We start from the raw sequence: 54,678 nt of genomic DNA on the forward strand, positions 1-54,678 counted from the left end.
AGCCACGTGTTTACCCTCGGCCATGTCGCCGAGATGCTTGGAGAAGACGAGGAATGGCTGTTCGAGGTCGCCGAAGAAATGGACCCCGAGGATGGCCAGCTATGGGTCGTGGGCGTCGGTGAAGATGGGGTGATGGCGTTCACCGATGAGGGGATCGAGAACCTCAAAGAGCTGATCGCAATCCACAAAGAGGACCCTAGCATCATCGAAAAACGCCGCCAAGTGCTCGCTGCGACGATGAAGCCGAAAACCGAGGAGTCCGACGAGTTCTAACGGTTAACTGGAAAGATCAGCGCGCTGCGGCCTACCGCGTAGGGTTACCTTGAATCCGAGAATATCTTGGCGTTTCGGGCGCGAAGATTGTTCAGGAATATCTTCGCAATAACAGCGTCAGGTATGCTGAAGGCGTCAATATATCTGACGCCCCCAGTTGCCTTGGGTAAAGCCGACCTTGATGCGACTACTGGACGATATGTATTCGCCTGCAAGCTGCTCCAAATGCCGCTGGCCAAAAAAGACGAATGATTGAGACAGTAACGGGGATCAAAGTGTTTGTGAAAACTCCATTGCTTGGGCAACGTGTGTGCGGGCGCTTTCGCTTTTTTGCCAGTTCGCTTTGAAAACGCGACACGGTATTTGTGCACATAGTACTGAGCGCGCGAATAAGCGGCGAGCCTCTTCTTCGCCTCCCGTTCGATTTCGCGCTCTATAAGATATTTCATTCATTTGCACTGCAAGGATGTGCGCCAGCGGATAACTGTAGTCAGAGGCCGTTGCGAAGGTGAGAGGAGATTGGCATCTCCCCCCGGCATGGTGAAGTTGTTATCCGCTGGCTAGTGCTTCTCGCACATAGGTTGAGTTTCAACGGGAAAGCCCTCCGCGTCAAGAGAGGCGACTGTTGGCAATGGTCTTAAGCGAGCAAAGATGCAATTCAGGTGTTCGGCGGTGCAAAATATGGAAGCCAAGTTTGAATAATCGAATTGTATAAATGCTATTTGGACACATGCGCCATGCGCTCCGACTAATGCTCGCGTGGGCTCTGGGACATCTCGTCAGAAGCTCATCGGATGGAGAAGGCTGCTGGCACTCGCCGTAGAGACGGTGATCACTCCTGTGCATCGCGGCGGTCGCAGCTTCGGCGATGTTCGTCATTCCGCCGAAAGTGGACATAGATTCCGGAGCATCGCCGACCGCTCTGCGCGTGGCGCGGCCCCATTTATCCCGGGCCCGCGGCTTCGCGGCGTCCCGGAATGACGGGGTGAATGAGGCAACACCCCTTGAGCCGCACCCCGATTCGTGCGACCTCCGCCCCAGCAAACCCCTCATTCTGAGCCCTCGATGCACATTCTCCTGCTCGGTTCCGGCGGCCGCGAACATGCTCTGGCGTGGAAGATCGCAGCCTCCCCCCTGGTGACCAAATTCTGGTGCGCGCCGGGCAATGCCGGGATCGCGCGCGAGGCGGAATGCGTGGCGCTGGATGTTGCCGACCATGCCGCCGTGATCGATTTCTGCAAGGCGAATGCGGTCGAGCTCGTGGTGGTCGGCCCGGAGACGCCGCTGGCGGCCGGTATCGTCGATGACCTCACCGCCGCCGGCATCAAGGCGTTCGGGCCGAACAGGATCCCCGCCCAGCTCGAAAGCTCGAAGGGCTTCACCAAGGCGCTGTGCACTGAATTCGGCATTCCGACCGGCGCCTACAAGCGATTCACCAACGCCGCGGATGCGCGTGCCTACGTCCAGAGCCAGGGCGCGCCGATCGTGGTCAAGGCCGACGGTCTTGCCGCCGGCAAGGGCGTCGTCGTCGCCAAGTCGGTGCGAGAGGCGGAGGACGCCATCGCCATGATGTTCGAGGGCGGCTTTGGCGAGGCCGGCGCCGAGGTCGTGATCGAGGAGTTTTTGCCGGGCCGCGAGATCAGCTTCTTCGCGCTGTGCGACGGCGAGACCGCCATTCCGCTGGCCTCCGCGCAGGACCACAAGCGCGTGTTCGACCATGACGTCGGTCCGAACACCGGCGGCATGGGCGCCTATTCGCCGACGCCGCTGGTGACGCCGGCGATCCACGACGCGATCATGGCCAAGATCATCCTGCCGACGGTATCAGGCATGAAGCAGCGCGGCACGCCGTTTCGCGGCATCCTCTACGCCGGCATCATGCTGACGACGCAAGGCCCGAAGCTGTTCGAGTTCAACGTGCGCTTCGGCGATCCCGAGTGCCAGGTGCTGATGCTCAGGATGATGTCGGACATCGTGCCGGCCTTCCTCGCCGCCTGCGACGGCCAGCTGAAGAACTTTGACCTCCGCTGGTATCCGGAAGCCGCACTCACGGTGGTGATGGCGGCGAAGGGATATCCCGGCGACTATCAGAAGGGTACGCGGATCGAGGGGCTCGACGACGCCGCGAAGGTCGAGACCGCCGAGATTTTTCACGCCGGCACGGTCGAGAAGGACGGCGCCATCCTCGCCAATGGCGGCCGCGTGCTCAATGTCTGCGCGCTCGGCAAGACCGTGACGGAAGCGCAGGCCCGCGCCTATCAAGCCGTCGACCGCATCAACTGGCCGGAAGGCTTCTGCCGCCGCGACATCGGCTGGCAGGCGGTGGACGCCGAGAAGTCCAAGGGCTGACAGGCTTTTTTCGCACGCGCGCGCAATTTCCGCCCGCGCCGTCGGCACTCCGAAATTGTGTAGGCGGCTGTTGGACTTAGCTACTGTGCATGGGGTTGTTTTTCGACTTTTTTGTTTTGGGGCATTCTCAAGACCGAACAGCCCACGCTGACAGATAAGGATGCAGAAGATGTCCGATCTCGCCGACCTCTATCCCGGCTTCGCCTCCGAATGGATCAACACCTCCCTCGGCCGCATCTTCGCCCGCGTCGGCGGCAAGGGACCGCCGCTGTTGCTGCTGCACGGCTTCTCCGAGACCCACGTGATGTGGCACCGCGTCGCGCCGCAGCTGGCCGACCAGTTCACGCTGATCATCGCCGATCTACCCGGCTATGGCTGGTCCGACATGCCCGAGAGCGATGCGCTGCACATGCCCTACAGCAAGCGCGCGATGGCCAAGGCCATGGTCGAGGCGATGGAGCGCCTCGGCCACGTGCACTTCGCACTCGCCGGCCACGATCGCGGCGGCCGCGTCTCCTATCGCCTTGCGCTCGATCATCCCGGCCGGCTGTCGAAGCTTGCGGTGCTCGATATCCTGCCGACCTATAATTACTGGGAGCGGATGAACCGCGCCTACGCGCTGAAGATCTATCACTGGACCTTTCTGGCGCAGCCGGCCCCGTTGCCGGAGACGCTGGTCGCGAGCAATGGCGAGTTCTTCCTGCGCTTCAAGATGGCGAGCCAGACCAAATCGAAGACGCTGGAGGCCATCGACGAGCGCGCGCTCGAACACTACATCGCCCCATTCCGCGATCCCGCCCGCGTGCATGCGATGTGCGAGGATTATCGCGCCGGCGCCTATTTCGACTACGATCTCGACAAGGCCGATTTCGAGGCCGGCAAGAAGATCACGATTCCGATGCTGGCGCTGTGGGGCAATGCCGGGGTGGCGCAAGCCGCCGCCACCCCGCTCGACATCTGGCAGCAATGGGCGACCAACGTGGATGGCATGCCGGTGGATTCGGGGCACTTCCTCACCGAGGAGAACCCGGATGTGACCGCGAAGGCGCTGCGCGAGTTCTTTGCCGCGCCTTAGCGCCGCTCGCGAAAGAAGTCCTTGAGCAGCCGCGCCGCCTCGCTTTCGCCGACCCCGGAATAGACATCCGGGACGTGATGGCAGGTCGGCGAGGTGAAGAACCGCACGCCTGATTCAACCGCTCCGCCCTTGGGGTCGGCGGCGCCGTAATACAGGCGCCTCACCCTTGCAAACGAGATCGCGCCCGCACACATGGTGCAGGGCTCCAGCGTCACGTAGAGGTCGCAGTCGACCAGGCGCTCGCTGCCGATCTTTTTGGCCGCCTCGCGCAGCGCAACGATCTCGGCATGCGCCGTGGGGTCGTAGTCGGTCAGCGTCCGGTTCGCCGCGGTGGCGATGACCTCGTAATTGCGGACCACGACGCATCCGATCGGAACTTCGCCCGCCTTTCCGGCGTTTTCGGCCGTTTTGAGCGCCAAATCCATGAAAGAGGGGGCTTTCAAGCCTCGTATCATCGCGAGAAACCTGCTAGTAGCTGCGCCTTCAGCAGAAGTGCTTACCGAATTTGCCTGAGCATGCGGCTCGAAACGAGCGCGCACAATGCTTTCTGGCCACCCCCTGAGTGAGATTATTCATGCCTCGCGACAGCGACAAAGACAACGATTCCCGCGGCCGTCGTGATCGCGGCCCGGCCAAGGGCGGCCGTTCCGGCAAGGCGCGGGGCCCCGAGAAGAAGTTCGCCAAGCGCGGCTTCGAGGGCAAGGGCGACAGCCGCCCGCCCCGCGGCGACCGTGACAGCCGACCGGTCCGCCGCCGCGAGGAGGGCGATGCCCCGCGCCGCGACTTCAGCGACCGTCCGAAGTTCAATCGGGAAGACCGGCCGCGCGGCGAAGATCGTGGTGAGCGCAGCTTCAAGCCGCGTGGCGATCGGCCCTTCAAGCCGCGTGAAGACCGTCCGTTTTCGGATCGTCCGTCGCGCGACGGCGAGAAGCGCCCGTTCAAGCCCCGGGGCGACCGCCCATTTTCTGATCGCCCCTCGCGCGATGGCGAGAAGCGGTCGTTCAAGCCGCGCGGTGATCGCCCGTCCTATGGCCGTGATGACCGTCCGCCGCGCAGGGATCGCGACGATTCCCGTCCGGCCGGCCGAACCGGTGACACGAAGTTTGGCGACAAGCGACCTTACGCGCCGCGTGGCGACCGTCCGGAACGCAAGTTCGATGGCGAGCGAAAGTTTTCGCGCGGCGCACCGGACCGCAATCGCAGCGAGCGCAGCGATTCGAAACCCTGGCAGAAGCGCGATGCGGCCCCACGCGGCGACCGGCCGCCGCGCAAGGACTTCAGCAAGGGTCCGCGCAAGGATTTTGGCGGCAGCGACCGCGGTCAGGACAAGCCTTGGCAGAAGCGCGACGATCGGCAAGGCGGCGGCGACGACCGTCCGCGCTTTTCGCGTTCGCGCGACGATCGTCCATCGGGTGACCGTCCATTCCGCGAGCGGCCCAAATTCGATCGTCCGCGCGATGATCGTCCCAGGTTCGATCGCGGCGGCGATCGCCCGAAATTCGATCGTCCGCGCGAGCGCTCCGAGGGCCGCTCCGACTGGCACGAGCATCCCCGCAGCGAAGCTCGCACCGGCGATCGTCCACGCCGCGAAAACGAGGACGAGAGCAGGATCTTCGAGAAACGTCCCGCCTTCGGCGGTCGCGGCGCCTATCGCGACCGTGATCGTGATTCCGAGCGGCGGCCGCGCCGCGAGGAAGAGGTCAAGCCGAAGAAAGCTGGCGAGCGTATCGCCAAGGTGCTGTCGCGTGCGGGCCTTGCCTCGCGCCGCGATGCCGAGGAGATGGTCACGCAGGGCCGCGTCAGCGTCAACGGCCGTGTCATCAACTCGCCGGCGCTCGACATCACCTCGAACGATGTCGTCACCGTCGACGGCAAGCCGTTGCCGGAGCGCGAGCGCACGCGGCTGTTCCTCTATCACAAGCCGCGCGGCCTGATGACGACCCATGACGATCCCGAGGGGCGTCCGACCGTATTCGACAATTTGCCCGAAGGTCTGCCGAGGCTGATCAGCGTCGGCCGGCTCGACTTCAACACCGAGGGCCTGCTGCTGCTCACCAACGATGGCGGGCTCGCGCGCACGCTCGAGCTGCCGGACACCGGCTGGCTGCGCCGCTACCGTGTCCGCGCCCATGGCGACGTCACGCAGGCGCAGCTCGACGAGCTGAAGAACGGCATCGAGATCGAGGGCGTCAAATACGGTCCGATCGACGCGACGCTGGAGCGTGACCAGGGCGCCAATGTCTGGCTGGTTTTCGCGATCCGCGAGGGCAAGAACCGCGAAGTGCGCAATGTCTGCGCTCATCTTGGACTCGAGGTGAACCGGCTGATCCGGGTCTCCTACGGCCCGTTCCAGCTCGGCGAGGTCCCCGAGGGCCAGGTCGAGGAGATCAAGTCCCGCGTGCTGCGCGACCAGCTCGGCGAAAAGATCATCGAGAAATCGGGTGCGCAGTTCGACGTGCCGCAGAAATCTGCCTCGCATGAGGGAGACGACGCGCCGCGCGAGAAGAAGCCCGCGAGCAAGCGCGGCGTGATCAACGACCGCAAGGGCCGCCGCGTCCTGGTGCAACGCACCGGCAGCGAGGAAGCGCGCGAGCGCAACGAGGCTGAGGCCAGCGGCTACGGCCCGCCGCGCCGTCCCAAGCGCGGCTATCACGGCAAGCGCGATCTGGCGCCGAAGGAGGACTGACGTTGCGCGTCGTCGGCGGTCGATTGAAGGGGCGCAATCTGGCCTCACCGTCCTCGCGCGACATCCGCCCCACGGCGGACCGCCTGCGCGAGTCCGTGTTCAACATCCTCGTGCACGCCTATGACGATCCGATTGCGGATGCGCGCGTGCTCGATCTCTTCGCCGGCACCGGCGCGCTGGGCATCGAGGCGTCGTCACGCGGCGCGAAATTCGTGCTGTTCGTCGACAACGGCGCGGAGGCGCGCGCCCTGCTGCGGAATAATGTCGAGACGCTGGGCTTGGGTGGCGTGACAAAAGTCTATCGTCGTGATGCGACCGATCTCGGGCCTGCGCATCCGGTCGAGCCGTTCTCGCTGGTGTTCCTCGATCCGCCCTATGGCAAGGGGTTTGCGGAGAAGGCGCTTGCGAGCCTGCGCGACGGCGGCTGGCTGACGCCGGGCGCGCTGCTCGTCGTGGAAGAGGCGAAGGCTGCGCAGTTCGTCACGCCGGAAGGCTTCGAGGAATTGGAGCGGCGCCCTTATGACGACACGGAATTCGTGTTTTTGAAGCGACCGTAATTTCGAATTACCTCCGCCCGAACAGCTTCTCCACGTCGCTCAGCTTCAGCTCGACATAGGTCGGGCGGCCGTGATTGCACTGGCCGGAGTTCGGGGTGTCCTCCATCTCGCGGAGCAGGGCGTTCATCTCCTCCGGCCGCAGCCTGCGGCCGGCGCGCACCGAGCCGTGGCAGGCCATGGTGGCGGCGACGTGCATCAGACGGCGCTCCAGCGGCAGCGCCTCGTCCCACTCGGCCATATGCTCGGAAAGATCGCGCAACAGCCCGCCCGCATTGGTCTTACCGAGCAGCGACGGCGTCTCGCGCACCGCGACCGCGCCGGGGCCGAAGGATTCGATCGCAAGACCAAACGACCCCAGCTCCTCGCTGCGCTCCAGCAGGCGCTCCACCGTGGCCTCGTCCATCTCGACGATCTCGGGGATCAGCAGGATCTGCCGCTGCACGCCGTTGGCTGCCAGCGAAGCCTTCAGCCGCTCGTAGACGATGCGTTCATGCGCGGCGTGCTGGTCGACGATGATGAGGCCGTCGCGGGTCTGCGAGACGATATAGGTCTCGTGGATTTGCGTGCGCGCCGCGCCGAGCGGGCGGTGGACCAGATCGCCGGCGGGCTGCGTTTCGATCCGCACGTCCGCACTGGGCGCACCGACATCGAACGCAGCCTGCGCGCGCTCGGCGAAGGTGGGCGCAGCCGCACCGTCGAATGACGGCATCGGCGCGACCGGGGCGGATGGCGACGCCCGCCAGTCCCAGCTTGCCGGGCGCGGCGTGAATGCGGGGCGGAACGACGACAGCGCGCTCTCGCCGCTGTTGGCGGCCGTACGCCGGCCCTCCCGTGCAAGCCCTTCCTTCAATCCGTGCACGATCAGCGCGCGGACGAGGCCGGCGTTGCGGAAGCGCACCTCGGTCTTGGCCGGATGCACGTTGGCGTCGACCTCGCGCGGATCGAGCGTGACGAACAGCGCCAGCACCGGATGACGATCGCGCGGCAGATAATCGGCATAGGCCCCGCGTACCGCCCCTAAGATCAGCTTGTCGCGCACCGGGCGGCCGTTGACGAAGAGATATTGCCCAAGCGCGTTGGCTTTGGTCAGCGCGGGCGCTGCGGCATAGCCGGCGACCACCACGCCCTCGCGCTCGGCATGGACCTCGATGGCATGGCTGCGGAACTCTGCCCCCAGGATGTCGCCGAGACGCGTGAGGCGACCGGCGACGCCGGGCAGTGCGGCAGCCCAGGTCACCGGGGCGCGCTCTTCGCCCGCGAGCGTGAAGGCGATTTCGGGCCGCGCCATCGCGAGGCGCCGCACCACCTCACGGATCGCTTCCGCCTCGGTCCGGTCGGTCTTCAAGAACTTCAGCCGCGCCGGCGTGGCGTAGAAGAGGTCATTGACCTCGACCCGCGTGCCGTGCGCGAGCGCGGCCGGCATGATCTCGGACTTCTCGCCGCCCTCGACATTGAGCGCCCAGGCATGCGGCTCGCTGGCATGCCGCGTGGTGATGGAGAGCCGCGCCACGGAGCCGATCGAGGGCAGCGCCTCGCCGCGGAATCCAAGCGTGCGGATCTGCAGCAGGTCCTCGTCGTCGAGCTTGGAGGTGGCGTGACGCTCGACCGCCAGTGAGAGGTCCCTGGCGGTCATGCCGCCGCCGTCGTCGGTGATGCCGATACGCCGGCGCCCGCCGCCATCGGTAAAGACGTCGATGCGGCTGGCGCCGGCATCGATGGCGTTCTCGACCAGTTCCTTGACCACGCTCGCGGGACGCTCGACCACCTCGCCGGCGGCGATGCGGTTGACGACCTGTTCTGGCAATTGGCGGACGGGCATGAGTTCGATTTCAGATTCGGGACGCTATTCTAGGCCGTGTTGCGTCAAAAGCATGTGGTGAGCAACAGGCGCGTGGCGCCCTGGGGAAAAGGGGGGCCTATCGCACTGAAGACATTGGACGATCGCGCCGGTCGCGGGGGCCGTCGTTGACGACCCCGCGAGCCCGAGCGTCGCGTTCGCGGTCCGCAACTTGTTCCGCACCGCCGCATATGAGGAGCACAATTCCGCGAAACCGCCGCGAAATCCCTCAACGATGACCACACGATCCGGATTGCATGGCGACTGCGCCGTTCGGCTCTCTGCGCGATGGGATGGTCCAGTCCAGGCGAACGGCGAAAACACCAACCGCTCATCGCGAACAAAATCCAGGAGAAATGGATGAAGGTAGTGAAGACCTCTGTAATCGCATGCGCTCTTTCCGCACTGCTGGTGGGACCGGTTCTCGCACAAGGCGTATCGTCGGACACCAAGTTGCGTGGCAGCGCGCAGGGCAAGACCATGCAGGGCGGTGCCTCGAGCGGCGATGAAGAGGATCTCGGCGCACAGCAGGGAGCCGCGGGTGAGAAGGTCGGCATGAAGTCGACCAAGGGTACGAAGGGCACGGTCGGCACCACCGGCAGCGCGACGCACAAGGGCACGGCTGACGATTCCGTGTCGGGCGGTGCTGCGACCGGCAAGCGCTACTGACGCAGCCAGCGAAACGGCAAACCTCCGGTCGCATTGCGGCCGGAGGTTTTTTCGTCAATCGGTCAATCCTCGAAATGCCCGCCGCGCTTCGACTTGATGTCGCTGCGGCGCTTCTTGCCCTCGAGCCGGCGCTGCTTGGACCCAAAGGTCGGCTTTGTCGCGCGCCGTGGCTTCGGCCGGATCATGGCTTCGCCGAGCATCTCCGTAAGGCGGTCGATGGCGTCCTGGCGGTTGCGCTCCTGGGTGCGGAAGCGTTGGGCCTGGATCACGATGACGCCGTCCTTGGTCATGCGCTGCCCTGCGAGCCGGGCCAGGCGCAACGCGGCATCCTCCGGCAGCGTCAGTTTGCGGGTGTCGAAGCGCAATTGCGCCGAGGTCGCGACCTTGTTGACGTTCTGCCCGCCGGGGCCGGAGGCGCGGACAAAGCCGATCTCGATGTCGTCCTCGTCGATGACGAGATCGCGGGATATCCGCAGCATGGTGGCACCATTCGTGATGCCCGGACATATCCCGGACGCCTAGGTTCGGCAATGGCGCCCGGAATGCAAATGGCCGGGCGAGCCCGGCCATTTCAGAAGCGTACGAAAGACGTCAGTTCGACTTCGTCACCGGTGCGGCTGCCGGTTGCGCCGCCGCCTGCGGAGCGCGGCCGACGACGACGGTCAGGAGGCCCTGGCCCCAGAGGCGCTTTGCGGCCGCCTTGGCGTCATCCATGGTGACCGCATCGACGACGGCGTTGCGCTTCTCGATGTAGTCGATCGGCAGCTTGTCCTGCTGATATTGCAGCAGCGCCTGCGCGAGCTTCGAGGAGGTATCGAGCGCCAGCATCTGCGAGCCCTTGAGGTAGGACTTGGCCTCATCGAGCTCCTTCTGCGTCGGGCCTTCCTCGGCGATCCGACGCACTTCCTTGTCGATGGCGTCGATGGTGTCGCCTGCGCGGTCGGCGCGGGTGCCGGTATTGCCGATGAAGACCGCCGAATGCTCCATCCAGAGCAGCGATTCGAACACCGAATAGGCCAGCCCGCGCTTCTCGCGCACCTCGCGATAAAGCCGCGAGGACAACCCGCCGCCGCCGAGGATGTGGTTGACGACATAGGCCGCCATGAAGTTCGGATCGCTGCGCTTCACCCCGGGGCCGCCGAAGGTGATCACGGTCTGGGGAACGTCGAGCGTCACGAAGGCGCGTTGCGGCGGCTTGGCGGCCTCGACGTCGGGGACCGGCACGAGATTGGCCTTGGCGGGCAGGCTGCCAAACGTGTGGTCGAGCAGCTTGCCGAGCGTATCGGGATCAACGTCGCCAACCACCGCGATCTTCAGCGTGTCCTTGGCGAGCACGCGGCCGACATAGTCCTTCATGTCGGCGATCGTGATGGTCGGAACGCTGTCGAGGTTGCCGTTGGACTGCCGGCCGTAGGGATGTTCGCCGAAGGCGACTTCCAGGAATTTGCGGCTCGCCAGCGAGGTCGGGTTGGTGGTCTCGCGGCGCAGGCCCGAGATTACCTGCGAGCGAATGCGTTCGACATCGGCGGTTTCGAAATGCGGCGAGGTCAGCGCGCTCCGCAGCAGGTCGAAGGCCTCGTCCTTGTTGTCGCGCAGCATGCGCAGGCTGCCGCGGAACGTGTCGCGGGTGGCGGAGAAGGAGAGCTCGATGGCGCGGCGATCGAGCCGCTCATGGAAGGTCTTGGAATCGAGATCGCCGGAGCCTTCGTCGAGGAGATCGCCGACCAGATTGGCGACGCCCGACTTGTCCTTGGGATCCTGGGCCGAGCCGCCGGCAAAGGAATATTCCATGGCGATCAGCGGTACGGTCGCATCCTGCACGAACCAGGCCTCGATGCCGCCCGGCGACGTCAAGTGCTGGATCTTTGCAGCCGCCTGCGACGGCGAGACGGTAGCGAGCGCGAGTGCCGCGCCGGTGGCAAAGGAGAACGCAACGCGTCGAAGGAAGGGATAGGTCACGAACGCTTCTCCTCGCGTTTGGTGGTCGCGGTGTCCTTGATCAGATAGCCTGTCACTGAGCGCTTCTTCTCGAGCCATTTCTGCGCGACGGTGCGGACCTGCTCGGCGGTGACCGCGCGGATGCGATCTGGCCAGCTCCGGATGTCCTCGATCGACAGGCCCGTGGTCAGTGCGCCGCCATACCAGCGTGCCAGCACCGCCTGGTTGTCCTGGGCGTAGATCGCCTCGGCGATGAGCTGGGTCTTGACCCGCTCGAGATCCTCGGCACGGATCGGATTCTGCGCGATGTCGGCAATGACGCCGTCGACCACCTGCTCGATCTCGGCGAAGCTGACGCCGGATTTGGGCGAAGCCGAGATCGCGAACTGGGTCGGGTCGAGCGAGATGCTCGAATAACTGGCGCTGGCGGAGACCGCGAGCGGCTTGTCGACCACGAGCGCACGGTAGAGATAGGAATTGTTGCCGCTGCCCATTAGCTGCGCCAGCACGTCGAGGGCCGCGCTTTCGCCGGCCGCAGCCGTGGTCGCCGAGGGCACCAGGTAATAGCGCCGCAAGCCGGGTTGCTCGACGCGCGGATCCGCAAGGGTCACGGTGCGCGGCGCCGCGGGCTCCGGCTCCTGCGGGCGGACACGGCGGGCCGGGATCGCGGGTTGGGCCGGGATGGAGCCGAAATTGCGCTCCACCAGCGGGCGGATGTCGGCGGCCTCGACGTCGCCCGCGATCACCAGGATCGCGTTGTTCGGCGCATAGAAGCGGCGGTAGAAGGCGAGCGCATCCTCGCGATCGAGCTTCTCGATCTCCTGGTGCCAGCCGATCACCGGCCGGCCGTAGGGATGGTTGAGATAGAGCGCGGCCATGATCTGCTCGTTCAGCCGCGCGTCCGGATTGTTGGCGACGCGCATGTTGTATTCTTCGAGCACCACGTCGCGCTCGGGCAGCACGTTCTCGTCCTTGAGGATCAGGCCGGTCATGCGGTCGGCCTCGAACTCCATCATGGTCGGCAGCTGCTCTTTCGGCACGCGCTGGTAATAGTTGGTGTAGTCGACCGAGGTCGAGGCGTTCTCGTTGCCCCCGACGCGGAGCACGGTCTGGGAGAATTCGCCGACCGGATGCTTCGATGTGCCCTTGAACATCAGGTGCTCGAGGAAGTGCGCGAGCCCGGACTTGCCCGGCGTCTCGTCCGCCGAGCCGACCTTGTACCAGATCATTTCCGTGACGACGGGCGTGCGGTGGTCGGGAATCACCACGACCTGCATGCCGTTTCCAAGCGTGAAGCTGGCGGGCGGAGCCGATGTCACCGTGGTCTGCGCAAGAGATGCGCCGGCCGTGAGGACACTCGTCGAAAGCAGCGCGGCAAGGAGGCGGGCAGCCGATCGGTAAGAGGACATCATGATCCTTATGAAAGGCCGAGCCCGGATGTCCGGCTCGGAGGCACGGCATGGTACACCGTGCGGCAAACGCTTCGCGTCACGAAGCAGAGAACTCAACTCGGGCGCAAGTTACTGATAAGCAATTAAAGACCGCGTCCGGCGCGCACGAGCCGTCGGCGCGGGACCGCGTCTGTCGGGATATCGCAAAGTGACAGGAGCGTTATTGTTCCTTGTCCTTCCCGGACATGATGTCGAAATAGGTCCGCCTCGTCTTGTCCTCTCCGGCGCCATAGGCGTAGCTCGGCGACGGCGTCTGGTAGCCCGGCGGTGGCTCGACCAGCGACTGGCGCGGCGGCTCGGTCGTGAATTGCTTCGCCTCGCCCTTGTTGTTCGACATCATGCCCCACAGACCGCCGGTGAAACCGAGTTGGGCGGGGCTGAGCGACGGGTTGCCGTTGGTGCCCGGCTGGATGGGGTCGTTGCTCGTGCGCTCGGGTGCGGCTGTCCTGCCGACCTCCATCTCGGCGGGCGACAACGTCCGGCCTGCCTGCCAGTTCTCTGTGGCCTTGACGGCCTTTTTCCGCTGGGCGATGGCCTCCTTGCGGCGCTTTTCGTCCGGGTCCTTCGGCCAGTTCGGCGCGTTCTTGGCTTCGGTGCCGGCGGGCGGCGGCAGGTCGAGCTTGGGCGGTACCACCAGCGGCGACCGCTCACGGTACTCAATACCCTTCTTCTCCATGCTCTTGGCGCCGATGCCCGACATCAGATTGTCGATGAGCTTCTCTTCGAAGGTCATATCGTCATCGTCCTCGCCGTCGTCACCGGCGCGGGCGGCGCCAGCCGACATGACGAGACCGATGCCGAGTGCGACAGCGGACAATTTCAATGCCCGCCAGAACCCTTGCCCGGGATCTCCAACCATCGAACTGCTGGTCTTCGAGCTGCGCATCACTGTACCTGTTCCAAATTGTGGCAGTTTGCCGCTCTCGCGCGGCATAATCCCTCGCAAAAACAAGGGTCCGCCTGCCGGTCCGTATCGGCCGGGATCAGGGCGCTTTTGCGGCGGGTACCCCCAGGAAGGAATCATACAATAGCGCCGCCACGCCAGCAACGATGGCCACGTCCGCGAGGTTGAACACGTACCAATTATAGGTCTTTCCGCCGATCTCGACGTGAAACAGGGCGAAATCGACCACCGCGCCATAGGCGAGGCGATCGATCCCATTGCCGATGGCGCCGCCGATGATCAGGCCGAGCGCGATGGTTGCCAGCAGGGTGTGCGAGCGGGCCATCCAGATCGCCAGCGCAACCACGGCGAGGACCTTCACGGCCATCAGCGCCATTTGCGCAGCCTGGCCGTCGTTCTGGAGCCAGCCGAAGCTGATGCCGATGTTCCAGGCCAGCACCAGGTCGAAGAACGGGGTCACCTCGACCGCGCCGCGACGGGCAAGGTCGAACACATTCAGCAGCCAGAGCTTTGAAGCCTGATCGGCCACCAGCGTGAGCAGGGCCGCGAGGATGCCGGCGCGGAGCGGGGTCATGCAGGCGAGATCTCTATCTCCACTACAAACACCGCCGTCGTCCCGGCGAAGGCCGGGACCCATACTCCGAGGCGGAAGTTGTTTGAGGGACTCGTGGTCATCAGCCTTCGCTGCAATCGGCGGTCGTGGTTATGGGTCCCGGCCTCCGCCGGGACGACACGAAGTTAGACACTCACCCCCAGCGCCTTCCATTCGCGCAGCGCCTTGGCGTCGCGCGGGGTGACGTCGGGGTATTCGGGGTCTTCACCCACCGTCGGCGAAATCTTCCAGGAACGGGCGCATTTGGTGCCGACCGCCTTCTCCACCACGACAGCGATGCCGGGAACGGCATCGAGACGGAATGCGGAAGCCGGCGCCTCGTCCTCGCGCACCTCGTAGTTCGAGGTGATGCAGATCTCGGCGAGGTCGGTGTCGAACAGCGTCGCAAGCATGTCGCGGTCGGCGACATAGATCACCGGCGAGGCCTCCAGCGACGAGCCGATGTTCTTGGCGGCGCGTTCGAGCTCCAGCGCACCGGTGACGACGCGGCGGACGTTGCGGATCGCTTCCCACTTCGCGGCGAGCTTGTCGTCGCGCAGGCTTTCGAGGTCGTCGGGAAACTGCGTCAGGTGCACCGAGGGCTCGGCGCCGGGCCTGTACATGCGCCAGGCTTCCTCCGCGGTGAAGCTGAGGATCGGCGCCAGCCATTTCAGGATCGAGCTGCACAACAGATCGATCGTGGTCAGCGCCGCCTTGCGCGTCGGCGAGGAGGGCGGATCGCAATACAGCGTGTCCTTGCGGATGTCGAAATAGAACGCGGAGAGCTCACTGTTCAGGAATGCGGACAAGGTTGCGACCACCGTCTTGTAGTCGAACTCCTGATAGGCCTTGCGGACGACGGCAGCACGGACCGCGAGCTCGTGCAGCATCAGCCGTTCGAGCTCAGGCATGTCGGCGGGTGCGACTGCGTCGGCGGGCTTGTAGTGATCCAGCGTTCCCAGCATCCAGCGCACGGTGTTGCGCAGCTTGCGATAGGTCTCGATGGTGTTCTTCAGGATCTCCGGGCCGATGCGCTGGTCGTCGGCATAGTCAGTGGCGCAGACCCACAGGCGCAGGATATCCGCGCCCGAATCCTTGATCACCTTCTGTGGCTCGACGGTGTTGCCGATCGACTTCGACATCTTGCGGCCGTTCTCGTCGAGCGTGAAGCCGTGGGTGAGCACGATGTCATAGGGCGCGCGGCCGCGCGTGCCGGCGCTCTCCAGCAGCGAGGAATGAAACCAGCCCCGATGCTGGTCGCTGCCTTCCAGATACATCACGGTGTCGTCGCCGCCATCGACCTTGCGGACGATGTTGCCGAGCTGCGGGAAGTTCTGGCGATCCTCGAGCACGAATGCATGCGTCGAGCCGGAATCGAACCAGACGTCGCAGATGTCGTCGATCTTCTTCCAGTCTTCGCTCGCGCGCGATCCAAGGAAGCGCTCGCGGGCGCCTTCCATGTACCAGGCGTCGGCGCCTTCCTCCATGAAGGCCTCGGTGATGCGCTGATTGACGATCTCGTCCTGCAGGATTTCGGCCGAGCCGTCGCTCTTCTCGCGCACGAACACGGCGATCGGAACGCCCCAGGCGCGCTGGCGCGAGATCACCCAGTCCGGACGGTTGGCGATCATGCCGTTGATGCGGTTCTCACCCGACGGCGGCACCCATTGCGTGACCGAGATCGCATGCAGCGCGCGGGCCCGCAGTGTATCGCCCTTCTTGGCATGGCCATCTTCGCTGATGTCCTTGTCCATCGCGATGAACCATTGCGGCGTGTTGCGGAAAATGACCGGCTTCTTCGAGCGCCAGGAATGCGGATATTGGTGCTTGAGGCGGCCGCGCGCGAGCAGCTTGCCGGCCTCGATCAACGCCTTGATCACGGCCTCATTGGCATCGCCCTTCTCGCCCTTGTCGTTGAGCACGCGCTTGCCGGTGAAGCCGGGGGCCTGCGCGGTATAGGCGCCGTTCTCGTCGACAGTGTAGGGGATCGCGGTCGAGATGCCGCGTTCATCGAGCTCGCGGGTATTGGCCATCCAGACGTCGAAGTCCTCGCGGCCGTGGCTCGGCGCGGTGTGCACGAAGCCGGTGCCGGTATCGTCGGTGACATGCTCGCCGGCGAGCAGCGGCACGATAAACGCGTAACCGCCATCGAGGCCGCGCAAGGGATGAGCGCACTCCACGGCGTCCAGCGTATCGCCGGGAATGTCGCGCAGCTTCTCATAGGCCGTGACGCGCGCCTGCTTGAACACCTCTGCGGCAAGCGCATCGGCCAGGATCAGGAGATCGCCGGTCTTCGCCCAATTGTCCGCGGCTGCATCCGTCACCTTGTAGAGGCCGTAGGCGATCTTCGGTGAGAACGAGATCGCGCGGTTGCCGGGCAGTGTCCAGGGCGTGGTGGTCCAGATCACGACCGAAGCATTGGCGAGCGCACCATGTGCCGGGGACGTGACGGGGAACTTCACCCACACCATGTCGGAGGTGTAGTCCTCGTACTCGACCTCGGCCTCGGCGAGCGCGGTCTTCTCGACCACGCTCCACATCACCGGCTTGGAGCCGCGATACAGCGTGCCGTTGGCCGCGAACTTCATCAGCTCGCGCGCGATCTGCGCTTCGGCGGGATAGCTCATCGTCTGATAGGGATGATCCCAGTCGCCGATGATGCCGAGGCGCTTGAATTCCTCACGCTGCACGTTGATCCAGTGTGTCGCATAGGCGCGGCACTCTTTCCGGAACGCCACCATCGCGGCGGAGTCGCGGAAGTCGGGCTTCTGCTTGCCCTTGGAACGGTAGTTCTCTTCCTCGATCTTCCATTCGATCGGCAGGCCGTGGCAGTCCCAGCCAGGCACATAGTTGGAGTCGAAGCCGAGCATCTGCTGGCTCTTGGTCACGACGTCCTTGAGGATCTTGTTCAGCGCGTGCCCGATATGGATGTTGCCATTGGCGTAGGGCGGGCCGTCATGCAGCACGAATTTGGCGCGGCCCTGGGCTTCCTGGCGCAGCTTGTCGTACAGCCCGATGTCGTTCCAGTATTTCAGCAGCTCCGGCTCGCGCTGCGGCAGGCCGGCGCGCATCGGGAATTCGGTCTGCGGCAGGAACAGGGTTCTCGAATAGTCTTTGGCTTCGGATTTTTGGGACTTTTGTGGCTTGTCGGACATGAGGCTGACTGGCTCGGAAGGGCGCGGGAACGGATGGCGATGCGGAATCGCGGGTGAAACGACAACATCCCGGTCTTGCGCCGAGCCGAAGGCTCAGGCGGAAGCCGGGCCGCTAATCCCTATGATGCGCCGCGCAAACATGGGCTCTCCATAGCAGGGGGCTAAGGGAAGCGCAAAAGGTTCGGGGGCCGGTTTCCGGCCTCAATCGATGATGCCAAGCCGCGGAAACGCGTCCGGGGCGGCGGCGAGCATGGCGCGGGCGCGGGCGGAATCGTCGTCCATCTGGCGGATCAGGGCATCCAGGCCGTCGAATTTCAGCTCCTCGCGGATGAAGCCGATAAAGGCGCAGTCGAGCGTCTGTCCGTAAAGATCGCCCTTGAAGTCGAACAGGAAGATTTCCAGCAGCGGCGCGCCGTTATCGAAGGTCGGGCGGCGGCCGAAGCTTGCCACCCCGTCCAGCCGCTCCGCGCCGCGGCCGACCCGCACCGCATAGATGCCGTGCTTGAGGCCGCAATTGGCATCGAGGCGGATATTGGCGGTGGGATAACCGAGGTCGCGGCCGCGCTTCTCGCCGTGGATGACCTCGCCGGTGATGAACCAGGGCGCGCCGAGCATGGCCGTGGCCTCGTCGATCTGGCCTTCTGCGAGCGCGATCCGGATCGCGCTGGACGAGACCGGCCGCTCGTCGATGTCGACATGCGGCTGCACGTCGACCTCGATGCCGAGCCGGGGCGCCTCGTTGACCAGGAGGCTCGGCGAGCCGACGCGACCCTTGCCGAAGTGGAAGTCGTAGCCGACGGCGATTCCGCCGATGCCCAGGCGCCCGATCAGGTCATGGTGAATGAAGTCTTGCGCGCTGGTCCCGGCGCGGGACTTGTCGAAGGTCATGACCACGGCGCCGTCAAGTCCGGTGCCGGCCAGAAGCCGCAGCTTGGCACGCTCGTCCGTCAGGCGGAATTGCGGGGTGTTGGGGCTGAAAAACCGCCGCGGATGCGGCTCGAAGGTCAATGCCAGCGCAGGGCGGCCATGGATCCTGCCCATTTCCAGGGCTGCGGCGATCACGGCGCGATGGCCGAGATGAACGCCGTCGAAATTGCCCATGGCGACCACGGCCCCCCTTGCAATGGCGGAGTCCGGCGTGGTGTCGCGGATAACGGTAAAATGCGGAGCCATCAGGGGAATTCTCGAACCGGCGGGACCGGCCGGGACCGTGGCGCGACGGGCCGGATGAAGTCAAGCGGGAGGGGGGCGGCCGCATCGAAGGTGATTTCAGTCCACCGGGGGCGTTCCCAGTTAACGCGCTGTTTAACGCCTTGGTGCTAGTCCTTGGAGCGTGGAACCGCGGGGCTCCGGCCCGGCAGGTCCGATCGTAATATTTCCTGGGTTTGCGTTGGGGGAGTCGAGATGGCGGTTGATTTGTCGATGTCGGTTCTGGTGGTTGACGACTACAGCACCATGATCCGTATCATCAGGAACCTCCTGAAGCAGCTTGGCTTCGAGAATATCGATGATGCAAGCGACGGTTCGGCAGCGCTGAACAAGATGCGTGGCAAGAAGTACGGTCTCGTGATTTCCGACTGGAACATGGAGCCGATGACGGGTTACGACCTGCTGCGCGAAGTGCGCGCGGATCCGAACCTCGCCACCACGCCCTTCATCATGATCACGGCCGAATCAAAGACCGAGAACGTGATCGCGGCCAAGAAGGCCGGCGTGAACAACTACATCGTCAAGCCGTTCAACGCGGCGACGCTGAAGACCAAGATCGAGGCGGTCTTCCCGGACATGGCGAGCGCGTAAGGCGCGCTCGAAGCCATCGGTTGAATTCGGAAGGCCCGGGCGGTTGTCCCGGGCTTTCTGCGTCTGGTTCGTCGTTCTGGAATCGATGCCCGATATCAAGCCGGAATGACGATCAACTCGCTACCACTTCAGTTCGCGCATCAGCGCCTTTGGCGGATGGCCGAACAATTCCAGCACCGAAGCCGGGTCGAGCTGGTCGAGACCCTCGAACTCCTCGGCATGGATGCCGCGGGTCACGAATAGGCAATCGATGCCGAACTCGCGCGCGCCGGTGAGGTCGGTCCGGACGGAATCGCCGATCGCGAGCACCTTTTTGCGGTCGATCTGGTGGCCCTGGCGTTCGCCGGCGAGCGCCATCGCGCGCTCGTAGATCGGCCGGTGCGGCTTGCCGTAGAAGATCACCTCGCCGCCGAGCTCGCGATAGAGCTCCGCGATCGCGCCGGCGCAATAGATCAGGCGGTCGCCGCGTTCCACCACGATGTCGGGGTTGGCACAAACCAGCGTCAGCTTGCGCTCGCGCGCCTTCAGCATCATGCCGCGATAGTCTTCCGCCGTCTCGGTCTCGTCGTCATAGAGACCGGTGCAGACGATGTAGTCTGCCTCCTCCAGCGGCGCGGTCACCGCATCGAGGCCGCGATAGATCGAGTTGTCGCGCTCGGGGCCGAGCCAGAACATCTTGCGGCCGGGATGGTCGGCGACATAGAGCCGCGTCAGGTCGCCTGACGACACGATCGCGTCGTAGGTCTCGTCGGCGACGCCGAGCTTGCGCAATTGACGCTGCACGGAGTCGGCCGGGCGCGGCGCGTTGGTGATCAGGATGACCGTACCGCCGCGGCTGCGATAGGTGTGCAGCGCGTCGCAGGCTTCGGGGAAGGATTCGAGGCCGTTATGGACCACGCCCCAGATGTCGCTGAGCACGACGTCCACGCCCGCCACGAGTTCACGCAGGCTTTCAGCGAAATGCAGCGTGGTCATGATGCGTGCGGCCGATCAGATGCGGCGCGCGAGCGCGGCGTTGCCGGTGACGCGCTGTGGCGCAGACGCAGCCGATGTCGCGCCCGAGCTGGGTATGCCGGAGCCATTGGATCCCTGAGTGTCCTGTGCCTGGTTCGGCGCGGCGGTAGCAGATGACCCCTCCGGCCGCAATGGCCGGGGCGGCGCGAACAGGAACCCCTGGCCGAACCGCACGTCATAATCGAGCAGGTCGATCACGGCGCGCTCGCCCTCGATCCGCTCGGCGATCAGATCGATGCCGAAGCGGCCGAGCAGGTCGGAGAGGTCGGACGGGTGGATGTCCGAGGCCGAAGCCTGCCTGGGATCGAGCAGGAGCGAGGCCGGCACCTTGATGAAGCGCACGCCGCGATCGGCGAGTTCGCGCGGTTCGATCCGCAAATCGGTGACGTGGTCGATCGAGAAACGGAAGCCGCGCTGGGCGAGCGCGGCGAGATTCTCGGTCTCGGCCAGGCCGAGATTGCGGAAGGTCGATTGCTTGAATTCCAGCACCAGCGAGGGCGCCAGCGCCCGGTTGGCCTCGAGGAAATCGAGGTATTGCGCGAAGGTCGTGGAATTGCCGAGCGTGGAAGCCGCGACGTTGCAGAACACGCCGACCTCCTTGTTGCGTACCATCAGGCGTCGCAGCACCTGCACGCAGCGCAGCATCACCATGTTGTCGATGCGCCCGATCAGGCCGGAGGCCTCCGCAATGCTGATGAACTCCTCGGCCGCCACCAGCTGGTCACGCTCGTCGCGCAGGCGCGTCACGGCCTCGTAGAAGCGGACCTTGCGCTGTGGCAGCGTCACCATCGGCTGGAGGAAGATGTCGATGCGGTTCTCGTCGATCGCGTTGCGGAGCGTCGCCAGCAATTGGGTCTGGTTGCGGCCGTTGGCGGTCTGAACCGGATTGGCGTTCTGGGTCTGGATTGCCGGCGCTGCCGGCCGTGGCGGCGGCGCGGGCGCCTGGGGAGGGGCAGCCGACCGCTCCTCTTCGAACGGGGCCATCAGGTCGAGCGACGCGTCCTGCTCCTGCCTTGCGACCGGAGCTGGGTCCGGGAGCGGCGCGTTGCCGGCCATCAGATCCTCATGAGCCGAGACGGTGGTGGCGAGCTGCCTGACCAATCCGCCGAGCTCGTTGATCTCGCCGACCACCGCCTGAATGCGGTCTGAGTTGGCCGAATTGGAGGAGGCGATGCGTGCTTCGATCGTGGCAAGCCGGCGGCCGAACTCGGCGACCTGGCGGGCGAGATCGGCGGTGCCGCGCGAAAGGTCGGCGATCTGGCCGCCGACGTCGCTGCGGTCGCGCAACCGCATCGACACTGCATTGTAGAGGATCAGGAAGGTCAGCGCCGTTAGCGCCACGATCGCGGATTCGGTTCCGCTGATGCCGGCGACCGCGTAGAGCACGAGCCCGAGCGAGGCCGCGACCAGAACCATGCAGATGGCGATGAAGATCGTCGAAATACGAATCATGCCGCGCGTTACGCCTCAAGAGCTGACTGCCTGACCGGGAAAACACGGGTGGCGTCTCGAACCCGTCACGCCGCATGCTCCCCCAAGCGGCATGAGCTTAACATCATTGTTGATTCGAGGGGATAGCGACCCAATCGCGGACTCAGGATGGCGCCGCAGCGCCGACCGTGTCGGCCGAGACGGCCTCGCGGGTGCCAAGCGGCTTGGGTGCCCCGGTGGTCGTGTCGCGCAGGGTCTGCCGTTCGATCTCTGAATTCAGCTCGGCCCCAAACATGATGACGATCGCCGACATCCACATCCACATCATCAAGCCGATCGCAGCGCCGAGCGAACCGTAGGTCGCATTGTAATTGGCGAACTCCGAAAGGTACCAGGACAGCAGCGCCGAGCCGGCGATCCAGAGGATCGCGGCCGCCACCGCGCCGAGGCTCAGCCATTGCCAGCGCGGGGCATCGCGGCTGGGCGCGAAGCGGTAGAGGACGGCGAGCGCCGCAAGGAGAATGACGAACAGCACCGGCCATCGCGCCAGCGCCACGATCAGCTTGCTTTCGGGCGCCATGCCGAGGTGGTTGAGCGCGAGCGGGAAGGCGACGACGGCGCCCACCATCAGCAGCAGGGCAACGATGCCACCGACCGTGAAGGCCAGCGAGACCGTGTTTAGCCGGATGAAGCTGCGCTTTTCACGCTCCTCATAGGCGACGTTGAGGGCATCGAAGATGGCTTTGACGCCGGCATTGGCGCTCCAGATCGCGAGCACGAGGCCAAACAGGAAGGTGACACCAAGCGTCGCACCGCCGTGCGACACGACGCGCGCCACCTGGTCCTCGACGATCTGGAACGCACCCTCGGGCAGCATCATCGCGAGCGATTGCAGGTTGGAACTGATTGTCGAGGGATCGGCGAACAGGCCATAGAATGAAACCAGAGCTGTGATGGCGGGAAAAATCGCGAGCAGCCCGAAAAAGACGACGCCACCGGCGGTCGCGAGCAGGCGATCCTCGTCGATGCGCTGATAGGTGCGCCAGAGGATGTCCTTCCAGCCTGCCCACGGGATTGCGAACGGGCTTTTCGCGCGGCGGCCGCGGCCGGGCTGCGAGGCTGCGCCCGTCGGGCTCGTTTCCGGCGAATTCGCCTCGCCGTTGCGGTGGTCTTGCGGAGGTCCCGCCCTGACCAGGCCAGAATCCTGGAAATACCGTTCCGCGGTGAGCACGAACACGGTCGTGGCTGCCACTAACAGCCAGCGGTCGAATTGCTCGGCGCGCCGCATACGCATTTTTAGGTATCCGCTCGGTGGCCGTGACGCCGCCGGCGCGCTGCCGTGAGCCCGACCAGCCCAACGGCCGCGAGCATCAGCCCGAGTTGCACGGGCCGGTTGGACCGAGCCGGCCACGTGCTGCCGCCATGTCCTCCTTCATGTCCGCGTTCGCCCGGCGCGAGCGGCGCCAGGGGAATTGTGGTCGCGACCTCCTTCACCGCCTCCTTCACCGTTCCGCGCGGGATGCGCGGGGTGGCGATAGCCACGCGCAGGCGGCTGGCAAGCGGCACGATCGGCTTGGTCTTGCGCTTCATCTGGGCCATGGCCACGCCGGCGCAGGCGGCGGCCAGGACCAGGAGCACGCCGCCGACGGCGCCGAACCCCCAGAATTGCCCGTAATGGATTGCAATCCAGCGGTACAGGGCAATTAGGCCGACGAAGAAGGCTGCGACGACAAACAAGCCCGCAACCGCGAGCAGTCCGGCCGCAGCCGCATACGACGTCATGCGGCCCGTGGCCTGGTTGCTCCGGTCACGGGCATAGGACTGGGCAGCGCGCTTGAGATGGTTGAGCTTGAGCGCGACGCCGGCGCGCAGCAATTCGCCCGATGGCGCAAGCATGCGGTTATCCTCCGAGTGCGAGAAAATTCGTCGGGGATGAACGTGGCGGTATTTGACTTGTTCCGACGAGGTCTGCCCGCCGTGATGGATCAGCCGAGATCGGCGGCCGCGATCCAGAACACTTCGCCCTCTGAGTCCTCGGTGTCGAGCCAGAGCAGCGGTAATTCAGGAAAGGCCTCGTCGACCAGTTCGCGGCCGCGTCCGATCTCGCAGATCAGCCCGCCATCCGGCGTCAGGTGGTCGGGCGCGTCGCGCAGGATCCGGCGCACCACGTCGAGACCGTCGGCGCCGCCGTCAAAGGCGAGCTTCGGCTCGGCCCGGCACTCCGGCGGCAGCGCCGCCATGCCTTCGGCATCGACATAAGGCGGGTTGGTGATGATCAGGTCGTATTTGGTGTCACCGAGCGGGGCGAACAGGTCGCCGCGATGCAGGCTGATCCGGTCATCGAGCCCGTATTCGCCGACATTCCGTCTGGCGACGTCGATCGCGCCCTTGGAGATATCGACGGCGTCGATCGTGGCGTTCGGAAAATGATGCGCGGCGAGGATCGCGAGGCATCCCGATCCCGTGCAGAGATCGAGCACGCGCTCGACGGCGCTGGGATCGTCGATCAGCGAGCCGGCTTCGCCGTCGCCGCCGAAATGCGACTCCAAGAGCTCGCCGATGAAGGAGCGGGGAACGATGACGCGCTCGTCGACATAGAACGGCAGGCCGCGCATGTAGATCTTGTTGACGAGATAGGCGGCCGGTTTGCGCGTGGTGACGCGCTGATGAACGAGATCGATGATGATCCTGCCCTCGGCGGCCGTGACGCGCGCGTTGGCAAAAATCTCGAACTGCTCGGGATGCAGATGCAGGGCTTCACAGACCAGGAAGGCCGCTTCCGCGACCGGATCGGGCGTGCCGTGGGCAAAGGCAAGCTTGGCCTCATTGAAGCGGCTGACCGCATAGCGGACAAAATCGATCAGCGTGAGAAGCTCGCCGCGGCCCACTTTCGCGAGCTTTGGCGCGGCGCGGCCGCGCACGCTCTTTTTGGTCGTTGTTGCCATCAGGATCGGGTCCAGCGTGCGGTTGCTTCGTCGTCGCGGGCTTGGGCCTCGACCCAGCCGGTGCCGGTGGCGCTCTCTTCCTTCTTCCAGAACGGCGCGTTGGTCTTGAGATAATCCATCAGGAACTCGGCTGCCTGGAACGCGGCCTGGCGGTGCTGAGAGGCGGTCAGCACCAGCACGATGTTCTGGCCGGGCATGAACCGGCCGACGCGATGGATCACCGTGACGCCGTTGAGAGGCCAGCGCGAGGTGGCCTCGTCGGCATGGCGCCTGATCTCTTCCTCGGCCATGCCAGGATAATGCTCGAGCGAGAGTGCGGCGATCTTCGCGCTGTCCTCGTCGCCGCGGCAGATGCCGGAAAAGCTCACGACCGCACCGATGTCGGTGCGGTTCCCGGTCAGGACCGCGATCTCGCGCGCGATGTCGAAATCGTCTTGCTGGATACGGATGGTGACGGGGCAGGTGGCGACGGGCATGGCCTAGCCGCCGGTCATCGGCGGGAAGAACGCGATCTCGCGAGCGCCCGCGATCGCGGCGTCCGACTTGACGTGGGCATGGTCGATCGCGGCGCGGATCACCTTCGGCTTCTCGAAGGCGTAGGCGTAGGCTTCGCTTTGGCCGGACAGCCAGGCGATCAGCTCTTCCACGGTGCGCACGGTTGCGGGCGGCTCGATGGTCTCCTCGGCCTTGCCGACGCGCTCGCGCACCCAGGCGAAGTACTTCACCTTCATCCCTCATCCTCCTTGATGAGGTGATGGATGCCAGCGCCGAAATAGTCATAGCCCGTGTACATGGTGAGGATCGCCGAGGCCCAGAGCAGCGCCAGCCCGATCATCGAGACCATGGGCACCACCTCATCGCCGGCCGGACCAGCCAGCAGGAAGCCGATGGCGATGAGCTGAACCGTCGTCTTCCACTTCGCAAGCTTGGTCACGGGCACGCTGACGCGCAGCGCGGCAAGATATTCGCGCAGGCCCGAGACCAGGATCTCGCGGCACAGGATCACGATGGCGGCCCACAGCGACCAGCCGTGAATGATGCCGTCGGCGGCCAGCATCAGCAGGCACGAGGCGACCAGAAGTTTGTCGGCGATCGGATCGAGCATGCGGCCGAACGCCGATTGCTGATTCCAGATTCGCGCGTAATAGCCGTCGAGGTAATCGGTGACCGCAGCCGCGATGAAAATGGCGACCGCAACCCAGCGCAGCCACAGCGGACCGTCCATGATCGACTGTGCGTAGATGCACCCGACCACGACCGGGATCGCGGCGATCCGGCCGTAGGTCAGGATGTTCGGGAGGGACATCGCGCGGCTGGTGGTCCCTCGTGTCGTGGCGATGTTCATCCGTCCTACCAATACCGCTGCAGCCTGAAGGTCAACCGTTCCGCTCCCCAAATGGGGTGCGGGATGCGACGACCATATGACCGCGGCCCCCCTTTATTTCACCCCGGCTGGGGATGGAAATACTCGAAAATCCTGCGAGCGCTCTCGGCGCTCACCCCCGGAACCTTGCCGAGATCGGTGATCGAAGCCCGTTCGATCTCCTTCAGGGTTCCGAAATGGTGCAGCAAGGCACGTTTGCGTGACGGACCGATGCCCGGAATCTCCTGCAAGCCGGCCTCGCGGATGTCCTTCTTGCGCAGCTTGCGGTGCGAACCGATGACGAAGCGGTGCGCCTCGTCCCGCAGCCGCTGGATGAAATAGAGCACGGGGTCGCGCGGCTCCAGCTTGATCGCCTCGCGCTCCGGCATGAACAGGGTCTCGCGGCCGGCGTCCCGGTCCGGCCCCTTGGCCACCGACATCAGCGCCACTTGGGTCAGGCCGAGATTTGCAAAGATTTCCCGGACGGCGTTGAGCTGGCCGCGGCCTCCGTCGATGATCACGAGATCGGGCCATTGCGGGAAGTCGTCGTCCTTGGTTTTGGCCGCGCCCTCTTCGGGCGGGTTGATCAGGCGCTTGAAGCGGCGCTCCAGCACTTCGCGCATCATGGCGAAGTCGTCGCCCGGCGTGATCCCTTCCGACTTGATGTTGAACTTGCGGTACTGGTTTTTCACAAAACCGTCTGGGCCGGCGACGATCATGGCGCCGACCGCGTTGGTGCCCTGGATGTGGCTGTTGTCGTAGACTTCGATCCGCTTCGGCGCATGCGTCAGGTTCAGGGTCGTGGCCATGGCGTCGAGCAGACGGCTCTGCGTCGCGGTGTCCGCGAGCTTGCGGCCCAGGGCCTCGCGCGCGTTGGTGAGCGCGTGGGTGACGAGCTCCTTCTTCTCGCCGCGCTTCGGCGTGGACACCTCGACCTTGCGGCCGGCCTTGATCGACAGCGCGTTGCCGAGCAGCTCGCTCTCCTCGATCTCGTGCGAGAGCAGGATATTCCTCGGCGGCGGCTTGTCGTCGTAGAACTGGGCGAGGAAGGAGCCGAGCACCTCTTCCGGCGTATACGTCTTCTCCGCGCGCGGGAAATAGGCGCGGTTGCCCCAGTTCTGCCCGGTGCGGAAGAAGAACACCTCGACGCATGAGAAGCCGCCCTCCTGGTGGATGGCGAAGACGTCGGCTTCTTCCACCGTGCGCGGATTGATGCCCTGCTGCGACTGGATCGCGGACAACGCAGCGAGGCGGTCGCGGTAGAGCGCGGCGCTCTCGAATTCGAGCTCGCCGGAGGCCTTCTCCATCTCGGCGGCAAGCTCCTGTTTCACCGCATGGCTCTTGCCGGACAGGAAGTCGCTCGCCTCGCGCACCAGGGTCGTGTAGCCGGGGAAGTCGATCTCGCGGGTGCAGGGGCCGGCGCAACGGCGGATCTGATAGAGCAGGCAGGGCCGCGAGCGGCTCTCAAAGAAGGAATCCGTGCAGGAGCGGATCAGGAACGCGCGCTGAAGCGCGGTGATGGTGCGGTTGACGGCGCCGGCAGAGGCGAACGGGCCGAAATAGCGACCGGGCCGCGTCTGCGCGCCGCGATGCTTCAGGATCTGAGGCGCCCAATGGTCGCCCGTGATCAGGATGTAGGGAAACGACTTGTCGTCGCGCAGCTGCACGTTGAAGCGCGGCCGAAGCTGCTTGATGAGGTTGGCCTCCAGCAGCAGTGCTTCAGTCTCGGTGTGGGTCGAGATGATTTCCACGGTAACTGTAGCGGCGATCATGCGCAGGATGCGGGCCGGCTGCGGCGCACTCTGGCGCGCATAGTTCGACAGGCGCTTTTTGACGTTCTTGGCCTTGCCGACATAGAGCACGTCGGCATTCGCATTGAGCATGCGGTAGACGCCGGGCGAGGTGGGAGCGAGGCGGACCGCGCGTTCGATCGCCTCGTGGCCGGTCGCCAGCGGCTCTTCGCCGACGGTGCCGCTCTCTTCCAGGATGTCCGGCAGCCGTGCGTCGTCCTCGTCGTCGCCGTTTGCTGTGGCGGGATCGAGGTCGGGCGGCGCCGCTTCGGTTTCCTGGGCCGGGACATCGGGTGCGTTGCCGCGCACGGGTTTGCGCGTGCGTGCGTCGTCCGGATTGTCGGTGGAATCGTGAACCATGGTGCGAATTTAGGCGCTGCGGGTGCCGATTTGAAGTTCCGGCCGTGCGGCACGCACAGGATGGCGGCGCAGTTCCCGGTAACGCTTGCTTAAGCCTGTTAACAGCCCGGTAACCCGACTTAACAGGCCTTTAACTTAAAACTCTCGATAAATCTTACGCGAAAAAGTGGTGGTTCCGTAACCATGCGGTTTTGCCTCGCGCGGCGGCGCAGGCATCGCACCGGTGACGGCAGTTGCGTTGGAGTGTGTGATGAAGGCGCTCGTTGTGGGCGCAGCCGCGTTGGCTGCAGTCGGCTGGACGGCTTCGGCAGAGGCCGCCGATCTCAATTACGGGCAGCGTGCGCCCTATACGGTCAATCAGCCGCTCAATGCCTATAGCTGGGCCGGCCCGTATCTCGGTGCCAATCTCGGCTATGAATGGGGTTCGGTGAACAACAATCCCGCAAAGCCGTCAGGCTTCGTCGGCGGCGTTCAGGCCGGCTACAATTTCCAGACCGGCCCTTGGGTGTTCGGCGTCGAGGGCGACATCCAGGCCGCCGGTGCCGACGACACCTTCGCGCCGTGGAAGTTCTCCAATCCGTGGTTCGGTACCCTGCGCGGCCGCGCCGGCTATGCCTTCAGCAACGTGCTGTTCTACGGCACGGCGGGCCTCGCCTTCGGCGAGCTGCGCGCGCAGACGTTCGGCTGGACCGAGTCGCACACCAGCGCTGGCTGGACCATCGGTGCCGGCGCGGAAGTCGGATTCGCGCCGAACTGGAGCGCCAAGCTCGAATATCTCTATATCGATCTGTCGACGAGTCAGTTCGCGATTACAGGCGTGTCAAACGGCTATAGCGCCAGCGTTGTGCGCGCAGGCGTGAACTATCACTTCTGATAGCTAAGAAGAAAATACCGGACCAACCTCCCGGCCGCTTGCGGCCGGGATTTTTTTTACGCCAGGCTCGCTAGGGAAGGATGACCAAATCGACCGCCTTCGGCCCCTTGCCCTTCTTGTCCGGTTCGACTTCGAAAGTAATACGCTGTCCTTCGGCAAGGTCCTTCAGTCCGGCCCGCTCCACAGCAGTAATATGTACGAAGACGTCGCGGCCCCCGTCGTCCGGCTTGATGAATCCGTAGCCGCGCTCACCGTTGAAAAACTTGACCGTTCCCGTCATGGCCATCGGGAAACTCCCCCTCATTGCTCCTCCGTCGTGACGCAGACGCACGTCACGATATGACCGGGCCTTACGAAGCCCGGGAGCTGGCCATCCTTGGGCAGACCATTTGGTCCGACTGGATCTTTCTTAGGCCTTCACTCCGCCGCAACCATTCGCGGAAGCGGAACGTAAAGCCAGTCACGGAAACAGCATAATACGGTTCTCCGCAGATTGACCACCGCTCCTGCATATTTTTCCCAAGATGCCGGAGTGTTACGGTCTCGGCACCTCTAATCGGAATCTGGCAGCGCCACCCTGGCCGAGCGGCATTTCCAGCTCGGGCAGGATCGTCTTGAGCTCGCCCTGCAGCGTGTAAGGGGGATTGACGATCAAGAGCCCGGTGGAGGTGAGAGTTGCACCGTCGGCCTGCGGCGCCACGCTGAATTCGAGGCGCAGGCATTTTCCCGGCGGTTTTGCTGCGGCTGCGAGCCGCGCCACTGATTGCACCAGCGCGTCGGTGGCGCGCCGGCTCTTGGCGGGATACCAGATTACATAGATACCGGTCGGCCATTTCGCGAAAGCCGTCGAGAAGGCCTCGCCGAGCTTTTCGAACTCGTCCTTTGCCTCGAACGGCGGGTCGATCAGGACGATCCCGCGCCGTTCCTTTGGCGGCACGAAAGCCGGCAACGCCATCCAGCCGTCGAGGTCGACCACGCGGGCCTGCTCGTCATGGCGCAGCACGCCGATCAGCGCTTTCCGCGCCTTCGGCTCGAGTTCGCAGGCGACGAGGCGATCCTGCGGCCGCATCAGGGCGCGCGCGATCAGCGGCGAGCCCGGATAGGCCTTGAGCTCGCCTTTCGGATTGAAGGCGCGGACGATGTCGAGATAGGGCTTGGTCAGTGCCATGGCGTCGTTCGACAGCCGCGCGTGCATCAGCCGCGCAATGCCCGTCAGCCACTCGCCGCCGCGGCGCGCCTCGTCGCTTTCGAGATCGTAGAGGCCGGCGCCGGCATGGGTGTCGATGACGCGGAACGCGCCCGGTTTGTCCTGGAGATAGGTGATGATGCGCGCCAGCACGATGTGCTTGATGACATCGGCGAAGTTGCCGGCATGGAAGGCGTGGCGGTAATTCATGCAAGAGCACTACGCCACGTGGCGGCTTGAGCAAAGAGGCACGATGCCTGGGCTACCCACCCCGGATCGGCGGCATCGCCACCTGGTCGCGGCGGCAGGCGCGGCGGTCGATCTCCTCGCAGGCGCGGAATTGCAGGTCCTTGCTGAGGCAGATGCGGACTTCCGATAGCCGCGTCCGGTTGCAGGTGATCGAGACGGCGGCATTGCTGAGGCCCGGATTGGCCTTGATGAAGGCTTCCTCCACCTCCGCCGGCGCCACGGTCTTGGCCTGCGACAGATCGAGATATTCAGCCGGAATCTTGATCGCGGCGCGCGCCTTCCGGATCGTCTCGAAATAGCTGCGGTCGGCGAGCCCCGAGCAGGTGCCGTGCTTGTCCCATTCGTTGAAGATCAGACCCGGCGCCGGCATCAGATCGAGCATGGAGGAGACGATGCTGCGGTTCAGCCGCGGCGAGGGCCGCTGGCAATATTCCGGAAAACCGTTCTCATATTGCGGCCACAGACCATGCACCACGAAAGCGTAGGGCCGTCCGCTGCACTGGGTCTGCGAGCGGCCGCCGCGCTCCGCCGCCTCCTCGCAGAAGGAGGGCGACCACGACAGCGACAGCACATAAAAATCGAATTCGCCGGGCGTGTTCTGCCGCTTGTCCTGGGCCTTGGCACCGCCGGCCAGCGCAGCCAGCCCGGCTGCAAGCGTCAGCGAGATCATCAGGCGGGAGAAAAAATGCAATCTGGAATGAAACATGGCGACGCCCCTCAACTAGACTGTGCAGAAGAGCCTAGCAGGCGGTAAGAACATTTCAAGAACAAAATTCGGACGACCGTCGTTCGGCCGCCTGATCGGTCCGGATCAGAACTTTTGCAATTATTGTTTGGCGGCGCGGCAGGCCGGGTTGTAGGCCCAGTTGCGGTCGAGCCCGACCACACACCATTCGACGCCCTGGCCGTAGCCGGCGAAGCCGCCATCCTCGACAATCGAGAAATGCACCTTGCGCAGCTTGCCATCCGTGAGCATAGCCTCGCCGGTGCAATAGCGGCGCGGGATGTTGTCGGACGCCCAGGGCCGGAACGCGGTCTCGTGAACGGCGGAGAAGCCGGTGATCTTCAACGAGGAATTCCAGAACGAGCTTTCTTTCTCCCAGAACTGGCTGGCGATCGTCGGCAGCGCCCTGTCGCATTCGGAGACGTTGCCGTCATAGCGCGGCCCGCTCAGCCAGAAATTCAGCTCCAGCGGATTGGCGGCCCTGGCCTCACCGAGCGACAGCGCCCCGAACAGGAGGCCGAGCACGGCGGCAAAGCGGAGCGATTTCAGGAAGGTCGAGGCGCGCATGGGCAATCCAGACAGCATGATCTGCGAGGGTCGGACGGTGCCGCGAAGGCCGGGGGAGGTCAAGTGCAGCGCGGCAACACTTGCCGACGAGTTGACCGCAATGCTGCACCAGAGGGGTCTTCGGTTCTTTCCACCGCCGCGCCGGCACCGTAAACTGCCACCAACCAATCGGAGTGACGGGAATGCGAATCATTGCGGCCGCGGGCCTACTTGCCTTGGGTATGATGGCGAGCCAGTCGGCGCGCGCCGATCTCCTTCCGGTGCCTCCGTTCAAGGGCAACGACACCGGCGGTATCATCGCCTATTCGATGGCAACCCAGGTCGATGCGCGGCAGGTCGCGGTCGATCACTGCGCGCGCTACGGCAAGGTCGCCAAATTCCTGGCGATGCAGGCCTATGAGGGCGGCTACATCTCGTTCTCCTGCCGCTGGGTGCCTTATGGCGCGGCCGACCAGCCGATCCGCACGCTCTACTGAGGCGCTTTCGCAGCGCCGCTACCTCTCAGCCGGGAGCTTCCCACATGACGCGCAAACTCGCTTTGCTCGGCTCCGCCCTTTGCCTCGTCGTGTCGGCAGGCAGCGCCCGCGCTGACGACCTGCCGGTGCGCAAGGCGGGCCTGTGGGAATTGAAGATGGTCAGGACCGGCACGCCGGTGCCCGAGATGACCATGCAGCACTGCACCGACGAGACCGTCGACAAGGAGATGAACAACAACGTCTCCCCGATGGCCAAGCAGATTTGCGCCAAGCAGGACATCAAGAAGACCGCGACCGGCTATGTCAGCGATTCCGAATGCAATGTCGCCGGCATCAGCACGACCTCGCATGCCGAGATCACCGGCGATTTCAATTCGGCCTATACAGTGAAGACGTCGTCGCACGCGCAAGGCGGCGCCGCCGGCGCAGCAGGCCGCGACACGACCCTGCAGCTCGAAGCGAAATGGCTGGGGGCCTGCAAGCCGGACCAGAAGCCCGGCGACATCGTGATGCCCGGCGGCTTCAAGATGAACGTGCGCGACATGGACAAGCTGAAAGCGCTGTTGCCGAAGTAAGACTCTTCCCTCTCCCCTTGCGGGAGAGGGTGGCTCGCCGCGTAGCGGCGAGACGGGTGAGGGGTCTGTCTCCGCGTGTGACTCTTTTCGCTTTTGAATTCGCGGAGAGAGACCCCTCATCAGGCGCTTCGCGCCACCTTCTACCACAGGGGGAGAAGGGAAGAGGCAGCTACACCGGTATCCGCACGCTTGCTCTCAATCCGCCCATCGGGCTGTCGCCAAGGGTGATGTCGCCGCCGTGCGAACGGGCGATGTCGCGGGCGATCGCGAGGCCAAGACCCGTGCCGCCTTCGTCCTGGTTGCGGGCGTTGTCCAGCCGCAGGAACGGCTTGAACACCTCTTCGCGTAAGTGCGCGGGAATGCCCGGGCCGTCGTCGTCGACTGTCACGGTCAAATAACGGTGATCGCGCTGGCCGGTGATAGCGATGGCCTTGCCGTAGCGGGCGGCGTTGGTGACGAGGTTGGCGAGGCAGCGCTTGAACGAGGCCGGCTTCACCGTGACCACGGGCAGTCCGTTGAACGCGACCGTCGCAATGTGGCCGTGGCGCTCGGCGTCGCTGCGCAGCTCCTCGAGCGCCTGCGCCATGTCGGTCGGCTGCGACTGCTCGCCGGAATCGCCGCGGGCGAACGCGAGATAGTCCTCCAGCATCATCGACATCTCGTCGACGTCCTTGCGCATGCCCTCCATTTCGGGGCTGTCGCCGATCAGCGCCAGCTCGAGCTTGAACCGCGTCAGGATCGTGCGCAGATCGTGGCTCACGCCGGCGAGCATCGCGGTGCGCTGCTCCATCGTCCGCTCGATGCGCGACTTCATTTCGAGGAAGGCGACCGACGCGCGCCGCACCTCGCGCGCGCCGCGCGGACGGAAATTCGGCGCCTCGCGGCCCTTGCCAAAACTTTCGGCAGCGTCGGCAAGTCGCAGGATCGGCTTGATCTGGTTGCGCAGGAATAGCACCGCGACGATCAGCAGGATCGAGGACGTGCCGACCATCCAGAACAGGAAGATCTCCGAGTTCGAGGCATAAGCCGCGCTGCGCTGTGCGAACACGCGCATCACGGCGTCGTCGAGCTGAATCCGGATCTCGACCAGGTTGGAGCGGCCGACCGTATCGATCCAGAAGGAGCGCCCGATCTGGCGGCCGAGCTGCACTGACAGCGTCTGGTCGAGCAGCGAGAAGAACGGCTTGGGTCCCGGCGGCGGCATGTCGCCGGCCGGGAGGAAATCGACGACGAGGCCCAGGCGCTGCTGCGCGATGCGGCGGATCTGGTCGCGATCCTTGTCTTGCGGATAGCCCTTGTAGACGTCGATCAGCGCGGCGATGTCTTGCACCACCGCGGCCGACAGGCGCCGTGTCACCGTGTTCCAGTGCCGCTCCATGAACACGAAGGCGACGACCGATTGCAGGATCACCATCGGCACGATCATGATCAGCAGCGCACGCGCGTAGAGGCCGGTCGGCATCCAGCCCTTGAACGCATTGCCCATCCAGCCATTGGCGGCGGAGACGCGGCCGGCGGCGCTCTTCAAAAGCGTCAGGCCGCTATCGATCGTGCTCATCGGTGGCGCTTTACTGCTTTATGGCGAGGCTACCAGCCGGTAGCCAATCCCGCGCACGGCCTGGAGGAACAGCGGATTGGCGGGATCGGTCTCGATCTTGCGCCGGAGGCGGTTGATCTGCACGTCGACGGCGCGCTCGTTGACGCTGCCATTGCCGGTGAGCGCGCTGCGCGGCACGGTCTCGCCCGGTGTCTCCGACAGGATCCGCAGCATCTCGCGCTCGCGGTCGGTGAGGTGAATGACGTCTTCGCCCTGGCGCAATTCGCCGCGCTCGAGGTGATAGATGTACGGGCCAAACGCGATCTTCTCCACTGCAGCGGCCTGCGGCGGCGGCGCAGCGCGCTTGAGGATGTTGTTGATGCGCAGCGCAAGCTCGCGCGGCTCGAACGGCTTTGCGACGTAATCGTCGGCGCCGATCTGCAGGCCTTCGATGCGCGCTTCGGCTTCATGCCGCGCCGTCAGCATCACGATCGGCACCGAGGACGAGGTCCGGATGAAACGGGCGAGATCGAAGCCGGTCTCGCCGGGCATCATGACATCCAGGATCAAGAGGTCGAAGTGCAGGCCCAAAAGCTTGGAACGGGCGTCGCTGGCGCTCGCGGCGGTCGAGACGCGATAGCCTTCGCCGGCAAGGAAGCGCGAGAGCAGATCGCGGATGCGGCGGTCGTCGTCGACCAGCAGGAGATGCGGGGCATCGTCGGCGGGGCGTGCCGGCGGGCGTGCGAGCGTTGCAGCGAGCGGCACGGTCACTCCTTGTCCTGATTGACGGTGGCAAAGATCGTCTCCAGCACCTTGTCCGGATCGTCGCGGTCGATCATCGCGCGCAGGAAGCGCTTGACGGTCTCGGCATCCTGCGGCGCCATCTCGGCGAGTGCCTTGGTGATGCGCGTGGTCTGCAGGCCGGCGAGCTTCTGCACCAGCGCCTCGCCCTTCGGTGTCGCAAACAGCAGGCGTTGGCGGCGATCATTGTCGCCGGTCTTCTGCACGATATAGCCCTCGTCCAGGAGCTGCTTGAGCACCCGGCCGAGCGATTGCTTGGTGATACGCAGGACGTCGAGGAGGTCGGCGACCTTGAGGCCGGGATAACGATAGACAAAGTGCATGACGCGGTGATGGGCCCGGCCGAAGCCGAACGCCTCCAGCTCCTGGTCGGGATCGCCGACGAAATCGCGATAAGCGAAGAACAGCAGTTCGATGATATCCCAGCGCAAATTGCCTCCGTCGTCTGCGGCCGGCCGCGGCCCGGCAGCGTCTTGAGAAGGAGTCGCGAAATTTATGTCAGGCATATTGACGTATCTTGGTCTCAATGTTACAAAACGATCAGCCCGCACGAAATTTTAGATCGTTTCGCGTCGGGTGGGCATCGAAGCAAGGCCGCCGCAGTGGGCCGGACGGGCGGCGACGGCCGGAGCAGATCTACCGTGCGATTGTCGAACGGCATTTCGGCAAAACATACTGGACTTCCGTCTTCCGCAAAAGCATGTCCTCGGTGACATGCTGGCCACGGAAACCGGCCGTAACAAGGCTGGCGGCGGTCCGGCCAGAAACCAATCGAGCCAGCCGGGCCCAAATCAGGGCAGGTGGGTGCCACAACGGCACCGCCACCGGCAGCGGGAGGCAAGGACATGAGCATGAAATTCGACATCCAGCCCGCATCCAATCCGACCCCCGAGAAGGATCGGGTCGCCAAGCTGGTCGATCCCGGTTTCGGGCGCGTCTTCACCGACCACATGGCGGTGGTCCGCTACAACCAGGCCAAGGGCGGCTGGTACGAGGCGCGTGTCGAGGCCCGCGCCAATTTCCAGATCGATCCGGCCGGCGCCGTCCTCCACTACGCCCAGGAAATTTTTGAAGGCCTCAAGGCCTACAAGCGCGACGACGGCGGCGTGAACCTGTTTCGCCCCGACGCCAATGCACGGCGCTTCAAGGACTCGGCGGACCGCATGGCGATGGCGCAGCTCCCCGAAGACGTCTTCATCGAGGCGGTCGAGCAAATCGTGCGCATCGACCGCGCCTGGATGCCGGGCGGCGAGGGCAGCCTTTACCTGCGCCCCTTCATGATCGCGAGCGAGACCTTCCTCGGCGTCAAGCCGTCGTCCGAATACATTTTCGCGGTGATCGCCTCGCCGGTCGGCTCCTACTTCAAGGGCGGCCCTGCGCCGGTCTCGATCTGGGTGTCCGAGAATTACACGCGCGCCGCGGTCGGCGGCACCGGCGCCGTCAAATGCGGCGGCAACTATGCCGCGAGCCTGCGCGCCCAGGCCGAAGCGATCCAGCACGGCTGCGACCAGGTCGTGTTCCTCGATGCGATCGAGCGCCGCTATATCGAAGAGCTCGGCGGCATGAACGTGTTCTTCGTGTTCGACGACGGCTCGCTCTCGACCCCGCCGCTCGGCACCATCCTGCCCGGCATCACCCGCGATTCCATCATCGCGCTGGCCAAAGATGCCGGCAAGACCGTGCGCGAGGAGCCGTACTCGCTCGACCAGTGGCGCAAGGATGCGGCAAGCGGCAAGCTGAAGGAAGCGTTTGCCTGCGGCACCGCCGCCGTGATCTCGCCGATCGGCACGGTGCGCTCGGTGAGCGGCGATTTCGAGATCAGCGGCGGCGCCGCGGGCCCGGTCGCCATGGGCCTGCGCAAGCAACTCGTCGACATCCAGTACGGCCGCACCAACGATCCGCACAACTGGATCCGCAATCTGTCTTGATTTTTGCCCTCTCTCTCCCCGCGCGCGGGGAGAGAGAGGCGCCATGAACGCGACACGATGATCGTGCGACAAAGTCCGAGACCTCGAATACTCGAACATCGAGTCATCTGGACATCGCGATCATGGCATCCACTCTTCCCCAACCCCTGAAATGGGTCGTTCTCGCCGCGATCACCGGCGTCACCGTCTTTGGCATTCTGACCATCGGCCCCCAGCCGGATGTCTCCGCTGAGGGACGTTCGCCCGTTGTCGACGTGCGCACCACCGATCCGGAGATGAACACCGCGATCGCGCGCGCCCGCGGCACGCTGCCGACATTCTGGGCCTCCTATGAGGCGCCGAAGCCGTCGGAGACAGGGCATGCCCTGAAGGTGCACTTTTCGACCCGCAAAGGCGGTGAGCACATCTGGATGGCCGAGGTGAAGAAGATACCCAACGGGGCCTATTCCGGCCTCTTCGCCAACGAGCCACGCGATCTGCCCGGCAAGCGGGCAGGCGACAAGGTCGAATTCACTGAAGCCGACATCTCGGACTGGATGTTCATGCGCAACGGCAAGATCGTCGGCGGCGAAACCATCAAGCCAACGCTGAAGTCGTTGCCGAAAGCGGATGCCGACGCGCTCCGGGCGCGGATGGAGCAGCCGTAAGAGCCTACCCGGCAGTTGCCGCCTCGCGCGTCGGCTGGTAAATGCCGCGCATGGCCGAAAAATCCAAAAAACCCCAGAAACTGAAGGCGCGCCTGCCGCGCGGGCTCGAGGATCGCGATCCCGCCGCGATCCGGGCGACGCGGGAGATGGTGGAGAAGATCCGGACCGTCTACGAGCTCTACGGGTTCGAGCCCGTGGAAACGCCGGCGATGGAATACACCGATGCGCTCGGCAAGTTCCTGCCCGACCAGGATCGTCCGAACGAGGGCGTGTTCTCGTTCCAGGACGACGACGAGCAGTGGATCAGCTTGCGCTACGACCTGACCGCGCCGCTCGCGCGCTACGTTGGCGAGCGCTACGGTACCGACGGTCTTGTATTGCCCTATCGCAGCTATCGCGTCGGTTACGTCTTCCGCAACGAGAAGCCCGGCCCCGGCCGATTCCGCCAGTTCATGCAGTTCGACGCGGACACGGTGGGCTCGGCAACACCGGCGGCCGATGCCGAGATCTGCATGATGGCGGCCGACACGATGGAGGCGCTGGGCGTTGCGCGCGGCTCGTATGTCGTGAGGGTGAACAATCGCAAGGTGCTTGACGGCGTTCTGGAAGCAATCGGGCTCGGTGGCGAAGAGAACGCAGCACGCAGACTGACCGTGTTGCGCGCGATCGATAAGCTCGACAAGTTTCCCGCCGAGGAAGTTCGCAAGCTGCTCGGTCCCGGCAGATGGGATGGCGGCGAAGAAGGCAAGGGCGACTTCACGAAGGGCGCCAATTTGAGCGCGTCGGAAGCTGACGTCGTTCTCGCCATCACCAAACCGCACGACGACTGGAAAGAGGCGATCGCCGCGGCGGAAACCTATCTCGCCAAGAGCGAAGTCGGTCAGGCCGGCGTGAGCGAGCTGGAAGAAATCGCCAAACTGGTGACGGCTTCGGGATACGGCGCAGACCGCATCCGCATCGATCCCTCCGTCGTGCGCGGCCTCGAATACTACACGGGCCCTGTCTACGAGGTCGAACTGCTGCTCGAGACCAAGGACGAGAAGGGCCGTCCCGTCCGCTTTGGCTCCGTTGGAGGTGGCGGCCGTTATGACGGCCTCGTCTCACGCTTCCGCGGCGAGCCGGTGCCGGCTACCGGATTCTCGATCGGCGTGTCCAGGCTTCAGGCCGCGCTGACGCTGCTTGGCAAGCTCGACACGAAGCCAGAGTTCGGCCCCGTCGTTGTCACCGTGTTCGACCGCGACCGCGTCGCCGACTATCAGAAGATGGTCGCATCGTTGCGAACCGCCGGCATCCGTGCCGAGCTCTATCTCGGCAATCCCAAGAACATGGGCAACCAGCTCAAATATGCCGACCGCCGCAAAGCGCCCTGCGTCATCATCCAGGGGTCGGATGAAAAAGCGCGTGGCGAAGTGCAGATCAAGGATCTGATCGAGGGCGCGAAGGCGGCGGCCGCGATCGCTTCCAACCAGGAATGGCGGGAGAGCCGCCCGGCGCAGTTCTCGTGCAGCGAGGCCGACCTCGTCGCCAAAGTGCGCGAGGTGTTGGCGCGCCATGACGTGAGCTGGGGCTAGCTATTCGCTGGTGCGCCATGCCCGGGCTTGTCCCGGGCATCCACCTCCTGTTTGATGACGACCGTCAATGGCCGGTGTGCGGCCCAAGGGAGAGAAAAAATGCCTGAGATCACTGTCAGCATGGCCGTGGGCCGCACCGACGAGCAGAAGGCCGGCATGATGCGCGACATCACCCAGGCGCTGGTGAAGAATCTCGGCGTCGATGCCGACGCCGTCGTCATCCAGATCAACGAAGCCCCGCTCGCCCATAAGATGAAGGGCGGCAAGACGTTCGTGGAGCGCGCGGCGGCTGCGAAGAAGTAGCCATCGCTGTAGCTGCAAACGCAACTGTCGTCCTGGCCTAGTGCGCAATTGCGCACGGGGGCCAGGACCCATTACCCCAAGCGGCAGTTGTTGCAGCAGGTCGAGTTCAGACCGCGCATAAAAGTGTTGTGTCGGGGTAATGGGTCCTGGATCGGCGCTCGCTTTGCTCGCTTGTCCAGGACGACGGGGGAGGCCCCATGGACGCACGCGACTTCATCAAGGCCGGCATGAGCGCCGAGCGCACGCTGGTGGTGCCGGTGGAGCGCACGGTCGGGCATTTCGTGCCCGGCATGCCGATGGTCTATGCGACGCCGATGATGATTCTGGAAATGGAGATGACGTCGGGCGATGCGATCCGTAGCGTCCTTCAGCCCGGCTGGGTCACCGTCGGCACCGAGGTCGACATCCGCCATCTTGCAGCAGCTCTCGTCGGTGCGACGGTGCGGACTACCGCGAAGGTGGTCGCGGTCGAGCGCCGCGTCATCCGCTTCGAGGTCGAGGCCTTCGAGGGCTCGCGAAAACTCGGCGAAGGCCGCCACGCGCGCGGGCTCATTAATGTCGCGATGTTCAACAAGCGGCTGGCTACAGGCTCGAAATCGTAGGGTGGGCAAAGGCGCCTAGCGCCGTGCCCACCATCTTTCCGCGGCTGCATTCGAATTGGTGGGCACGCTTCGCTTTGCCCACCCTACGGCACTTCCTTACTTCGCCAATTCCTTCGACCGCTTCGTCGCCGCCGCGATCGCGCGGATCATCAGCTCGCGCAGGCCGGGCTCACCCATCAGCACGCCGAGCGCCGCGGCCGTGGTGCCGCCGGGCGAGGTGACGTTCTGGCGCAGCGTGCTCGACGGCAGATCCGATTGATGGAGAAGTTCACCCGAGCCGGCGACGGTTTGGCGCGCGAGTTTTGTCGCGAGCGCCTCGGGCAATCCCGCCTCGACACCGGCGCGCGCGAGCTCTTCGGCCAGCAAAAACACATAGGCCGGGCCCGAGCCGGACACCGCGGTCACCGCGTCCATCAGGCTCTCATCGTCGACCCATTCGACCGAGCCGGTGGCGCGTAGTAGCGCATCGGCCACCGCGCGTTGCTGTGCGCTGACATTGTTCGCGGCGACAGCCACCGTGATGCCGCGACCGATCGCGGCCGGTGTGTTTGGCATCGCGCGCACCACAGCGCCGCCGCAGACCTCCTCGAGGGAGGCGATCGTGGTTCCCGCCATGATCGACACTACCGCGGTCTTGTCGGAGACGAACGGCTTCAGCTTGGCGCCGGCCTCGCGGAACATCTGCGGCTTCACCGCGACCACGAGCGTCTCGACCTGGCCCGCCGTCGTCACGTCGGGATTGAGCGCAATCCCCTTGGCGGCAAGTGCGGTGATCTCGGCCGAGATGTGAGGATCAATCACCGCGACGCGGCGCGGGTCGAGCCCACCCGAAAGCCATCCGGTCAGCATCGCGCCGCCCATCTTGCCGGCGCCGGCGAGCAGGATGGTGCCGGTGATGTTTTGGAGAGTGCTGTTCGCCATCGCTGTCGCCACCGCCGTCGTCCTGGCCTAGTGCGCAATTGCGCACGGGGGGCCAGGACCCATTACCACGGCTGGTTCTAGTGGAAGGATGGCAGGGCAACAAGCACCGCGAGACACGGAGAGACCTCGCGATATGGTCCTGGCTTTCGCCAGGACGACGATGAGGAGGGAGGTGTGGCTCCCTCACTTGCTGAGAGGCCTTAAGCCTCGCCCACCGTGTCGAACATGGCCGCGTCCATGGCTTCCGCCGTGGACTTGCCGGCCCACACCACGAACTGGAACGCCGGGAAATAGCGTTCGCAGGCGTGGATGGCGCCGGCGAGCATGGCTTCGCACTGGCCGGTGGAGGCGATGAGCCCGCCCGGCAGCACCAGGGCCTGCCGGTGCATGATCATGCCGGTGGTGGTCCACAGGTCGAAGTGCCCGACCCACAGCTGCTCGTTGACCGCGGCGACGAGCCGCTGGACCTCAGATCGCCGCGCAACCGGAATCTTCATGTCGAATGCGCAGGCCAGATGCAGCGCCTCGATCTCGCCCATCCAGGTGAAGGAGATCTGGTAGTCGGTCCATTGTCCCTTGGAGACAATCGTGAGTTCGTCTTCGCCGGAGCGTTCGAACGGCCAGTTATTGCTGGCAGCGATATCCTCGACCACCGCGAGCGGATGGTTTTTGGAATCGATAGTGCCTTCGAGCAGGGACATGCCGTCTCGACCTCTTGCCTTTTTGTTGTCTTTGATACGCACGCGGTTGGTCCGGCGCGCGCTCCCTTAAATTTGCTAAGGCGATCCGTTCGGATCAGCGCGGGCTTGTCGCGGATCAACTGATGTGATTTGCGGAATCTGCGCAACTGGCTGCCGAGTCCGTCCACAAGTCAGGACTCGTTCGTCCACAGCTCATCTCGGCCACAATTATTAACGGGAAGAACAAATCGGAATCGGATTCGGCGGCCGCCCCCGATCGTTAATTCCGCGGCGTGCCCCCTGGACCGCCTTCGCGGTATGGGACCATGCGATTTTCCCATGCGGAACCCGCTTGCCGCGGCCCCGAACCGGCGTCATATTTCGGTCAGGCCGTTCATTCCGGACGGCCGATGTTCTCAGGGCGGGGTGAAAGTCCCCACCGGCGGTAAGGGCCGTAAGGCCCAAGCCCGCGAGCGCCTTCCTCAAAGCCTGTTGCTGCGGGGAAGGGTCAGCAGATTCGGTGCAACTCCGAAGCCGACGGTTAAAGTCCGGATGAAAGAGAACGGTCGGTGGCAGACGCATCGCAGGATGCGGCTGTTTGTCGTTCCGTGTGCCCTGATTCTGGTCCTTAACTGAGGAAAGCCATGAATCAGATGTTGCAAGATCCCCAAGCCGAAACCTCCCAACCAACCCAAACGCCACCGCCGGTTCCACAGGACCCGGCGCCCGACCACCCGCGCTTCGCGAAACCGCAGCGGGTGGCCTTCGTGCAGGCCTGCTGGCACCGCGACGTGGTCGAGGAGGCCCGTATCGCCTTCGTGAAGGAGGCAGAAGCGCGCCACCTCAATCATGTCGACGTGTTCGAGGTGCCGGGCTCGTTCGAGATCCCGCTGCATGCGCAGATCCTCGCCAAGACGCGGCGCTACACCGCGATCGTCGCGGCCGGCCTCGTCGTCGACGGCGGCATCTACCGCCATGAATTCGTCGCCGACACCGTGATCAAGGCGTTGATGGACGTGCAGCTGCGTACCGAGGTGCCCGTGTTCTCCGCGGTGCTGACGCCGCAGCAATTCCACGAGACCGAGGTGCACTACGATTTCTTCCGCAGGCATTTTGCGATCAAGGGCGTCGAAGTGGCGGCCGCCTGTGCGGAGACATTGCTCGGGCTCGAACGCCTGCGCGGCCAGGTCGCCGCGGGAATCGTGTAACGCCGCGCAACGACCATCCCTCATCCCGAGGGGCGCGAAGCGCGTCCCGAAGGATGAGGGGTGATCGCAGCCGTCATCACCCCAATGACACGCCCGCTTTGGCGCGGCTGATTCCGAGCGCCAGGATGCGCTGCAGGAGAGCCGGATATTTCAGCCCGTCATGTAGAGCGGCCGTGGCGAATTCCTGGCTCTTGGCGATCTCGGGATTTGGATTGGCTTCGATGAAATACGGCGTGCCGTCGGCGGTGAGACGAAAATCGATACGAGCGTAGCCGTCGAGGCCAAGCACCCGGTAGATGCGTTTCGCGGCCCGCTGGATCCTGGCGGTCACTTCCGGCGCCAGATCCTTCGCAGGCCCGTCGACGATGCCGACCTTCTCCTGATAGTCGGTGTCGTGCTTGGCTTTCTCCGTGGCGATGTGCCGTGACGAGCGGCCGCCCATGCTGCCGAATTTCAACTCCCAGACCGGCAGGACTCGTAAGCGGTTGTTGCCGAGCACGCCGACGTAAAGCTCTCGTCCTTCGATGAACTGCTCGGCGATGGCGGCGGATTCGACCCGTTCGTGGATGAAGGCGACCCGCTCGGCCAGCTTCTCGTCGGTGTCGACGATCGATGCTTGCGAGATGCCGAACGAGCCATCCATGTTCAGGCTCTTGACGATCAGCGGCAGCGCAAGACGCGTCGGGCGTTTCACCTTGCGGCGCATCGGGAAGACGGCAAAGGCCGGCGCGGCGATCCGGCGGTGATGCACCAGCGTCTTGGACAGATCCTTGCCGCGGGCCAGGGTCAGGCCGCGCGGATTGCACCCGGTATAAGGGACCTTCATCAGCTCGAGATAGCTCGCGATGTGCTGGTCGAAGGCGACGTTGTTGTGGAATTCCTCCAGCAACGTGAAAACCACGTGCGGCTTGAACTCCTCGATCGCCTCGCGCACCGGCTTGATTTCCTCCTGCGCGCCGAGCGGTCGAACCTCGTGGCCGGCTGCGCGCAAGGTGCTCACCACGTCGTATTCGGTTTTCCACGCATTGATTTCCTGCGCGGTGTGCCCGTCGCTGGAGTCCGGCGGCACGAAGTCCGGATGCATGAGCACCAGAATGCGCAGACGTCTCATAGCGCGATCCATTTTCGTCGAGATGGGCCAAACATCGTGTGCATCGTCTTGGCGGTCACGAGGACGATGAAGTCGAGAACGAGCTTCTGTTCAGGACCGACGGCGCGCAGGTCGAGCTCGCGGCAGCGGGAGATCATCTCGTCAAGCACGGCATCGAGCGTAAGCTGATTCTCGCCGGTCCATCGCGCGACCAATTGCCTGATCTGGGAGCGGTGGCGCCTGATCAGGGTCGAAGCCGGCTTTGAGCGGTGATGCCGCGGATCGGCCGAAAACAGCCGGGAGAGATCGCGGTCGTAGGTCTTGGGAGGCGTGAAGGCGTAGAACGCCTGCTTCTTCTTGTAGTGCTCTTCGAGCGTTTGGCTGAGCCGACCCAGCGGATCGACACGCTCCCGCGTCGTGATCGGCGGCCGCTTTCCCGCGATCTCGCCCATCAGCTCGTCGACATATTCGAGCTTCTTCAGTGCCGGCCAACCAGCGTATCGCGTCCGCCAGTTCGAACGGGGCCGTAGCCACACCGCAAACGTCTCGGCGAAATCCTCGTCCGGATGGCTCTGCGCGTACCAGAGCCGCAGATGCTGGACATAGCGCCGGCTCGCCGGATTGGGCCGGTAATAGCGCGGATAATGTTTCGACGACGGGCCGAACAGTTGCTGCCAGCGCCGGCGGCGCTGCAACTGGTAGCCGTGCTGTATGGCGTGGCCCGCTTCGTGACGGAGGATGGCCATGCATTCGCGCCAGGTTCCGCCCTCGACGTCGAACATCATCTTCTTCTCGAGCTTCATCAGGCGGGGATGAGCGAGATAGAACGGAATGGCGATGCCGGGAACGCCGCCCGGGCTGAACCATTCGCTCGACATCCAGGTGTGCGGCCGCAGCCGGATGCCGCGCTCCTCGAGCTCCTCGTACAGCGTGCTGACGCAATCCTCGAGCCAGGTGCCTTCGACCGTAACCCTCAGGCTGGAGAGGCGTTGCTTGAGCAACTCGTCGTCCGACAGCTTCTCCCAGGCAAATTTCCGGCGTGGCATCGGGCATCCAGAGGGCAGAGATGACTCGGGATTCGGATGATGTCATGGGCGGTCGTTGGCAACAACCCGGGGAGCGGCGGCGCGTGGGGGAGCCGTAGGGTGGGTTAGGCGCAGCCGTAACCCGCCTCTTACTTTCCGCGGGGGCAGAAGTGGTGGGTTACGCCGAGCGGTCTGCGCTTCGCGCAGTCCGCAGGGCTAACCCACCCTACGAGGTCAGCGTGCTCAGTCGAACAGGCTCGACACCGACTCTTCCGCGGCGGTGCGCGCGATCGCGTCCGAGATCAAGCTGGCGATCGGCAGCGTGCGGATGTTCGGGGCCTTGCTCACCGCCTCGGTCGGCAGGATTGAGTCGGTGATCACCAGTTCCTTCAGCCTGGAGTTCGTGATCCGGGCGGCCGCGCCGCCGGAGAGCACGCCGTGGGTGATGTAGGCGTAGACGTCCTTGGCGCCCTTGGCGATCAGCGCGTCGGCGGCGTTCACCAGCGTGCCGCCGGAATCCACGATGTCGTCGATCAGGATGCAGGTGTAGCCGGCGACGTCGCCGATCACGTTCATGACCTCGGATTCACCCGCCCTCTCGCGGCGCTTGTCGACGATCGCGAGCGGGGTGTTGATGCGCTTGGCGAGACCGCGTGCGCGCGCCACGCCGCCGACGTCGGGCGAGATCACCATCGTCCTGGAGAGGTCGAACTTGTCCTTGATGTCGCGCACCATCAGCGGCGCCGCGTAGAGGTTGTCGGTCGGGATGTCGAAGAAGCCTTGGATCTGGCCGGCATGCAGGTCGAGCGTCATGACGCGGTCGACGCCGGCCTGCGTGATCAAATTGGCGACGAGTTTAGCCGAGATCGGCGTGCGCGAACCCGATTTGCGGTCCTGCCGGGCGTAGCCGAAATAGGGCAGCACCGCAGTGATGCGGCGCGCCGAGGAGCGGCGCAGTGCGTCGGTGATGATCAGCAATTCCATCAGATGGTCGTTCGCCGGGAACGAGGTCGACTGGATGACGAAGGCATCCGAGCCGCGCACGTTCTCCTGGATCTCGACGAAGATCTCCATGTCGGCGAAGCGCCGTACCACCGCCTTGGTCAGCGGCAGGTCGAGACCTTGCGCGATGGCCTGTGCGAGAGCCGGGTTGGAGTTGCCGGCGACGAGCTTGATGGAGCCGTTCTTGGCCGACATGGACGCTTCCTCCCGCGCTTTGCTGGACACGATGTTCAACATCAAACAATACCCACTGGAAGCACGGTTACGACGGGCGAGGAAATATCAGGCCGGGGGCTGCAATGGCAACCCGGGACGCTACGTTTTCCCTGCGAAATCCCGAATCCGGCCAACGGTTTGGCCGGAAGTTGGGGCCGTGGTTTCGCGGGGGTTATCGCTCGGCATAGCCCAGCGCCGAGGCCGGCATCCCGGCCGCCGGAGCCTCCGGGATCACGCTCGCCACAGCCGCCCCGCGCAAGCCGGGAGCCGAGCCCGGCGCATCCGGCGTACCGTTGATCATGTTGGAAAGTCCGCTGAATCCGGCCTGGGCGATCTTCCGCAGCACGAGGTCGTCGGCAGCTCCCCAAGGATCCCGGGCAGCGTCGCGGCCGCCCTTGGCCGCCGTAGGTTCCTCGCCGGAAAGGCGCAGCGCCCGCTGCTGGTTGGCGTCGTAGACGTCCCAGACCCAGGCGATCACGGTCTTGCCGCGCACGATCTGAGCGGAGAGGTAGCTGCGCACGCGGTAGGCAGCCGTCCCCTCGCGGGAGACCACGGACAGGCTGCGCAGCTTGGATTCGGTGTCGAGCACGCCGACCATGCGGTCGAACACTTGCGGCGGCGGCCCGTCGATCGATTCGAACGCGACTGTCGCCCCGGAGCCGGCGCTCGGCGCCATGGCGTAGGAGTTTGCGGCACCACCGCCACCGGCACAGCCGCCAAGCGCGGTCGCAGCCGTCAGCAGCATGACCGCCAGCACGCGCGAACCTGCGCGGCGCAAGATGAATGACGCGTCCCTCATTATGGAGGGCAGCGATATCGTTAAAACGCATTAACGTCTAGGGCGGGGGCGCCACAGCCCACTGTCATCGCGCGCAGGCATAGCCCCGGAATGACACGGGGTTGCCTTTGTGTTCACGCTTCGAGCGCGATCGCGTGAACGTGGCGGCCGTAATCCGGCTCGTTGCGATGCACCGAGCGGCGGTAGCTGAAGAAGCGTTCGTCGGCGTAGGTGTCCAGACCGAGATCGTCGATCATCAGGATGCCCGCGGCTTCCAGACGCTCGCGGATGAAGCCGGCGAGGTCGAACATCGCGTGTCCCTCGCGCACCGACGGGATGAAAAACATCGTGTTGTCCGCATCCGCCTCGATGAAGCGCGCCACGAACTCGTTGCCGACTTCATAACTGTCCTGGCGGATCAGCGGGCCGATCGCGGCGATGATGCCGCTCCGCGAGGCGCCGAGTTTTTCCATCGCTGAAATGGTCTGCTCCAGCACGCCGGTGAGCGCGCCCTTCCAGCCGGCATGCGCGCCGCCGATCACGCCCGCATTGGGGTCGACGAACAGCACGGGCCCGCAGTCGGCGGTGGAGACGCCGAGCGCGATGCCGGGCACCTTCGTCACCAGCGCATCGCCCTTCGGTCGCGGCCCGCTCGGCCACGGAGCGTCGGCCACTAGCACGTCGGGCGAATGGATCTGGTGCAGGCTGAGAAAGCGTTCCGGCGCGACGCCGACATGCTCGGCCATGCGGCGGCGGTTCTCCGCGACAAGGGCCTGATCGTCGTTGGAGCCGAGCCCGCCGTTAAGCGCGGAATAGATGCCGCCCGAGACGCCGCCCTCGCGGGTGAAGAAGGCGTGGCGCAGGCCGGGCACCGCTGAGAGCAGCGAGGAGGCAAGCGTCATGAATGGTCTCCGGCGCGTTCGAGATCGCTCAGTCCCGCAAGGCCCGTCAAGCGCGGCTCAGAGATGCCGAGCACCTTGAACATCGAACCCATGCCGCTGCGCCCGGTTTCAGTCAGGCGCTTGAGCGCGATCGAAATGTCGGTGGCAACGTCGGGCGCCGCCTTCTGCATCAAGGCGGCGGCACGGGTCTCGATGCCGACGCGCTTGAGGAAATCGCCCTGCGTCACCGGCCCGTGCACGCGGGCGCCCACGTCCTCCGCCCCGCGCGCGAGCGCCTGGAAGTCGACATGGGCCGTGACGTCGGCTTGGCCCGGCGCCTTCAGGGGATCGGTGAAGGTGTGGCGCGCGATCGCCTGGAAGGTGTCGCCGGCATCGCTGCGCAGATGGCCGTAATCGATGATCAGCGCCGCGCCGTCCTGGTCGCGCACGCGGCTGGCGAGCTTCATAATCTCGGCATCGGGCCGCCACTCGAACACGGCCCCGACGGGCGCGGCGCGCACCAGAGGCGGCAGCAGCACCTCGAAGCGTGGGGTCGGCTCGGCCGCCGCGCCGAATTGAAGTTTTCCGTTGGCGTCCACCTCGATCACGCGCTCGTGCCAGCCGTTCTCGTGACGGACCATCTGGTGGATCGGCAGCACGTCGAAATATTCGTTGGCGAGGATGATGCTCGGTCCGTCCGGCACGTCGTCGATGCTGTCGTGCCAGGCAATGTTGCGCACGCCCGACAGCGTCGCACTCTGCCGCTCGCGCAGGACCGGATTGACCTCGACCATGTGGATGTGGAGCGCCTGGTAGAGCGGCGGCAGCACGCGGAGCGCACGCAGCGCATCGGCCATCATGGTGCCGCGGCCAGGACCGAGCTCGATCAGCCGCAGGAATTGCGGCGAGCCCATCTGCTTCCACACCGAGGCGGTCCATAGGCCCAACAGCTCGCCGAACATCTGGCTGACCTCGGGCGCGGTGGTGAAGTCGCCTTCTCGTCCCAACGGATCGCGCGAGACGTAATAGCCATAGCGCGGATGCATCAGGCACAGTTCCATGTACCGCCAGACCGGCATGGGGCCTGAGGATTTGATCAGCGCCTTGATCTCGTCGAGTAACGGCTGGTCGGTCACGGCCTATCTTCTCAAAAGGAATTAACGAATAGCCCCTGCGGGCTCGGGCGCACCGCGCCTCACTGCCAATACAATAAGTATGCCGCCCACAATAAGCATCGGAATCGACAACAGCATGCCCATGGTTAATCCGCCCCAGAGGAAGCCGAGCTGGACGTCCGGTTCACGGAAATGCTCGCCGGCGATCCGGCTCAGACCATAGATCAGGATGAACGCGCCGAGGATCATGCCCGGCCGCTTCAGGGCGCCGAAGCGGATCATGATCGCGAGCACCGTGAACAGCAAAATGCCCTCCATGCCGGCCTCGTAGAGCTGGCTCGGATGACGCGGCAGTTGGGTGGGATCGTTGGGGAAGATCATCGCCCAGGGCAGCTCCGGCCCGGCGGTGCGGCCCCACAATTCGCCATTGATGAAATTGGCGATGCGGCCGAGCAGCAGCCCGACCGGGGCGACGGCGGTGGTGATGTCGCCGAGCGACAGGATCGAGATGCGGTTGCGATAGGCGAACCACATCACCGCGACGACGCAGCCGAGGAAGCCGCCGTGGAAGGACATGCCGCCTTCCCACAGCCTGAAGATCGCGGCGGGATGGTCGATGAAGAAGGGCAGATTGTAGAACAGCACATAGCCGGTGCGGCCGCCGAGGATGATGCCGAGCGTGACCCACAGAATGAAGTCGTCGATCTGCACCAACGACATCGGCGCCGGGCCGCCCCACAGCCGCTCTTTCTTCAGGAGCGAGCGCGCATAGAGCCAACCGAACACGATGCCGCAGATATAAGCCAGCGCATACCAGCGGATCGCGAACGGACCGATCTCGATCGCGATCGGCTTGAAGGCGGGAAAGTCGATGAGCAGAAAGGGCATCGCGCCTTCTATGTCTAGACGAGATTGCGGCGATAGAGCGCCAGCAGACGCTCCCAATGCCGCTCGGCGGCGTCGCGGTGATAGACCGGACGCTTGGGGAAGGCGAAGCCGTGATGGGTGTCGGGATAGATCTCGACTTCGGCTTTGGCGCCGCTCATGCCCTGCTTCACCTGCTCGATGATCTCGGCCGGTGCGTAGATGTCGGTCTCGGCGCAGGCGAAGTAGAGTTCGGCCTTGGTCTTGGCGGCCGCGAGATGCGGGCTGTCGTCCTGGTCGGTTGCGAGTTGCGTGCCGTAGACCGAGGCAGCGGCTTTGACGCGATCGGGAAAATGCGTGGCGGCGTTGATCGCGTAGCGGCCGCTCATGCAGTAACCGACAGTGCCGATCAGTTTGGTGTTCGCGGCCGCCTGGCCCTCGGCATAGGTGAGCAGCGCCCGCGTGTCGTCCATGATCATGGGGATCGTGAGCGATCCCATCAGCGCAAACATGCGCTTGCGTTCCGGAGCGTTCGGATCGGCCGGCAGCGCGCCGAGCTCCATCACGCCGGAACGGTAATAGAGGTTCGGCAGCATCACGTAATAACCCGATGTCGCGAGCCGGCGTGCCATGTCGCGCAGCTCCTCGCGGATCGCCGGCGCGTCCATGTAGAACAGGACGACCGGAAACGGCCCGCCGCGTTCGGGATGGCTGATGAAGGTTGCGGTGTGACCGTCCTTGGTGGGGATCGCGATCTGCTGGTCGATCATCTCGAGCGCCTTTTGTGATTCTTCTTATGCAGGGACGTTGAATACGATTGCAAGGAAACCGGGGCATGACAAGGATACCGCCGATCGGCCCTTGAACCGGCCCAATCGGATTGCCATTGTCTCCCCGCGCGTTCGCGCAGAGTTCATCGAAAGCCGCCAGGAGACCGACATGACCCAGACCAACAACCGGTTTTTCGACGAGATCGGCCGCCTGATGAACGATGCCGCCGGTGCCGCGCAGGGCGTCAAGCGCGAGTTCGACACGGTGATGCGCACCCAGGCCGAAAAATTCCTGCGCGACATGGACCTCGTCAAGCGCGAGGAGTTTGAGGCGGTCAAGGACATGGCGCGCCTGGCGCGTGAGGAGAACGAGGCTCTGAAGGCGCGCATCGCGGCGCTGGAGGCCAAGCTCGGCGGCTAACTCCGCCGGCTCCATCCGGGCGATCCGGTTCCGCCCACCAGCCCATTCTCCTTGTCATTTCCGCGTCTTCCGGGTAAAAGCCCGCCACGTCCGCAGCCCCCGCACCCCTGGAGGCTTGCTGCGGCGTATGCCATGGGCCGCGTTGCGGCCCATTAACTTTTGCAAAAACAAGGACTTAACGTTATGGCGACCGTCAAGGAATTGAAGGCGACCGCACGTCCGAAGAGCGGCAAGGGGGCCGCCCGGGCTGAGCGTCGCGCCGGGAGAGTGCCCGGAGTGATCTATGGCAACAACCAGCCCCCGCTGACCATCTCGGTTGACGATCGCGAACTGCGCTCGCGCATCCTCGCCGGCCGGTTCCTGACCACGCTGGTCGACATCGACCTCGAAGGCAACAAGCACCGCGTGATTCCGCGCGACTACCACCTCGATCCGGTCAAGGACTTCCCGATCCACGTCGACTTCATGCGGCTCGGCGAAGGCGCCACCATCCGCATCAGCGTTCCCTTGCACGTGGTGAAGGCTGAAGGTTCGCCCGGCGTGAAGCGCGGCGGCGCCGTGAACATCGTTGCGCACGCGATCGAGCTCGAGTGCGGCGTGGAGAACATCCCGCAGTTCATCGAGGCCGACGTCGGTTCGCTCGAGATCGGCCACTCGCTGCATCTCTCCGACATCAAGCTGCCGGCCGGCGTGAAGGCGCTGACCTCCGAGGACGCGACCCTCGTCACCATCGTGCCGCCGTCCGGCTACGCCGAAGAGCAGAAGGCTGCGGCTGCTGCTCCGGCTGCGGGTGCTGCTGCTCCGGCGGCTGGTGCTGCTCCGGCTGCGGGTGCTGCTGCTCCGGCAGCGGCTGCCAAGGCCCCGGCTGCCAAGGCCCCCGCCGGCGGCGACAAGAAGAAGTAATCTCTCAAAGCTGGCGCGCGGTCCCTGACCGCGCGCCGAGCGAGGGGCGCGCCGCGTCATGCGACTGTTTGTTGGGCTCGGCAATCCCGGCCCGAAATTCGCACGTAACCGGCACAATGTCGGCTTCATGGCCGTCGACGAGATCGCGCGGCGTCATGGGTTCGCACCCTGGCGCCGCAGGTTTCAGGGCGAGACCTCGGAAGGCACGCTCGGCACCGAGCGCGTGATCCTGCTCAAGCCGATGACCTACATGAACGAGTCCGGCCGCAGCGTTCAAGAAGCGGCAAGCTTCTTCAAGATCGCGCCGGGCGACGTCACCGTATTCCATGACGAACTCGAACTGCCGCCGGGCAAGGTGCGGGTGAAGATCGGCGGCGGCATCGCCGGCCACAATGGCCTGCGCTCGATCTCCGCCCATATCGGCAACGACTACCGCCGGGTGCGGCTCGGCATCGGTCATCCCGGCGTGAAGGAATTGGTGCACGGCCACGTGCTGTCGGACTTCGCCAAAGCGGACAACGACTGGGTGGCGACGCTCTGCGACGCGGTGGCCGAGCACGCGGCACTGGTTGCCAAGGGCACGGACGCGACTTTCGCCAACAGGGTGCACCTCGCCATGCAGGCGAAGGGATTTTTGACCAAGGACGACAACGGCAAGGATTAACGCTCGTGGGATTTAAATGCGGGATCGTCGGATTGCCCAATGTCGGCAAATCGACCTTGTTCAACGCGCTGACCGAGACGGCCGCGGCGCAGGCGGCGAACTATCCGTTCTGCACGATCGAGCCGAATGTCGGCGAGGTCGCTGTGCCGGATCCGCGGCTCGATAAGCTCGCAGCGATCGCCAAGTCGGGCCAGATCATCCCGACCCGGCTGACCTTCGTGGACATCGCCGGCCTCGTGCGCGGCGCGTCCAAGGGTGAAGGCCTCGGCAACCAGTTCCTCGCCAACATCCGCGAGGTCGACGCCATCGCGCATGTCGTGCGCTGCTTCGAGGATTCCGACATCACCCATGTCGAGGGCAAGATCGCCCCGCTCGCCGACATCGAGACCATCGAGACCGAACTGATGCTCGCCGATCTCGACAGCCTCGAAAAGCGCGTCGACAATTTGGCCAAGAAGGCCAAGGGCAACGACAAAGACGCCAAGGAGCAGCTCGACCTCGTCAATCGCACCCTGGTGCTGCTGCGCGAGGGCAAGCCCGCGCGTCTCGTCGAGCGCAAGGCCGAGGAGGAGCGCGCCTTCGGCATGCTGGGCCTGCTGTCGTCCAAGCCCGTGCTCTACGTCTGCAACGTCGAGGAAGGCTCGGCCGCATCAGGCAATTCGTTCTCGAAGGCGGTGCAGGACCAAGCCGCCAAGGAAGGCGCCATCGCCGTCGTCATCTCGGCAAAAATCGAATCCGAGATCGCCACCATCTCACGTGACGAACGCGCCGACTTCCTGGAGACGCTGGGTCTCGAAGAGGCCGGCCTCGATCGCCTGATCCGCGCCGGCTACACGCTGCTCGACCTCATCACCTATTTCACGGTGGGCCCGAAGGAAGCGCGCGCCTGGACCATCTATCGCGGCACCAAGGCGCCGGGCGCGGCCGGTGTGATCCACACCGACTTCGAGAAGGGGTTTATCCGCGCCGAGACCATTGCGTATGAAGACTACGTCGCGCTCGGCGGCGAAGCCGGCGCCCGCGATGCCGGCAAGCTCCGCCTCGAAGGCAAGGAATACGTCGTCGCCGACGGCGACGTGATGCATTTCAGGTTCAATACGTAAGATCTGGATAGGTTCGTAGGGTGCGTTAGCGCAGCGTACCCCACCATGCTTCCTCGTTTGCGGAACGAAGTTGGTGGGTTATGCCTTCGGCTAACCCACCCTACGGCACCTGCGCTTGCCTCACCGCACCCCGCCGCCCTGATCCCTGATCGCGCCGAGGTGCTCGTTGATGCGGAAGATGATCAGGATCAGCTCCGCGATGATGCGCGAGAACACGATCCCGACGACAACGCTCGCGATCGACGACAGCAGCATCAGGAAGCCGCCGAACGGGCTGATCGCCATCATCGCGAGGCCGGAGAAGATGCCGGAGAGGCCGAACAGGCAGATCAGCGCGATCACCAGCCAGTAGAAGGTCTTGATGATCGTCGGCGTGATAAAGCGGTCCCATTGAAACAGATCGCTGAATGAAAACATTGCTCTCCCCAGGGCAATTCGGGTGTTGTCGGGCCTTGCAAATGGATCGTGGCCCCTGATCGATCCGACTCAAGACCGACGCCGGCGCGCCGAATGTAGCACGAGCCATGCGGGCCGGCGGGTTGAGATTGCCGCAAAGTGCGGCCACAATCTGTCATTTCCTCAAACCTTTCCCAAGATGACCCTGACCTTCGAAGATTTCCCGCCCGGCCGGTTCGGAACATTCGGCCCGCGCCATGTCACGCGCGACGAGATCGTGGCCTTTGCCGCCGAGTTCGATCCGCAGCCGATGCACCTCGACGAGGAGGCCGCCAGCAAGAGCATGCTGCGGGGCCTGTCCGGCTCGGGCTGGCATCTCTGTTCGCTGATGATGCGGATGATGGCCGACGGT

At 64.7% G+C, this 54,678-nt stretch carries 57 protein-coding genes and 1 riboswitch (1 of these 58 only partly in view); of the genes, 21 read left to right on the forward strand and 36 right to left on the reverse strand.

What is annotated here, in order from left to right:
• The 3 genes from ABIB80_RS30830 to ABIB80_RS30840 all read left to right on the forward strand — a co-directional run.
• The coding region (locus tag ABIB80_RS30830; protein ID WP_354128948.1) for a hypothetical protein at nt 1-273 on the forward strand (273 nt) is incomplete at its 5' end.
• A 1,065-nt stretch (nt 274-1,338) separates the two neighbouring features.
• Nucleotides 1,339-2,622, forward strand: coding sequence for a phosphoribosylamine--glycine ligase (purD, locus tag ABIB80_RS30835; RefSeq protein ID WP_007596905.1), 1,284 nt, complete (start codon nt 1,339-1,341; stop codon nt 2,620-2,622).
• A 169-nt stretch (nt 2,623-2,791) separates the two neighbouring features.
• Entirely contained in the window at nt 2,792-3,697 is a 906-nt protein-coding gene (locus tag ABIB80_RS30840; RefSeq protein WP_007596904.1) for an alpha/beta fold hydrolase, read from the forward strand.
• Here ABIB80_RS30840 and ABIB80_RS30845 read toward each other — a convergent pair.
• Nucleotides 3,694-4,152 carry a nucleoside deaminase gene (locus tag ABIB80_RS30845; protein ID WP_007596901.1) on the reverse strand — a complete coding sequence of 153 codons (459 nt, stop codon included), beginning with the start codon at nt 4,150-4,152 and terminating at the stop codon, nt 3,694-3,696. The two genes, ABIB80_RS30840 and ABIB80_RS30845, sit on opposite strands and share 4 nt — an antisense overlap.
• A 119-nt stretch (nt 4,153-4,271) precedes the next feature.
• On the opposite strand from ABIB80_RS30845, the gene ABIB80_RS30850 reads away from it, so the two are divergent.
• The gene (locus ABIB80_RS30850; RefSeq protein ID WP_007596899.1) at nt 4,272-6,383 is read left to right on the forward strand and encodes a pseudouridine synthase; all 2,112 of its coding nucleotides are present in this window, start codon (nt 4,272-4,274) and stop codon (nt 6,381-6,383) included.
• A gap of 2 nt (nt 6,384-6,385) precedes the next feature.
• The gene (gene rsmD, locus ABIB80_RS30855; protein ID WP_007596898.1) at nt 6,386-6,940 is read left to right on the forward strand and encodes a 16S rRNA (guanine(966)-N(2))-methyltransferase RsmD; all 555 of its coding nucleotides are present in this window, start codon (nt 6,386-6,388) and stop codon (nt 6,938-6,940) included.
• A gap of 7 nt (nt 6,941-6,947) precedes the next feature.
• Here rsmD and mutL read toward each other — a convergent pair whose 3' ends face one another.
• Nucleotides 6,948-8,759, reverse strand: a complete 1,812-nt coding sequence (mutL, locus tag ABIB80_RS30860) for a DNA mismatch repair endonuclease MutL (protein WP_007596896.1) — start codon at nt 8,757-8,759, stop codon at nt 6,948-6,950.
• 378 nt (nt 8,760-9,137) lie between these two features.
• Here mutL and ABIB80_RS30865 point away from each other — a divergent pair, with 378 nt between their 5' ends.
• Nucleotides 9,138-9,446: a hypothetical protein gene (locus tag ABIB80_RS30865; RefSeq protein WP_007596894.1), complete on the forward strand. Its 309-nt coding sequence runs from the start codon at nt 9,138-9,140 to the stop codon at nt 9,444-9,446.
• A 62-nt stretch (nt 9,447-9,508) separates the two neighbouring features.
• Here the strand turns inward: ABIB80_RS30865 and arfB are convergent, their stop codons facing one another.
• The 7 genes from arfB to ABIB80_RS30900 form a co-directional block, all read right to left on the reverse strand.
• Nucleotides 9,509-9,925: an alternative ribosome rescue aminoacyl-tRNA hydrolase ArfB gene (gene arfB / locus ABIB80_RS30870; protein ID WP_007596892.1), complete on the reverse strand. Its 417-nt coding sequence runs from the start codon at nt 9,923-9,925 to the stop codon at nt 9,509-9,511.
• Between the two features lie 112 nt (nt 9,926-10,037).
• Nucleotides 10,038-11,405 carry a M16 family metallopeptidase gene (locus ABIB80_RS30875; RefSeq protein WP_007596890.1) on the reverse strand — a complete coding sequence of 456 codons (1,368 nt, stop codon included), beginning with the start codon at nt 11,403-11,405 and terminating at the stop codon, nt 10,038-10,040.
• On the reverse strand, nt 11,402-12,796 hold the full coding sequence (locus tag ABIB80_RS30880; RefSeq protein WP_198288256.1) for a M16 family metallopeptidase: 1,395 nt from the start codon (nt 12,794-12,796) through the stop codon (nt 11,402-11,404). The genes ABIB80_RS30875 and ABIB80_RS30880 overlap by 4 nt, the downstream gene beginning before the upstream one ends.
• A 199-nt stretch (nt 12,797-12,995) precedes the next feature.
• Nucleotides 12,996-13,721, reverse strand: a complete 726-nt coding sequence (locus tag ABIB80_RS30885) for a hypothetical protein (protein WP_007596887.1) — start codon at nt 13,719-13,721, stop codon at nt 12,996-12,998.
• A 97-nt stretch (nt 13,722-13,818) separates the two neighbouring features.
• The gene (lspA, locus tag ABIB80_RS30890; protein WP_007596886.1) at nt 13,819-14,313 is read right to left on the reverse strand and encodes a signal peptidase II; all 495 of its coding nucleotides are present in this window, start codon (nt 14,311-14,313) and stop codon (nt 13,819-13,821) included.
• A 164-nt stretch (nt 14,314-14,477) separates the two neighbouring features.
• Nucleotides 14,478-17,486, reverse strand: coding sequence for an isoleucine--tRNA ligase (gene ileS / locus ABIB80_RS30895; protein WP_007596885.1), 3,009 nt, complete (start codon nt 17,484-17,486; stop codon nt 14,478-14,480).
• A 201-nt stretch (nt 17,487-17,687) separates the two neighbouring features.
• The gene (locus ABIB80_RS30900; RefSeq protein ID WP_007596884.1) at nt 17,688-18,659 is read right to left on the reverse strand and encodes a bifunctional riboflavin kinase/FAD synthetase; all 972 of its coding nucleotides are present in this window, start codon (nt 18,657-18,659) and stop codon (nt 17,688-17,690) included.
• A 231-nt stretch (nt 18,660-18,890) separates the two neighbouring features.
• On the opposite strand from ABIB80_RS30900, the gene ABIB80_RS30905 reads away from it, so the two are divergent.
• The gene (locus tag ABIB80_RS30905; protein ID WP_007596883.1) at nt 18,891-19,286 is read left to right on the forward strand and encodes a response regulator; all 396 of its coding nucleotides are present in this window, start codon (nt 18,891-18,893) and stop codon (nt 19,284-19,286) included.
• 120 nt (nt 19,287-19,406) lie between these two features.
• Here ABIB80_RS30905 and ABIB80_RS30910 read toward each other — a convergent pair whose 3' ends face one another.
• From ABIB80_RS30910 to uvrC, 9 genes are all read right to left on the reverse strand, one after another.
• On the reverse strand, nt 19,407-20,261 hold the full coding sequence (locus ABIB80_RS30910) for a TIGR01459 family HAD-type hydrolase (RefSeq protein WP_007596875.1): 855 nt from the start codon (nt 20,259-20,261) through the stop codon (nt 19,407-19,409).
• A gap of 15 nt (nt 20,262-20,276) precedes the next feature.
• Nucleotides 20,277-21,752 carry an EAL domain-containing protein gene (locus ABIB80_RS30915; protein ID WP_007596874.1) on the reverse strand — a complete coding sequence of 492 codons (1,476 nt, stop codon included), beginning with the start codon at nt 21,750-21,752 and terminating at the stop codon, nt 20,277-20,279.
• A gap of 142 nt (nt 21,753-21,894) precedes the next feature.
• Entirely contained in the window at nt 21,895-23,025 is a 1,131-nt protein-coding gene (locus tag ABIB80_RS30920) for a YihY/virulence factor BrkB family protein (protein ID WP_007596871.1), read from the reverse strand.
• Nucleotides 23,026-23,027: 2 nt separating this feature from the next.
• The gene (locus tag ABIB80_RS30925; RefSeq protein WP_007596868.1) at nt 23,028-23,627 is read right to left on the reverse strand and encodes a hypothetical protein; all 600 of its coding nucleotides are present in this window, start codon (nt 23,625-23,627) and stop codon (nt 23,028-23,030) included.
• Between the two features lie 89 nt (nt 23,628-23,716).
• Nucleotides 23,717-24,676 carry a 50S ribosomal protein L3 N(5)-glutamine methyltransferase gene (gene prmB / locus ABIB80_RS30930; protein WP_007596866.1) on the reverse strand — a complete coding sequence of 320 codons (960 nt, stop codon included), beginning with the start codon at nt 24,674-24,676 and terminating at the stop codon, nt 23,717-23,719.
• Entirely contained in the window at nt 24,676-25,152 is a 477-nt protein-coding gene (locus tag ABIB80_RS30935) for a molybdenum cofactor biosynthesis protein MoaE (protein WP_007596863.1), read from the reverse strand. The genes prmB and ABIB80_RS30935 overlap by 1 nt, the downstream gene beginning before the upstream one ends.
• A gap of 3 nt (nt 25,153-25,155) precedes the next feature.
• Nucleotides 25,156-25,407 (reverse strand): molybdopterin converting factor subunit 1, encoded by a 252-nt coding sequence (moaD, locus tag ABIB80_RS30940; protein ID WP_007596861.1) that lies wholly within the window; start codon nt 25,405-25,407, stop codon nt 25,156-25,158.
• Complete coding sequence (gene pgsA / locus ABIB80_RS30945; protein ID WP_007596859.1) at nt 25,404-26,021, reverse strand: CDP-diacylglycerol--glycerol-3-phosphate 3-phosphatidyltransferase; 618 nt, start codon at nt 26,019-26,021, stop codon at nt 25,404-25,406. The genes moaD and pgsA overlap by 4 nt, the downstream gene beginning before the upstream one ends.
• A gap of 98 nt (nt 26,022-26,119) precedes the next feature.
• On the reverse strand, nt 26,120-28,189 hold the full coding sequence (gene uvrC, locus ABIB80_RS30950; protein WP_007596858.1) for an excinuclease ABC subunit UvrC: 2,070 nt from the start codon (nt 28,187-28,189) through the stop codon (nt 26,120-26,122).
• 250 nt (nt 28,190-28,439) lie between these two features.
• On the opposite strand from uvrC, the gene ABIB80_RS30955 reads away from it, so the two are divergent.
• Nucleotides 28,440-29,063, forward strand: coding sequence for an outer membrane protein (locus ABIB80_RS30955; RefSeq protein WP_007596857.1), 624 nt, complete (start codon nt 28,440-28,442; stop codon nt 29,061-29,063).
• Between the two features lie 70 nt (nt 29,064-29,133).
• Here the strand turns inward: ABIB80_RS30955 and ABIB80_RS30960 are convergent, their stop codons facing one another.
• From ABIB80_RS30960 to ABIB80_RS30975, 4 genes are all read right to left on the reverse strand, one after another.
• Nucleotides 29,134-29,349, reverse strand: coding sequence for a cold-shock protein (locus ABIB80_RS30960; RefSeq protein ID WP_007614865.1), 216 nt, complete (start codon nt 29,347-29,349; stop codon nt 29,134-29,136).
• 249 nt (nt 29,350-29,598) lie between these two features.
• Nucleotides 29,599-30,459, reverse strand: coding sequence for a 23S rRNA (adenine(2030)-N(6))-methyltransferase RlmJ (locus tag ABIB80_RS30965; RefSeq protein WP_007596855.1), 861 nt, complete (start codon nt 30,457-30,459; stop codon nt 29,599-29,601).
• 52 nt (nt 30,460-30,511) lie between these two features.
• Nucleotides 30,512-31,204: a ribonuclease T2 family protein gene (locus ABIB80_RS30970; RefSeq protein WP_007596854.1), complete on the reverse strand. Its 693-nt coding sequence runs from the start codon at nt 31,202-31,204 to the stop codon at nt 30,512-30,514.
• Nucleotides 31,205-31,324: 120 nt separating this feature from the next.
• Nucleotides 31,325-31,789, reverse strand: a complete 465-nt coding sequence (locus tag ABIB80_RS30975) for a hypothetical protein (RefSeq protein WP_007596853.1) — start codon at nt 31,787-31,789, stop codon at nt 31,325-31,327.
• A 182-nt stretch (nt 31,790-31,971) separates the two neighbouring features.
• Here ABIB80_RS30975 and ABIB80_RS30980 point away from each other — a divergent pair, with 182 nt between their 5' ends.
• Both ABIB80_RS30980 and ABIB80_RS30985 read left to right on the forward strand, forming a co-directional pair.
• Entirely contained in the window at nt 31,972-32,265 is a 294-nt protein-coding gene (locus ABIB80_RS30980) for a hypothetical protein (protein ID WP_007596852.1), read from the forward strand.
• Between the two features lie 44 nt (nt 32,266-32,309).
• Entirely contained in the window at nt 32,310-32,840 is a 531-nt protein-coding gene (locus tag ABIB80_RS30985) for a DUF3617 domain-containing protein (RefSeq protein WP_007596851.1), read from the forward strand.
• A 169-nt stretch (nt 32,841-33,009) separates the two neighbouring features.
• Here the strand turns inward: ABIB80_RS30985 and ABIB80_RS30990 are convergent, their stop codons facing one another.
• Genes ABIB80_RS30990 through ABIB80_RS31000 form a run of 3 tightly spaced genes read right to left on the reverse strand, consistent with a single transcriptional unit; the run spans nt 33,010 to nt 35,684 of the window.
• On the reverse strand, nt 33,010-34,398 hold the full coding sequence (locus ABIB80_RS30990; RefSeq protein WP_007596850.1) for an ATP-binding protein: 1,389 nt from the start codon (nt 34,396-34,398) through the stop codon (nt 33,010-33,012).
• Between the two features lie 18 nt (nt 34,399-34,416).
• Nucleotides 34,417-35,148 (reverse strand): response regulator, encoded by a 732-nt coding sequence (locus ABIB80_RS30995; protein WP_035993624.1) that lies wholly within the window; start codon nt 35,146-35,148, stop codon nt 34,417-34,419.
• A complete protein-coding gene (locus ABIB80_RS31000) occupies nt 35,145-35,684 on the reverse strand; it encodes a MarR family winged helix-turn-helix transcriptional regulator (protein WP_007596846.1) in 540 nt (179 codons plus the stop codon). Before ABIB80_RS31000 ends, ABIB80_RS30995 begins: the two co-directional genes overlap by 4 nt.
• A 339-nt stretch (nt 35,685-36,023) precedes the next feature.
• Here ABIB80_RS31000 and ABIB80_RS31005 point away from each other — a divergent pair, with 339 nt between their 5' ends.
• From ABIB80_RS31005 to ABIB80_RS31025, 5 genes are all read left to right on the forward strand, one after another.
• Nucleotides 36,024-37,106: a branched-chain amino acid aminotransferase gene (locus tag ABIB80_RS31005; RefSeq protein WP_007596844.1), complete on the forward strand. Its 1,083-nt coding sequence runs from the start codon at nt 36,024-36,026 to the stop codon at nt 37,104-37,106.
• 122 nt (nt 37,107-37,228) lie between these two features.
• Nucleotides 37,229-37,753: a YegJ family protein gene (locus tag ABIB80_RS31010; RefSeq protein ID WP_007596843.1), complete on the forward strand. Its 525-nt coding sequence runs from the start codon at nt 37,229-37,231 to the stop codon at nt 37,751-37,753.
• 50 nt (nt 37,754-37,803) lie between these two features.
• Nucleotides 37,804-39,324 carry a histidine--tRNA ligase gene (gene hisS, locus ABIB80_RS31015; RefSeq protein ID WP_088941338.1) on the forward strand — a complete coding sequence of 507 codons (1,521 nt, stop codon included), beginning with the start codon at nt 37,804-37,806 and terminating at the stop codon, nt 39,322-39,324.
• 99 nt (nt 39,325-39,423) lie between these two features.
• Nucleotides 39,424-39,627 (forward strand): tautomerase family protein, encoded by a 204-nt coding sequence (locus tag ABIB80_RS31020; RefSeq protein WP_007596840.1) that lies wholly within the window; start codon nt 39,424-39,426, stop codon nt 39,625-39,627.
• Between the two features lie 197 nt (nt 39,628-39,824).
• A complete protein-coding gene (locus ABIB80_RS31025; protein ID WP_007596834.1) occupies nt 39,825-40,229 on the forward strand; it encodes a thioesterase family protein in 405 nt (134 codons plus the stop codon).
• 96 nt (nt 40,230-40,325) lie between these two features.
• Here the strand turns inward: ABIB80_RS31025 and proC are convergent, their stop codons facing one another.
• Together proC and ABIB80_RS31035 are read right to left on the reverse strand one after the other, a co-directional pair.
• The gene (gene proC, locus ABIB80_RS31030) at nt 40,326-41,150 is read right to left on the reverse strand and encodes a pyrroline-5-carboxylate reductase (protein ID WP_007596832.1); all 825 of its coding nucleotides are present in this window, start codon (nt 41,148-41,150) and stop codon (nt 40,326-40,328) included.
• 200 nt (nt 41,151-41,350) lie between these two features.
• Nucleotides 41,351-41,851 carry a type III secretion system chaperone family protein gene (locus tag ABIB80_RS31035; protein ID WP_007596830.1) on the reverse strand — a complete coding sequence of 167 codons (501 nt, stop codon included), beginning with the start codon at nt 41,849-41,851 and terminating at the stop codon, nt 41,351-41,353.
• Between the two features lie 387 nt (nt 41,852-42,238).
• Nucleotides 42,239-42,398: riboswitch (FMN riboswitch) on the forward strand.
• A gap of 76 nt (nt 42,399-42,474) precedes the next feature.
• Between ABIB80_RS31035 and ABIB80_RS31040 the strand changes: the two genes are divergently transcribed.
• A complete protein-coding gene (locus ABIB80_RS31040; protein ID WP_007596828.1) occupies nt 42,475-43,038 on the forward strand; it encodes a 6,7-dimethyl-8-ribityllumazine synthase in 564 nt (187 codons plus the stop codon).
• A 76-nt stretch (nt 43,039-43,114) separates the two neighbouring features.
• Here the strand turns inward: ABIB80_RS31040 and ABIB80_RS31045 are convergent, their stop codons facing one another.
• The 8 genes from ABIB80_RS31045 to ABIB80_RS31080 all read right to left on the reverse strand — a co-directional run bounded on the left by ABIB80_RS31045 (nt 43,115) and on the right by ABIB80_RS31080 (nt 50,779).
• On the reverse strand, nt 43,115-44,149 hold the full coding sequence (locus ABIB80_RS31045) for a D-alanine--D-alanine ligase family protein (RefSeq protein ID WP_007596826.1): 1,035 nt from the start codon (nt 44,147-44,149) through the stop codon (nt 43,115-43,117).
• Complete coding sequence (locus tag ABIB80_RS31050; protein ID WP_007596824.1) at nt 44,146-45,174, reverse strand: putative zinc-binding metallopeptidase; 1,029 nt, start codon at nt 45,172-45,174, stop codon at nt 44,146-44,148. Before ABIB80_RS31050 ends, ABIB80_RS31045 begins: the two co-directional genes overlap by 4 nt.
• 222 nt (nt 45,175-45,396) lie before the next feature.
• On the reverse strand, nt 45,397-46,350 hold the full coding sequence (locus tag ABIB80_RS31055; protein WP_007596822.1) for a ribose-phosphate pyrophosphokinase: 954 nt from the start codon (nt 46,348-46,350) through the stop codon (nt 45,397-45,399).
• Between the two features lie 193 nt (nt 46,351-46,543).
• The gene (locus ABIB80_RS31060; RefSeq protein WP_007596820.1) at nt 46,544-47,170 is read right to left on the reverse strand and encodes a hypothetical protein; all 627 of its coding nucleotides are present in this window, start codon (nt 47,168-47,170) and stop codon (nt 46,544-46,546) included.
• Nucleotides 47,171-47,283: 113 nt separating this feature from the next.
• Nucleotides 47,284-48,051, reverse strand: coding sequence for a peptidoglycan editing factor PgeF (gene pgeF, locus ABIB80_RS31065; RefSeq protein WP_007596819.1), 768 nt, complete (start codon nt 48,049-48,051; stop codon nt 47,284-47,286).
• Complete coding sequence (locus tag ABIB80_RS31070; protein WP_007596817.1) at nt 48,048-49,166, reverse strand: class I SAM-dependent methyltransferase; 1,119 nt, start codon at nt 49,164-49,166, stop codon at nt 48,048-48,050. Before ABIB80_RS31070 ends, pgeF begins: the two co-directional genes overlap by 4 nt.
• 21 nt (nt 49,167-49,187) lie before the next feature.
• Entirely contained in the window at nt 49,188-50,033 is an 846-nt protein-coding gene (gene lgt / locus ABIB80_RS31075; RefSeq protein ID WP_007596816.1) for a prolipoprotein diacylglyceryl transferase, read from the reverse strand.
• Between the two features lie 14 nt (nt 50,034-50,047).
• Entirely contained in the window at nt 50,048-50,779 is a 732-nt protein-coding gene (locus ABIB80_RS31080) for a dienelactone hydrolase family protein (protein ID WP_007596814.1), read from the reverse strand.
• A 169-nt stretch (nt 50,780-50,948) separates the two neighbouring features.
• Between ABIB80_RS31080 and ABIB80_RS31085 the strand changes: the two genes are divergently transcribed.
• The 4 genes from ABIB80_RS31085 to ychF all read left to right on the forward strand — a co-directional run bounded on the left by ABIB80_RS31085 (nt 50,949) and on the right by ychF (nt 53,870).
• Nucleotides 50,949-51,200 (forward strand): accessory factor UbiK family protein, encoded by a 252-nt coding sequence (locus ABIB80_RS31085; protein WP_007596812.1) that lies wholly within the window; start codon nt 50,949-50,951, stop codon nt 51,198-51,200.
• A gap of 183 nt (nt 51,201-51,383) precedes the next feature.
• Nucleotides 51,384-52,103 (forward strand): 50S ribosomal protein L25/general stress protein Ctc, encoded by a 720-nt coding sequence (locus ABIB80_RS31090; protein WP_007596810.1) that lies wholly within the window; start codon nt 51,384-51,386, stop codon nt 52,101-52,103.
• 58 nt (nt 52,104-52,161) lie between these two features.
• Complete coding sequence (gene pth / locus ABIB80_RS31095; protein WP_007596809.1) at nt 52,162-52,767, forward strand: aminoacyl-tRNA hydrolase; 606 nt, start codon at nt 52,162-52,164, stop codon at nt 52,765-52,767.
• Nucleotides 52,768-52,772: 5 nt separating this feature from the next.
• Nucleotides 52,773-53,870 carry a redox-regulated ATPase YchF gene (gene ychF / locus ABIB80_RS31100; protein ID WP_007596807.1) on the forward strand — a complete coding sequence of 366 codons (1,098 nt, stop codon included), beginning with the start codon at nt 52,773-52,775 and terminating at the stop codon, nt 53,868-53,870.
• A 120-nt stretch (nt 53,871-53,990) separates the two neighbouring features.
• On the opposite strand, the gene ABIB80_RS31105 is transcribed toward ychF, so the two are convergent.
• The gene (locus ABIB80_RS31105; RefSeq protein WP_007596805.1) at nt 53,991-54,287 is read right to left on the reverse strand and encodes a DUF4282 domain-containing protein; all 297 of its coding nucleotides are present in this window, start codon (nt 54,285-54,287) and stop codon (nt 53,991-53,993) included.
• 178 nt (nt 54,288-54,465) lie between these two features.
• Here ABIB80_RS31105 and ABIB80_RS31110 point away from each other — a divergent pair, with 178 nt between their 5' ends.
• A protein-coding gene (locus ABIB80_RS31110; protein WP_007596801.1) for a MaoC family dehydratase crosses the window boundary here: on the forward strand, nt 54,466-54,678 show its 5' end (the start). 240 nt of this gene lie beyond the right edge of the window; only the first 213 of its 453 coding nucleotides appear in the window; the start codon lies at nt 54,466-54,468; the stop codon falls past the right edge of the window.

Origin of the sequence: Bradyrhizobium sp. i1.15.2, assembly GCF_040548425.1 — a bacterium.
In the GTDB taxonomy this organism is placed as follows: domain Bacteria; phylum Pseudomonadota; class Alphaproteobacteria; order Rhizobiales; family Xanthobacteraceae; genus Bradyrhizobium; species Bradyrhizobium canariense.

Bases quoted from the DNA above. Each gene is read 5' to 3' on its own strand.
- purD (WP_007596905.1), top strand. From the start codon at position 1,339: ATGCACATTCTCCTGCTCGGTTCCGGCGGCCGCGAACATGCTCTGGCG.
- ABIB80_RS30840 (WP_007596904.1), top strand. From the start codon at position 2,792: ATGTCCGATCTCGCCGACCTCTATCCCGGCTTCGCCTCCGAATGGATC.
- ABIB80_RS30845 (WP_007596901.1), bottom strand. From the start codon at position 4,152: ATGATACGAGGCTTGAAAGCCCCCTCTTTCATGGATTTGGCGCTCAAA.
- ABIB80_RS30850 (WP_007596899.1), top strand. From the start codon at position 4,272: ATGCCTCGCGACAGCGACAAAGACAACGATTCCCGCGGCCGTCGTGAT.
- mutL (WP_007596896.1), bottom strand. From the start codon at position 8,759: ATGCCCGTCCGCCAATTGCCAGAACAGGTCGTCAACCGCATCGCCGCC.
- ABIB80_RS30865 (WP_007596894.1), top strand. From the start codon at position 9,138: ATGAAGGTAGTGAAGACCTCTGTAATCGCATGCGCTCTTTCCGCACTG.
- arfB (WP_007596892.1), bottom strand. From the start codon at position 9,925: ATGCTGCGGATATCCCGCGATCTCGTCATCGACGAGGACGACATCGAG.
- ABIB80_RS30880 (WP_198288256.1), bottom strand. From the start codon at position 12,796: ATGATGTCCTCTTACCGATCGGCTGCCCGCCTCCTTGCCGCGCTGCTT.
- ABIB80_RS30885 (WP_007596887.1), bottom strand. From the start codon at position 13,721: ATGCGCAGCTCGAAGACCAGCAGTTCGATGGTTGGAGATCCCGGGCAA.
- lspA (WP_007596886.1), bottom strand. From the start codon at position 14,313: ATGACCCCGCTCCGCGCCGGCATCCTCGCGGCCCTGCTCACGCTGGTG.
- ileS (WP_007596885.1), bottom strand. From the start codon at position 17,486: ATGTCCGACAAGCCACAAAAGTCCCAAAAATCCGAAGCCAAAGACTAT.
- ABIB80_RS30900 (WP_007596884.1), bottom strand. From the start codon at position 18,659: ATGGCTCCGCATTTTACCGTTATCCGCGACACCACGCCGGACTCCGCC.
- ABIB80_RS30905 (WP_007596883.1), top strand. From the start codon at position 18,891: ATGGCGGTTGATTTGTCGATGTCGGTTCTGGTGGTTGACGACTACAGC.
- ABIB80_RS30910 (WP_007596875.1), bottom strand. From the start codon at position 20,261: ATGACCACGCTGCATTTCGCTGAAAGCCTGCGTGAACTCGTGGCGGGC.
- ABIB80_RS30915 (WP_007596874.1), bottom strand. From the start codon at position 21,752: ATGATTCGTATTTCGACGATCTTCATCGCCATCTGCATGGTTCTGGTC.
- ABIB80_RS30920 (WP_007596871.1), bottom strand. From the start codon at position 23,025: ATGCGTATGCGGCGCGCCGAGCAATTCGACCGCTGGCTGTTAGTGGCA.
- ABIB80_RS30925 (WP_007596868.1), bottom strand. From the start codon at position 23,627: ATGCTTGCGCCATCGGGCGAATTGCTGCGCGCCGGCGTCGCGCTCAAG.
- prmB (WP_007596866.1), bottom strand. From the start codon at position 24,676: ATGGCAACAACGACCAAAAAGAGCGTGCGCGGCCGCGCCGCGCCAAAG.
- ABIB80_RS30935 (WP_007596863.1), bottom strand. From the start codon at position 25,152: ATGCCCGTCGCCACCTGCCCCGTCACCATCCGTATCCAGCAAGACGAT.
- moaD (WP_007596861.1), bottom strand. From the start codon at position 25,407: ATGAAGGTGAAGTACTTCGCCTGGGTGCGCGAGCGCGTCGGCAAGGCC.
- pgsA (WP_007596859.1), bottom strand. From the start codon at position 26,021: ATGAACATCGCCACGACACGAGGGACCACCAGCCGCGCGATGTCCCTC.
- uvrC (WP_007596858.1), bottom strand. From the start codon at position 28,189: ATGGTTCACGATTCCACCGACAATCCGGACGACGCACGCACGCGCAAA.
- ABIB80_RS30955 (WP_007596857.1), top strand. From the start codon at position 28,440: ATGAAGGCGCTCGTTGTGGGCGCAGCCGCGTTGGCTGCAGTCGGCTGG.
- ABIB80_RS30960 (WP_007614865.1), bottom strand. From the start codon at position 29,349: ATGGCCATGACGGGAACGGTCAAGTTTTTCAACGGTGAGCGCGGCTAC.
- ABIB80_RS30965 (WP_007596855.1), bottom strand. From the start codon at position 30,459: ATGAATTACCGCCACGCCTTCCATGCCGGCAACTTCGCCGATGTCATC.
- ABIB80_RS30970 (WP_007596854.1), bottom strand. From the start codon at position 31,204: ATGTTTCATTCCAGATTGCATTTTTTCTCCCGCCTGATGATCTCGCTG.
- ABIB80_RS30975 (WP_007596853.1), bottom strand. From the start codon at position 31,789: ATGCGCGCCTCGACCTTCCTGAAATCGCTCCGCTTTGCCGCCGTGCTC.
- ABIB80_RS30980 (WP_007596852.1), top strand. From the start codon at position 31,972: ATGCGAATCATTGCGGCCGCGGGCCTACTTGCCTTGGGTATGATGGCG.
- ABIB80_RS30985 (WP_007596851.1), top strand. From the start codon at position 32,310: ATGACGCGCAAACTCGCTTTGCTCGGCTCCGCCCTTTGCCTCGTCGTG.
- ABIB80_RS30990 (WP_007596850.1), bottom strand. From the start codon at position 34,398: ATGAGCACGATCGATAGCGGCCTGACGCTTTTGAAGAGCGCCGCCGGC.
- ABIB80_RS31000 (WP_007596846.1), bottom strand. From the start codon at position 35,684: ATGCCTGACATAAATTTCGCGACTCCTTCTCAAGACGCTGCCGGGCCG.
- ABIB80_RS31005 (WP_007596844.1), top strand. From the start codon at position 36,024: ATGAGCATGAAATTCGACATCCAGCCCGCATCCAATCCGACCCCCGAG.
- ABIB80_RS31010 (WP_007596843.1), top strand. From the start codon at position 37,229: ATGGCATCCACTCTTCCCCAACCCCTGAAATGGGTCGTTCTCGCCGCG.
- hisS (WP_088941338.1), top strand. From the start codon at position 37,804: ATGGCCGAAAAATCCAAAAAACCCCAGAAACTGAAGGCGCGCCTGCCG.
- ABIB80_RS31020 (WP_007596840.1), top strand. From the start codon at position 39,424: ATGCCTGAGATCACTGTCAGCATGGCCGTGGGCCGCACCGACGAGCAG.
- ABIB80_RS31025 (WP_007596834.1), top strand. From the start codon at position 39,825: ATGGACGCACGCGACTTCATCAAGGCCGGCATGAGCGCCGAGCGCACG.
- proC (WP_007596832.1), bottom strand. From the start codon at position 41,150: ATGGCGAACAGCACTCTCCAAAACATCACCGGCACCATCCTGCTCGCC.
- ABIB80_RS31035 (WP_007596830.1), bottom strand. From the start codon at position 41,851: ATGTCCCTGCTCGAAGGCACTATCGATTCCAAAAACCATCCGCTCGCG.
- ABIB80_RS31040 (WP_007596828.1), top strand. From the start codon at position 42,475: ATGAATCAGATGTTGCAAGATCCCCAAGCCGAAACCTCCCAACCAACC.
- ABIB80_RS31045 (WP_007596826.1), bottom strand. From the start codon at position 44,149: ATGAGACGTCTGCGCATTCTGGTGCTCATGCATCCGGACTTCGTGCCG.
- ABIB80_RS31050 (WP_007596824.1), bottom strand. From the start codon at position 45,174: ATGCCACGCCGGAAATTTGCCTGGGAGAAGCTGTCGGACGACGAGTTG.
- ABIB80_RS31055 (WP_007596822.1), bottom strand. From the start codon at position 46,350: ATGTCGGCCAAGAACGGCTCCATCAAGCTCGTCGCCGGCAACTCCAAC.
- ABIB80_RS31060 (WP_007596820.1), bottom strand. From the start codon at position 47,170: ATGAGGGACGCGTCATTCATCTTGCGCCGCGCAGGTTCGCGCGTGCTG.
- pgeF (WP_007596819.1), bottom strand. From the start codon at position 48,051: ATGACGCTTGCCTCCTCGCTGCTCTCAGCGGTGCCCGGCCTGCGCCAC.
- lgt (WP_007596816.1), bottom strand. From the start codon at position 50,033: ATGCCCTTTCTGCTCATCGACTTTCCCGCCTTCAAGCCGATCGCGATC.
- ABIB80_RS31080 (WP_007596814.1), bottom strand. From the start codon at position 50,779: ATGATCGACCAGCAGATCGCGATCCCCACCAAGGACGGTCACACCGCA.
- ABIB80_RS31085 (WP_007596812.1), top strand. From the start codon at position 50,949: ATGACCCAGACCAACAACCGGTTTTTCGACGAGATCGGCCGCCTGATG.
- ABIB80_RS31090 (WP_007596810.1), top strand. From the start codon at position 51,384: ATGGCGACCGTCAAGGAATTGAAGGCGACCGCACGTCCGAAGAGCGGC.
- pth (WP_007596809.1), top strand. From the start codon at position 52,162: ATGCGACTGTTTGTTGGGCTCGGCAATCCCGGCCCGAAATTCGCACGT.
- ABIB80_RS31105 (WP_007596805.1), bottom strand. From the start codon at position 54,287: ATGTTTTCATTCAGCGATCTGTTTCAATGGGACCGCTTTATCACGCCG.